Genomic DNA, 57,671 nt, shown 5'->3' on the forward strand with positions numbered 1-57,671 from the left:
CTACTTCTTTTAAAAGACAGGTGCTGATCGGAAATGTGGTTATTTCGTTACTAACTGCCCTGGCAGTAGTGGTGGTAGGATTTTATGAAAAACAGATCTATCATAGTTTTGAAGCTATCATGTCGCCCACCGGCAGAAAGCTGATCCAGATCATCGGGGTGTATGCGCTGTTTGCGTTCCTCATTTCTATGGTCAGGGAAATTGTGAAAGACCTGGAAGATATGATGGGCGACAGCAAAGACGGATGCCGCACCCTGCCCATTGCCTGGGGAGTGCTGGCCGCCAAACGTTTTTGTAATGCGCTGCTGCTGGCGCTGATCATTATTATTCTCCTGGTGGAGATCCGCGTATGGATCCTGGGCTGGTATGTTGCTATCGGCTATTTATTGCTGTTTGTACAGGTGCCCTGCGTATATATTTACCTGGTGCTAAAAAAAGCAAACCTCCCGGAACATTATCACAGGGTGAGTTCCCTGGTAAAGGTGATTATGCTCACCGGTATTTTATCCATGATATTTTTTAAACTTTATTTATAAAGATGTATAACCGCGCACCCGTTATCCTGGCCTCGCAGTCGCCGCGCAGAAAGCAGCTGCTGGAGCAGGCCGGCATCCCTTTCCAGGTGAAGGTGGTAGAAACCGCAGAAACTTTTCCTCCCGAACTGGCCATACCGGATATTCCTGTTCATATTGCGCGTCAGAAAGCGGCCGCTGTGCAGGAGCTGTGTGAAGCCGGCGATATTATCATTGCTGCCGATACGGTAGTGGTACTGGATAACAATATTATCGGCAAGCCCAAAGACCGTGAAGACGCCATTGACATTTTATCACGCCTCAGCGGACGTGAACATCGTGTAGTCACCGGCGTTATAATCCAGCAGGGGGAAAAGGAAGTTGCTTTTTCCAAAACAACGGCGGTACATTTCAAGCCGTTAACCACCGGTCAGATCACTTTTTACGTGGATAAGTACAAACCTTTTGATAAAGCCGGCGCTTATGCGATCCAGGAATGGATCGGCGCTGTGGGGATAGACAGTATTAACGGTTGCTTCTATAATGTAATGGGGCTGCCCGTAAGCAGGGTAGTGGAAGAACTGGAAAATTTTTAAGCAACAGGAACGGCGCAGGGAACTGCGCCGTTTTCATGATTGGTTTTTGCTTATTACATTTCTTTATTCCAATACGAGAATATTCACATCTTTATTTTTCAGCCAGCCGGCTTCTCTCAGTTTCTGTAAGTTGATAGTACCTACCACATAACGCCATTCAGTAGATTCATATTTTTCAGAGATATTAAAGAACTCTGCCAGATCTACCTGGTCGGGTGTTTTGTAGCGCAGGTATACTTTCAGTTTTACATCATTGGTAAAGCTGGGCTGATTGTTTTGTTTGATCTTTTTGTACTCGTAGCGGTAGTTGTATAACAGGGCAGAGATATCGGATAATACCGCGCTGCCTGTAGCAGTGCCGCCGGCGCCTTTACCTACAAAGAACTGTTTATCGGTGAATGCGCTTTCCAGCAGGATGCCATTGTATTCGTTATACACATCGTAGAGCAGGTTGTGTTCCTTAATGAGATGCGGCAATACGTATGCAAATACGTGACCGTTCTGACGGCGGCATTGCGCAATCAGTTTGATGGTACAGTTTCTTTGTTTGGCAAACTGTATATCAAAATCATTGAGGTGATGGATCCCGAAGTTGAATACTTCTTCCGGTTTCACAAAGGTGCCGAATGCGTGCAGCAGGAGGATCACTATTTTGAATTTCGGGTCATATCCTTCGATGTCGAGTGTAGGATCTGTTTCCGCGAAACCCAGGTCCTGTGCCTGTTGCAGGGCAGTGGCAAAGCTGAGGTTCTCTTCAAATATTTTAGTAAGAATATAATTCGTAGATCCGTTACAGATACCTTCTACGGCATTGAGCAGGTCGTTGTCATAATATTCTTCCAGGTTGCGGATAATGGGAATACTCGCACAGCTGGACGCTTCATACAGGAATGGCACTTTGTTTTCTGCCTGCAGCTGGTAAAGTGCGGGCAGGTTTTCAGCGATCATACGTTTGCTGGCGCTTACTACGGCTTTGCCGTTGCGGAGCGCTTTGCTCACTATTTCAAAAGCTGCTTCAGTGTCATTGATCAGTTCTACTACTACGTCAATGGTAGGATCTTCGAGGATTTCATTTTTATCTGTCGTAAAGTAACTGCTATCGATGGGTCTTGATTTATTAGGGTCTTTAATACAGATTTTTTTGATCCGTGCATTAATACCTTTTGTTCTGTTCAAAACTTCATAGAGTCCTTGTCCTACGACGCCGAATCCGAAAATGCCTAAATTGATGATCTTGTTTTCCATACTTTTTTTTGAGCTTTCAGCCGTAGTAGTCAGTCTTTCGCTGTGCAGAGATGATCAGGTTCTGAACATTGAAAGGGATGTGCTAACCGCCAGCGGCTTATTGTAAAACAGTAATTTGCTTGCCGGCCGGATGGTTTAATTTATCCAGCGCCTGTTTCAGGTCGTTGATCAGGTCATCGGCATCTTCGATGCCTACTGATAAACGGATGCAGGAGTCCTGCAGACCTGTTTTTCTCCGGAATTCTTCCGGAATGGTACGATGCGTCATGGTAGCCGGATGGGCCAGCATGCTTTTCACGCCGCCAAAGCTTTCTGCCAGCTTAAATAATTTGGTGGCGTTTACGATACGGATCGCATTTTTGATATTGTCGCTTTTCAGGGAAAAGCTCACCAGTGCGCCGTAATTTTTTTGTTGTTTACGGGCAATGTGATGGTTTTTATGTGTGGCCAGTCCGGGATAAAACACTTTATCCACCGCGGGATGTGCGGCCAGCCAGTTGGCGATGGCATTGGCGTTGCTGCATTGTTTTTCCAGGCGCAGGTATAATGTTTCAATACCGCGTATGGTGAGCCATGCTTCAAACGGGCTGAGGATACTACCGGAAATATTCTGGTTATACCGGATCTGGTCTGCCAGTGTTTTTGAGTTTACTACTACGAGGCCGGCAATCACATCACAGTGTCCTGCGAGGTATTTGGAAGCGCTGTGGATCACCAGGTCGGCGCCCAGCGTTAACGGCTGTTGCAGTAATGGTGTGCTGAAGGTATTGTCTACCGCCAGCAGGATATTATGTTGTTTAGCGATTTTGCTGATAGATTTAATATCAGAAACGCGCAAAGTAGGATTGGTAGGGGATTCCAGCCAGATGATTTTTGTATTGGGCGTAATGGCGGCCAGTACTTTATCGAGGTTGCTGGTATCTACAAAATTTACTTTGATACCAAAGCGTTCAAACATGTGGTTAAAGATCTGGAAGATGCCACCGTAGGTGTCTTCCACGGCCATGATTTCATCGCCGGTCTTTAACAGCTTCAGCACCGCATCTATGGCCGACATGCCGCTGGCAAACGCAAATCCGGCAAACCCTTCTTCCAGGTTGCAGATGAGGTCTTCCAGCACTTTTCTCGTGGGATTGTTTGCCCGCGAAAACTCAAAGCCTTTATTGATGCCGGGTGATTCCTGCACGAAAGTGGACGTTTGATAGATAGGCACAGAAATGGCGCCTGTCAGTTCGTCTACCGGTATGCTATGAATCAGTTGTGTAGCTGTTTTCATGTTATAAATTATTTTTAATGATGTTCAATGTGCACAATTGCCAACTGCAACGATATCATTAAAGATCAACTTAAACAACAACAAATCCATGAAAGGGGTGGGGAAGGGGCATAAAAAAAGCTCTCCCGATTGTTGGAAGAGCTCCTTTAGAAAGTTATATATATCTGTGAAGTATTATCTCTGCCAACTTATCTTTCCCCGATTTGCACCGGGGCAGGAATTAGCACCTTTTTCCTGATTGTAATAATCAGGAAAGGTTGCTAAGGCATCGCAGGGCCAAGTCCCTCCGCCTTTCTGGATAAGTGATGTGTAAGAACTGGCGCAAAGGTAATATCACTTTGAGCAGATTTCCAAATTGGAGTTGGAATTTATTTATTAATCGATGTTTTATTACCTTTGGATGATATTATTTTGTACCCAACCATATCTCTTATGTTTGTTAACCCGTTGCTCTCAGAAGAGCTGTTCCAGCACATCTGGGCATTCCGGCTATTTAAGCAGGATCATCTAACCACTACCGGCGGAGAATCAGTACAGGTACTGTTTCCCGGTATTCACAACCACAATGGCGGGCCGGATTTTTCGGCCGCAAAAATCAGGATCGGGGCTACCCTCTGGGTAGGCCAGGTGGAGCTGCACCTGCGTACATCCGACTGGTTCCGGCATGGACACCAGCACAATCCCCAATACGGGCGTATCATCCTGCACGTGGTGTTTGTTCACGACATGCCCGCCGTCGGGATCAGGGAGGCGCCCTGCCTGGAACTGCAGCAGCATATTCCCAAGTTGCTCCTGCAGCGGTATGAGGAGCTGCGGCAGTTGGCGCCCTTTGTACCGTGTGCGCCGCATGCTTCCCAGGTGCCGTCGCTTATCTGGCTCAGCTGGAAAGAGCGGTTGCTGGCGGAGCGCTGGGAACGTAAGATCGGCAGCCTCCGGGCCTGGCTGCAGCACAACCGTTACAACTGGGAAGAAGTGTGTTACTGGGCGGTGGCGCAAAGTTATGGCACGCCCGTAAACGCCCTGCCGTTTCTGCAGGTAGCACAGTCGCTGCCCTATAAAATGCTGATGCGGTACCGGCACCTGCTGCTCCAGCTGGAGGCCCTGCTGTTTGGTCAGGCCGGGATGCTGGAAGCGCCCCAAACAGACGGATATGCGTTACAGTTACAGGATGTTTACGGGCACCTGCAACATAAGTTCCGGCTAAGCCCTATGGCCGGTCATCAATGGAACTGGCTGCGGATGCGGCCTGCCGCCTTTCCTACCATGCGGCTGGCTACTTTCGCCGCGTTGTTGCAGCAATCCCCTCACCTGTTTTCCCGGATACTGGACGCCCCCGACGTAACGGCGCTGGAACAGCTGTTCTTCGTACAGCCATCGGCGTACTGGCATACACATTACCGCTTCGGGCATCCCGTAAACCGTACGCAGCGGCCCGGGAAACAGGCCATACAGGGTATCCTGATCAACACTGTGTTACCTTTGCTGTTCCTGTACGGACAGGATAAGAATGGGAAATATTACCAGGAAAAAGCGTTGCATTTCCTGCAACAGCTGCCGCCGGAAAAGAACCATATCACCAGCAGCTGGAGCCAATTGGGTATTACGCAGGAAAGCGCGATGGAATCACAGGCATTACTGCAGCTGAAGCAGCACTACTGTGATGAGAAAAAGTGCCTGCATTGCGCGATAGGAGTGAAGATTATCGCGGGGTTGTGAAGCATCGCCTTCGGCGATGGGGAAATTGTCTTGGAGCAGGATTAGGCTGATTATACTGATTTTTTTGATTTGATCATGTTTGATTTTAAAAGATCAGGGGGATAGAAGCGGATATATCCACTTCTATCCCCCTGATCTTTTTTAAATCTAAAAAATCCAGAAAATAAAAATCAGTATAATCAGCCTAATCCTGCTCCAAGACAATTTACAATCGCCGAAGGCGATTCTCCGGTCTACCAGTTAAAAGTTACATCCTGTACAATATCCGGATGCACGCTCTTTGCCACGGGGCAGGTGAGTGCCGCTCTTTCCAGGATGGTTCTTTCCTTTTCACCGAGGGTGTGGCCCGCAGGGAAATCGAATACAATGGTTACGCCGGTAATACGGCGGGGATCAGAACCCATTATTTTCTGAACGCTTACTTTGGTGCCTTCAATAGCCCAGTTATTGTCCAGCGCCTTGATGCCCATGATGCTGAGCATGCAGGAACCGAGGGCGGTGGCCACCAGATCAGTAGGGGAAAATCTTTCTCCCTTACCACGGTTATCAACAGGTGCATCGGTATCGATAACAGTGCCTGATTGCAGATGGGTGGCGGTTGTACGAAGTTCGCCGGTATAGATAATAGATGCTGTTTGCATGATATCTTTTTAAATGATCAATCCGTAAAATTAAATGTATTTTTATTATAAGTGTATCCCCTGGTAGTGAAGGCCCTGGTAAACTAAAAAAAAATTAGCTACGTTTGTAATATATACATAACAATACCTTTGTTCAAGCGTTTATTTATTATAACAATAGCCCACTGTGAAAAAAATATACTTAATCCTGTTTTTAGCAACAATATCCGGCGGCTTATTTGCGCAATCTACCTCACGGCAGCAGCAAAGCACGAAGAAAAGTGACAAGGAACAGCGTAAGCTGAAGAAGATCTCCATTTTCCGTGAACAGGAAGAGGGGGAGAATGTTTTCCAGCGCGACTTTTCTGCGGGCGCCCGGCTGAATACCGACGGATGGTCTGGTTTTGCGGAACTGGGATACCGGAAAACGAGGAAAAAGGTGAATTATTTCCAGTTTGAGTTTGGAGAGAAGAAAAGTAACAAGGAAGTAAAGATCAACAGCGGTTACGCATTTACCCAACGTCCTTTTATATACGGCAAACAGAATAATTTCTACCAGGCTAAGCTGGGTGTGGGCCAACGGTACCTGATCGGCGGCAAAGCCAATAAAAACGGGGTAGAAGTAGACGCCATCTATTACGGCGGCGTATCCCTGGGGCTGGTGAAACCTTACTACCTGAATGTGCAGGATGAAAACGGTGAGAATGTGGATATCAAATACACCCCGGAAACCGCGGACCTCTTTCTGCATAAGGAACAGATTAACGGCGCCGGCGGTTTTGGAAAGGGCTGGAGCAATCTCAGTGTGGTACCGGGTTTACATGCCAAATTGGGCATGCGGTTCGACTGGGCCCACTTTAACGAGGTGGTGAGCGCCCTGGAAATTGGAGTAAACGGTGAATATTACACCAAAAAGATCCCTATTATGGTGGCAGTAGATGGCGTTGACCCAAATAAACAGTTCTTTTTTAATGCATATGTCAGCATCCAATTCGGGAAGCGCTGGAATAAGAGATAAGTATTAACTTTGCTCTTCTAAAGAAAGGAATAAGCGATGCAAGAACTACCCGTAATAGCCGCCGAACCGGCTACAACAAGAGTAAAAAAGCCAGACTGGCTGCGCGTTAAATTACCCATAGGCGAGAACTATAAACAGGTTAGAAACCTGGTAGATACCCATAAATTACATACGATCTGCGAAAGTGGTAACTGTCCCAATATGGGCGAGTGCTGGGGAGCCGGTACCGCTACTTTCATGATCCTGGGAAATATCTGTACCCGTAGCTGCGGTTTTTGTGCCGTAGCCACCGGCCGTCCGGAAGCAGTGGACTTTGATGAACCACAGCGCGTGGCAGAAGCCATTTACCTGATGAAAGTAAAACATGCCGTTATCACCTCTGTAGACAGGGATGAACTGAAAGACGGCGGTTCCATCATCTGGGCCAATACCATCAATGCCGTAAGGGCATTGAACCCGGAAACAACAATGGAAACCCTGATCCCGGATTTCCGTGGTCAGTGGGAAAACCTTCAGCGTATCATTGATGTGGCGCCTGAAATTGTATCACATAACCTGGAAACGGTAGAACGTTTAACCAAACAGGTGAGGATACAGGCCAAATATCACCGCAGCCTGGAAGTGATCCGTCGCCTGAAAGAAGGTGGCATGCGCACCAAGAGCGGTATCATGCTCGGTTTGGGTGAAACAAAAGAAGAAGTGGTACAGGCCATGCAGGATTTGTACGACAACGGTTGTGATGTGGTAACGCTGGGTCAGTATCTCCAGCCAACACCCAAACATTTGCCTGTTGCCCGCTTCGTTCATCCTGATGAATTTGCAGAATTACGCGAGATAGGTTACAACATGGGACTCGACTACGTAGAGTCAGGACCGTTAGTAAGATCCTCCTATCATGCGGAGAAACATATTGTCAGCGGTCGTAATAAAGGATGACCGGAACTGATTTTCACTTATTTGTTAAAATCCACCCAAAGGGTGGATTTTTGTTTTCATAACGTTATCTTAGCGCCCGAATTCGTTTTACCTAAGCAACAGAATCATTTGTTGTTCACCTACTTCGCTGTTATACGTTGTATTCAGATACCTGGAACCATCCTTGAAACCGTGCAGATAAAGTTTCAGAAGATTTTTGAATTCGCAACTCTCTTATCAACCTACCTGTTTGCTGTAACTATTACAGCCTGACATGTTTTTGCGGCAATTAAAAATGTTGTAATGCGCACAGCGTTGCAACAAATACGGGATGATAATGCTATGCCATTAAAGAAGCGATGCATACATTATTTTCTTTCGATTGGTACAATGATGAACTGAATGTCAAAAGCCTTTTATGAAAAGAGCATTTTATTTGTTAGCTGTGGCGTGCGGATTATTTATATCCCCGCAGGTATTTGCACAGCAATCTACGGACTCTCTGTTAACCAGCGCTACCCTGCAGGAATGTGTACGGTATGCCCTTTCCCATCAGCCGGTCATCAGGCAATCGCGCATCGATGAAGCGATTACCGACAGAACAGTGAAAAGTAAGCTGGCCGACTGGTATCCACAGATCAACCTGGATTATAATATCCAGCATTACCTGGAGCTGCCTACCTCTGTTTTTGGTGGTAACCCTACTAAAGTAGGTGTGTCCAATACTTCTACCGCGCAATTCGGGCTGAATCAGAACCTCTTTACCCGCGACCTCTTACTGGCCACTAATACGGCAAGGGATGTACGAAAACAAAGCCGGCAAACCACTGCACGCAACCAGATAGACCTGGTGGCAGATGTGAGCAAGGCTTATTATGATGTACTCCTCACCACAGAACAGATCAAGGTACTGAACGAAGACATTACCCGCCTGGAACGCAGCCTGAAAGATGCAAACAACCAGTACGCCAGCGGCATCGTGGATAAAACCGACGCCAAGCGCGCTACCATTTCGCTGAACAATGCCCGCGCACAGCAGAAGGCAGCACGCGAACTGCTCACTTCCAAACAGGCATACCTGAAGGAACTGATGGGATATCCGCTGAACAGCGGTGATGTGCCGTTAACGCAGGACTCTTCTGCTGTAGCCGCAGAAGTAACCGGCGCGGATACACTGCTGACAGCCGACTACAAAAACCGCATCGAATACCAGTTACTCGAAACGCAACAAAGTTTGCTGCAGGCTAACCTGAAGTATAATAAATGGAGTTACCTGCCCACTGTATCTGCTTTTGTTAACTACTCTTTTGCTTACCAGAATGAGCAGTTTGGTAAACTATACAGCGAAAATTTTCCCAACTCTTTACTGGGATTAAAATTATCCTTACCCATTTTCCAGGGAGGAAAAAGAGTACATAACATCCGCATGGCCGAACTCCAGATCCAGCGCACACAGTGGGATTTCGCGGCTTTAAGAAGCCAGATCAATTCACAGTATGCGCAGGCGATGGCTACGTATAAAAGTAACTACAACGACTATCTCACATTGAAAGAGAATGTACAGATGGCACAGGATGTATACGATATGTTGCAATTGCAGTATAAGGAAGGAATCAAAACTTATCTCGATGTACTGGTGTCTGAAACAGAACTGCGCTCTGCGCAACTGAATTTTTATAATTCCATGTACCAGGTACTGTCCAGCCGGATAGACCTGCAAAAAGCATTAGGAACCTTAACAGCTAATTATTAAATGGTAACCGGAACGGATATGAAAAAAATGAACAACATTGTCTTAATCAGCGCTGCCAGTATCCTGGGCTTTACTGCCTGTAAAGGTCCTGCCCAGAAAGGAGTGCCTGCTATGCCCCCTACACCGGTAAATATTACGGAGGCATCCGTAGCACCGGCCGTTTATTATGATAAATATCCCGCCACGGTAGTAGCGTTGAACCAGGTGGAACTGCGTTCCCAGGTGTCAGGGTTTATTACCGGGATCTTTTTTAAGGAAGGCGAAGTAGTGCAGAAAGGAAAGACCCTGTATGAAATAGACCGCCGTAAATATGAAGCGGCTTATCTGCAGGCGCAGGCGAATGTGGCGAGTGCAAGAGCGAGTTTCGACAGGGCAAAAAAAGATGACGACCGTTACCAGCGGCTGGCCGACCAGGACGCGGTAGCCCGTCAGATCCTGGATAACGCGAAAGCAACCCTGGAAACTTCCCGCAGCCAGCTGGCCGCAGCAGAAGCCAATCTCGCAGCGGTTCGTACTGACCTGGATTATTCCCTGATCAAAGCGCCGTTTACCGGACGTATTGGTATTTCACAGGTAAAGCTGGGTGCACAGGTGAGCCCCGGCACCACGCTGCTGAATACCATCTCCAGCGAAAATCCCATAGGTGTTGATTTCGTGGTAACAGAAAATGATATCTCCCGTTTTGCTGCGATGCAGGGCGGCAAAGCCAGCGACTCTACTTTCCGTTTGCAGTTGTCTGACGGTACAGAATTCGTTCATGCCGGTAAGATCCTCGCGATCGACCGTGGTGTGGATAATCAGACCGGTACTATCCGCGTGCGTATCGAATTCAATAATCCTGACGACCGGCTGAAAGATGGTATGAGCTGCGTATTGCGCGTACTGAATGAACAATCCGGCGAAAGACTGATCATCCCTTATAAAGCGATCACAGAGCAGATGGGTGAATACTTTGTATTCATCGCAAAAGATTCTGTGGCAGCGCAGCAGAAAGTACATCTCGGTCCAAAAATCGGCGACAGGATCGTGATCATGGATGGTGTTCAGGCCGGCGACAAAGTGATTACAGAAGGCTTCCAGCGCTTGCGCGATGGCGGCAAAATACAGATAGGAATACCAGCCGCTCCAACAGGTGCGCCTGCGAAGAAATAGTTTATCAGTAGAATCAACAGCAGAAGATCATGATTGCAGATACTTTTATAAAACGACCCGTAACGGCTATAGTAATATCTATAGTGCTGGTACTGGTGGGGATATTGGCGATGATGAACCTGGCCATTGGCCAGTATCCGGAAATTTCGCCGCCCACTGTACAGGTAACAGGTACCTATACCGGTGCGGATGCACAAACGGTAGAACAAACCGTTGCCACACCCGTGGAAGTGCAGGTGAATGGTACGCCGGGCATGACCTATATCAACACCAACAACACCAGCAGTGGCCAGATGAGTATGACGGTAAACTTTGAAGTAGGTACCGACATCAACATTGCCGCACTGGATGTGCAGAACCGTGTGGGTATTGCGCAACCTACCCTGCCGCAGGAAGTACAGCGTTTGGGCTTAACCGTTAGAAAACGTAATCCCAGCATTCTCATGCTGGTAGCTTTGTACTCACCCAAAGGCACACACGATATTACCTTCCTGGATAACTACACCAACGTATACGTAAAGGATGCCTTGCTGCGTGCGAAAGGGGTGGGTGATATCTTTACCCGTGCAGATGATTTCAGTATGCGTATCTGGCTGAAGCCCGATAAACTCGCGGAAATGGGCGTAACTGCCGATGATGTCCGCGCAGCGCTGGCAGAACAGAATGCGCAGATCACCGCAGGTTCCGTAGGTGCGCCGCCGCAACAAACCGGGCAAACATTTGAATATAACATCTTCACCAAAGGACGTTTATCTTCTCCGGAAGAATTCGGACAGATAGTGGTGAAAACGCGTCCGTCCGATGGATCACTGGTGTACTTAAAAGATGTGGCCCGCGTACAGCTGGGTAAATTCAACTATGCAGGTAATAACTTTGTGGATGGCAAACGTGCCGCTTACCTGCTGGTATACCAGGCGCCAGGCAGCAATGCCCTTGAAACCGCCGCCAATGTAACCGCCGCGATGGAAGAGCTGAAGAAGCAATTCCCGCAGGATGTGGAGTATGTAGTGCCGTTTGAATCCGTATCTGTAGTAAAAGTATCCATTGAAGAGGTGGTACACACCCTCGTGGAAGCATTGATACTGGTAGTGATCGTGGTATTCCTGTTCCTGCAGAGCTGGCGCGCCACACTTATTCCGGTGCTGGCTATCCCGGTATCCATTATCGCTACATTTATTTTCTTTATCCCGCTTGGATTTACCATCAACACCCTCACCTTGTTCGGTTTCGTACTGGCCATTGGTATTGTGGTGGATGATGCCATTGTGGTGGTAGAGGCCGTGCAGCATAATATAGATCATGAGAAGATGTCGCCGAGAGATGCTACCGCATTGGCCATGAAGGAAATATCCGGGCCGGTAATTGCGATTGCGCTTATCCTCGCAGCGGTGTTTGTACCGGTAGGGTTTATACCAGGTATCGTAGGCCGCCTCTATCAGCAGTTTGCCATCACCATTGCTATCTCTGTAATGATCTCTGCTTTTGTGGCATTGTCATTAACACCGGCATTGTGTATCCTGTTGCTGAAACCGATGCACCTGGACAAAGATTCAAAAGGGCTCAACAAGTTCTTCTTTAAATTCAACCGCTGGTTTGGACATACTACTTCCCGTTATTCAATAGGAGTTAAAAAGAGTATCCGCCTGTTCCGTCTTGTGATGGTGATCCTGGTGTGTATTTTCGTTGGTACGATGATGTTATTCAAGGCAAAACCTACCGGGTTTATTCCTACGGAAGATGAAGGCCGTTTGATCATCACTTTCGATTTACCGGAATCATCTTCTACTGAACGTACCGTGGATGTAATGACGCATATGATGAAAGACCTGGAAAGTATACCGGGTATTGCCCACTATGCGGCGCTGGGAGGATTGAATGCGGTGAGCTTTGCCACTAAATCCAACAGTGGCACCATCTTCTGTTCACTGGAGCCATGGAAAAACCGTGAGGCCGATTCCCTGCAAATTACCAACATGGTAGCCAAAGTGAAGAAAACACTCAGTAAATATAAAGAAGCCAACACGGTGGTGATACAACCGCCGGCTATTCCGGGTCTTGGACAAACCGCCGGTTTCTCCTTTGTATTACAGCAAAAGGGTGCAGGTGAAATCAAGGCGTTTGAAGGCGTGTTACAGAACTTCCTGGCCGCCGCCAACAAGCGTCCTGAAATAGCGATGGCATTCTCCTTCTTTACGGCGCGCACCCCTGGTTACCAGCTGGATATAGACCGTGAAAAAGCGAAGAAAATGGGTATCAGGATTTCTGATATTGCTACGGCATTGCAAACCTATATGGGTAGTGCCTATATCAACGACTTCACCATTTACGGCCGTAACTTCCGCGTGGTAACGCAGGCAGATTCTACCTACCGGGGAGATATCAAAAACCTGAGCCAGTTATTTGTGCGTAATACAGCGGGTTCTATGGTACCATTGAGTGCGCTCACTTCCTATAAAGTGATAGAAACGGCGCCGGTAATTTCCCACTATAACCTGTTCCGTTCTGCGGAAGTAAATGGTAACCCTGCACCGGGTTATAGTAGTGGTGATGCTATCCAGGCATTAAAAGAAGTAGCAGCAGAAACATTACCGGATGGATATGGTTATGAGTTCTCCGGTTTGAGCCGCGAGGAAATCCTGTCCGGTTCCAAAACGGTATACATCTTTGCGCTGTCTATCATCTTTGTGTTCCTGTTCCTGGCAGCTTTGTACGAGAGCTGGTCCGTACCATTCTCCGTACTCCTGGCAGTGCCTATTGGCGCCTTTGGGGCCATTACGGTGCTTACCTTCCTGCCTAAACTTAGCAACAACGTTTATGCACAGATCGGTTTGATTACCCTGATCGGTTTGTCGGCCAAGAATGCGATCCTGATTGTGGAGTTTGCGAAAGAACGTGTGGATAAGGGAATGGACCTGGTAACGGCAGCCGTGGAAGCAGCCAAGCTGCGTTTACGCCCTATTATCATGACTTCCCTGGCATTCCTGCTGGGTATCCTGCCGCTGGTATTTTCGTCCGGCGCCGGTGCGGAAGCGCGTAAAACCATGGGCTGGACCGTATTGGGTGGTATGTTCACCGCCACGTTCCTGGCCATCTTTATAGTGCCGGTGCTGTACGTGGTGATTACCCGTTTGGCTTATGGTAAAGAGAAACTCCGTAAGATGAAAGAAAATTATCAGTCCGTACCAGAGCACGATGTGCAGGGCAGACTGTAATAAAAAGAGAAGGGTTTATAATTGTACATACACGAAGAGGCGTTGCGCAAGCAGCGCCTTCTTTGTTTTATTCCGGAAGGATCCGCTTACCGTCTTTATCGAAATGACGGGTTAATTCCCACTCCGTATCTCCCACCAGGTACATAGTACCAGCTACTACCGCGCCCACGGTGATATACCAGAACCAATCGGACTGGCTTTGAAAAAGAAGTGCGCATGCAACGCCGGTAACTACCAGTATCACGCCTACACGCCGCGAAATATAAGCGGCATATTCATTGGCGGAACGCCACATTTCAGGTGTTTTGGTAGACAATACGCTGCGGTAACCATACCAGGATTTGGTGCTTTTGGGCGGGAAACGGTGTATGAAATAACCCATGAGATAGAAGAGGATGCCCGCAAAAATAGCCGCATTACAATAAGTGGAATGTAGAAAGCGTAACCACATGGTCCGGGGGTTTGGTTACCATAAGTTACGAAAAAAAACGCGGATGTTGTCTTTCTCAGGATTAAACTGATTATACTGATTAACTTGATTTTTAATTTTTGGATTTTATAAATGATTTTAAAAGATTAGGGGAGATATAAGCATATACCCGCTTATATCTCCCCTAATCTTTTAAAATCAAAAGTGATCAAATCCCTAAATCAGTATAATCAGTTTAATCCTGAGAAAGACAACATCCGCGTTAATGCTTTGTAGTATCCGCTGCCGGTTTCTTCTTTCCAAACAATCCGTTCAGGGTATTCTTCACAGATTCGCCGGCTTGTTTACCCACATTGTCCAGTGGTTTGCCGGTGGCTGGTTTGGTAGAATCTTTCTTTCCGCTGAGCTGATCTTTCAGTTGATTTTTCAGGGAGTTGACAGCGGTATTTTTGATCTGGTTAAGACTGTCCTTTACCGTATTTTTTACGGTGTCAATTTTGTTCTTTACCAGTTCTGTTGCCTGTGATTTGAGGTTGTTGGCCGTTTCACGCAGGTCTGTTTTCACGCTGGGTTTGAGGATGTTTCCGGCCATCAGGACCTGCAGGTGAACGCTGTCGCCCAGGTTAATGGGGATACCTTTGCTTTGCGCCTGCGATGCCAGGTTGTTCACCAGCGTGTTGCCCGCGGCGCCCATCATGCTGCGTGGCAGGGCCAGTTGCAGCGTGTAATCGAGCGACTGGTCAAAGCCGTGGGAACCGGCAATATCCATTCGTATACCGGCCACCGTTACTTTGAACGGGTTTACTTTTACGCGGCCGTTTTCAAAAGAGAAATAGTTTTTGATGTCGCGCAGCGAGAGATCTTTCAGCTGTGTTACATTCAGGGAGTTGGCGAGCTGGTCAACCGGGGCAAACTGTTTCAGGAATCCTTGTACAAGCAGCAGGTTGCCATCTCCGGTAAGTGTACTCAGGTCGGGCGACATATCTTTTCCCAGTTTACCGTGCATGGTTAACTGCGAGGTAATTTTACCGGAAAGGAATTTACCGATCGGCATTAATTTCTGTACGGTGTTGAAGGTGTTGAATGTTTGTTGTACATCCAGGTTTTGCACATCGTAGGCCAGGTTGATATCCGGGTTTATTTTGCTGGCTTTGGTGCTGTAGCTGCCGTTGATTTCCATAGTACCCTGCAGGGCATTGGCTTTCAGCTGTTGCATGGTTACTGTTTCATCTTTCACCAGCAGCTTGCCGGATACATTGGTAAGATCGGCTTTATCATAGTGGATTTTATTCACATTGGCCTGAAGTCCCAGGTTCAGGTTGGCGGGTACTGCAAACGGTGTAGCAGCAGCGGAATCTTTTTTGGCAGTGGCCGGATCGGCAGAGGTGGTACTGGTGGTGCCCATCCATTTATCAAGATTTATTTCATCTGCTTTAAAATTCATTTGCCCGTCCAGCGGTTCGTTTTTAAACGTATAGGCGAGCAGGTTATTCACTTCCCCGTTGGCTTCAAAGTTAGTACCCAGGTATTGTCCGTTAAGGTCTTTTACCGTTACGTTTTTAGGGTTGAACTGTAAGAAGAGATTATTCACTTTTACACCATCGGGATAATCTTTGCTTTTATAGAGCATATTGCTCAGTTGCAGTGTGCCGGCGGCATAGAAGCGATCGTACTGTTGTTTTTCGATGGCGCTCATGTTGCCTTTGGCGCTGATATCGGCATCCAGCAACCCGGATAAATTGGTGCCTGCTTCGAGTTTTACAAACTGGGTGATTTTAGAAAGATCCAGTTTGCCCTTGGCGGCTGCATCTACATATAAATCAGATACCGGTGTTTTAACGAGCATACGCAGGTCCAGCGGTGTATTATCCATTTCCAGGTGACCGGTGGGCATGTCTATCACGGTATGATCCGGTACGCCATCTGGGTTGCTGATCTTCATCGCAATCTGGATATTTTTTACCGGTTTGGGAAGATCAGGATATTGGAAGAAACCATCTTTTACGGCGAGATCCAATCCAAACGCGGGCATTTGCACAGGAGAGTAATTGCCTTTTACGAACCCGCCAAAAGCAGCGGTACCACTGGTTTTTATCTTGTCAAAATCTGTTTTATATACCGCAGGTATTAAAGACAACAGGTCTTTAAAATTAGTGGAAGGAGCTTTGAAGCTCATATCCATACCATAGGTAGAATCATTTACCAGCTTGAAAAAGCCTTGCAGCGCCAGTTCCAGGTTGTTGAGTGATGCTTTACCATCTTTAAACGTATAGGTGTTGGTGTTATTATCTACCTGGATACCTGCATCCAGCGTGGTTTTTACCTGCGATAAGTAAGGAACGAGGCCATAGCGGAAGGTAATGCCGCCGGCGGTGGTGCTGGTTTGCAGGAGGAACTGATCCTGTGTAAAATCGCCTTTACCCTGGTGGTTCAGGCCAGTAACCAGTAATTCCATGTTGCCCTGGCGATCGTCGTAACTCACCCAGCCATCTTCAATTTTATATTGCTGTAAACTAAGCGCGAAGCTGCTTTTGCCGGTGTCGGCAGGATTTACGGCAGCGGTATCCGGTTTCATGATATCCCAGTTAACAGCGCCGTCTTTATTTACAATAGCGTGTATGCGTGGCTGTAAGAGTGCAATGTTGTAGATATCCATCTTATCTCCCTTTATCACACTCATGAGATTAAGGGCTACATCTATCTGTTTTACAGCGAGAAGGGTGTCGGCGGCAAATTCACCGGTGCCGGTCACCTGTAAGTCTTCCAGGCCAACAGCCAGCCGTGGGAAGTGGCGGAATAAGCTGATATCCACATCTTTAAAATCTACTTTGGCGTTGAGCTGTTTATTCAGCTCTGTTTTTACTTTCGCTATTATCTTGTCTTTAAAGAAATAGGGGATGGCAATAGCGGCCAGTATCAAGACCACCATTGTGATACCCACAATTTTCAGGATCTTTTTGAGCATAGGTTTTTTATATTTTGGGAGTGAAGATAAGCATAATGTGTAAACGAGGAAATGCGGGTGCAGGACCATCTCTGCACTATTTCGTATTTTTGCGTTAATATTCAGCGTATGACACCGGAAAGAAGAGAAAAATTATTAGCTGTACTGGGCAGGCGGCAGGCAAATTTAACCGTAGTGCTGGAGGATGTACAGGACCCCCATAATGTGTCGGCGGTGATGCGTACATGCGATGCCGTAGGGATACAGGATATTTATATCATCACATCAAAAGCGCCGCGGATAAAGAACTGGGGCCACAGAAGCAGCAGCAGTGCCAAACAATGGCTCACAATACATGATTTTGATAATGCAGCAGATTGCTTTGCCGCATTACGCAGTAAGTATGATAAGATATTAACCACGCATCTGGCCGCGGATGCGGTGAGTCTCTATGATATTGATTTCAGTGGCTCTGTGGCATTGGTGTTTGGTAATGAGCAGAACGGTGTGAGCGATGCCGCCAGGGCAATGGCAGATGGTAATTTTATTATTCCGCAGATGGGTATTATCCGTTCGTTAAATATTTCGGTAGCCTGCGCAGTGAGTATTTATGAGGCCATGCGCCAGAAAACCATTGCAGGGCATTACAACACACAGGGATTGCCGGAAGAACGGTATCAGACGCTATTGACTGAATGGGGATTCAAAGCTGAAGATCTGGAAGAAGAAAATTAACCGTTTCATATGGCATTTGCAGGTACACATTTCGAAGTTTCGCCGCCATTGTCGGACATTGTGAAGCACTTTTACGTGATGCAATCCGGCGGGGATTTCGTTACCACCACTGCACACCTGTCGCCCAATTATGAAATGATGCTGCTGTTCAATTTTGGCGCTTCTGTGCGGTTCTCTTTCGCCGCAGATCCGCTGGGCAGTATGCAGATAGATAAAGTAGCTGTTTTAGGACCGTTAAGGAAGATGTTGAACTACGAGTTGCTGCCGGAAACGGACCTGTTGGCCGTGGTGTTTAACCTGGATGGTTTTTACCGGCTGTTCCAGGTACCGGCAGATGCCCTTAATGCCGAACAGTTACATCAGTTGGATGATTTGTGGGAAGTATTAAAAAGAACACCTTCTTCAACAGAAAGGGTAGACCTGCTAAAGGATTATATCTCTACGGCTACGTATCCGGCAGAGGAAGGAGCATTGCCGCTGCTCAACGGGGCTGATTATTTTAATGATCCGTTTATCCAGCCGGCCAAAGCCATTGCGGCGGATGCAGACCTGTCTGAACGTACCGTGCAGCTGCGGTTTAAAAAATATGTAGGCTATTCTCCCAAAGAAATGCTGCGGTTTCTGCGCTTCAAGCAGGTGATTAACAATATAGAGCATAATGCTGCGGATACGATCGACTGGTTTGATCTGATCCATGATTTCGGGTATCACGACCAGAGCCATTTAATAAAAGATTTTCAGCATTACCTGGGAACTTCACCGGAGACGTTTATTAAGCAGATTGCCCGGAAAGAGTTTTGTACAACGAAGCCGGGAAGACGTTATTAATGTCTGGTTTTATACCAGGGTGGTTGCATTCTCTGTTTTATTATTATAATATTGGGATGAAATTATGCCTATAACCTACTATGAAACGATTTGCTTCGCTGATTATCATCGCATTGATCTATTTTTCAGGATTAACTGTTTACTATTTTAGATTTATCTACAAGACTAACCTCTGGAAAAATATATATACCCGTACACCTGAAGAATTTGTTAGTCAGGTAACCGTGGAAAAGGAACGTTATACTATTGATAGTACAAGATTATTACGGGAGTTGTATGATGACATCTCCTCAGATAAGCTTTCCTTCTACGGAAATTTTAATAGTGAAACCAAACTACTCATTGATTCTATTCTGTACAGTCCTGATCAGCATAAACTAGTGGTGCTTCTACTAGCTAAAAACCCAACTTATCAGCTGGAGAAATATCCGAAGAAATATAAATGGTATTATATCGCCAATTGTTATATTGGTAAAAGGGAAGGGGACTCCTTTATTTTAAAACATTCAGGCCCTTTTGTGGGAAGTAATTTTGATGAATGGGAGATCTCAGATGATTTGAAGGCGGCCTGTTTTTGGAAGAATGAAAACAAATCGACAGGCAGTCATAATATGAATGATAGTCGTTTTTGGAGCGATCATGTCTGGAATTATTAAGAAGAGGAATATCTGGATCGGGGAAAATATACCACACAAAAAAATCCCTGGCCATTTGGCCAGGGATTCGCATTTATACTTACATAAACCCTTATGCACTGCAGGTAACGCAACCTTCTTCCATTGTGCAAACTGCACCCACTACTATTTCTTCTTCTGCATTGCCACTGGTAGCAACCATTGGCTGGATTTGCTGACCGCCTTGTTTTTCCACGGTAAACTGAACGGCCTGAGTGGCTGCCTGAGTACGCAGGTAGTACATACCGGTTTTCAGACCTTTCTTCCAGGCGTAGAAGTGCATGGAGGTAAGTTTGCCGGTAGTAGGAGTATCAACGAACAGGTTCAGTGATTGTGACTGGCAGATGAAAGCTCCGCGGTCAGCCGCCATATCAATGAGGTTACGTTGTTTGATTTCCCAAACTGTTTTGTACAGTTCTTTAATATTTGCAGGTATTTCAGCAATGTTCTGGATAGAGCCATTGTGTGAAATAATCTTTGTTTTCATGTCATTATCCCACAGTCCCAGTTCTACCAGGTCTTTCAGCAGGTGTTTGTTTACCACTACAAACTCGCCACTCAGTACACGACGGGTGTAGATGTTGGAAGTGTATGGTTCAAAGCACTCGTTGTTGCCGAGGATCTGCGAAGTGGAAGCGGTAGGCATTGGCGCCAGCAGCAGTGAGTTGCGGATACCGTCTTTCACGATCGATTTTTTCAGGGTTTCCCAATCCCAGCGTGCGGAAGGTTTCACATCCCACATATCAAACTGGAGGATACCTTTGGAAGCAGGGGAGCCTTTGAAGGTTTCGTAGGCGCCGTCTACTTTTGCGAGATCGTTGGAAGCGCTTAAACCTGCGAAGTAGATGGTTTCAAATATTTCGCTGTTCAGTTTTTTCGCTTCATCGCTTTCAAACGGATAGCGCATCAGGATGAACGCATCAGCAAGACCTTGTACACCCAGTCCTACAGGGCGGTGGCGCATGTTACTGCGTCTGGCCTCTTCGATAGGGTAGTAGTTGTTATCGATGATTTTGTTGAGGTTCAGGGTAGCCTGGTAGGTTACTTCGTATAATTTCTGGTGATCAAATTTACCATCAATTACGAAGCGTGGCAGTGCCAGGGACGCCAGGTTACAAACGGCCACTTCATCTGAATCGGTATACTCGATGATTTCAGTGCACAGGTTGGAACTCTTGATGGTACCCAGGTTCTGCTGGTTGGATTTGCGGTTGGCTGCATCTTTATACAGCAGGTAAGGGTTACCGGTTTCGATTTGCGCATCGAGGATGGCAAACCAGAGATCCTGAGCCTTTACTGTTTTACGGGCGCGTCCTTCCTGTTCGTATTGTGCGTACAGGGCTTCAAATTCATCGCCCCAGCATTCATGCAGTCCTGGCGCTTCGTGCGGGCAGAACAATGACCAGTCGCCATTGGATTCCACGCGTTTCATGAACAGGTCTGGCATCCAGAGGGCGTAGAAGAGGTCGCGGGCGCGCATTTCTTCTTTACCGTGGTTCTTGCGCAGATCCAGGAATTCGTATATGTCGGCATGCCACGGTTCCAGGTAGATAGCGAAAGCGCCTTTGCGTTTACCACCACCCTGATCCACGTAACGTGCAGTATCATTGAACACGCGCAGCATAGGGATGATACCATTAGAAGTACCGTTGGTACCGCTGATGTAAGATCCTGTAGCGCGGATATTATGAATGCTTAAACCGATACCGCCGGCGCTTTGTGAAATTTTAGCCGTTTGTTTCAGGGTATCGTAAATACCTTCGATGCTGTCGTCCTGCATGGTAAGCAGGAAGCAGGAAGACATCTGCGGTTTTGGAGTGCCTGCGTTGAACAGGGTAGGCGTGGCATGTGTAAACCAGCGCTCACTCATCAGGTTGTATGTTTTGATGGCAGACTCAATATCTTCTTTGTGAATGCCGACAGATACGCGCATCAGCATATGCTGCGGGCGTTCCTGCACTTTACCGTCTGTTTTCAGCAGGTAAGAACGTTCCAGTGTTTTGAAACCGAAGTAGTCAAAAGCAAAGTCGCGGTCGTAGATGATGCTGGAATCCAGGATCTCTGCATTCTTCCTGATGATTTCCCAAACGTCGTCAGACAGCAGCGCTGCATTTTTGCCGGTTTTGGGATCAATATAATCATACAGCTTCTTCATCGTTTTGGAAAACGACTTGATGGTATTCTTATGCAGGTTACTTACTGCTATGCGGGAAGCCAGCAGGGCGTAATCCGGGTGTTTCGTAGTAAGGGAGGCGGCCGTTTCGGCAGCCAGGTTGTCGAGTTCGCTGGTGGTTACACCATCGTACAAACCTTGTATCACTTTTTTCGCTACGTCTATGGCATCTACATATTCTGTATTGAAACCATAGCATAGTTTTTCAATACGCGCAGTGATTTTATCGAACTTCACTGCTTCTTTCCTTCCATCTCTTTTGATTACGAACATGGGTTTGCGAATTTAAGAGGTTAGTAATTCAAAATGTTTTAAAAATCTTCTTCCAGGCTGAATGTCTGTGATTCTTTTGTACCACCCATTACGCCGGATTTCTGGTAATCTCCCACACGTTTTTCAAAGAAGTTGGTCTTACCCTGCAAGGAAATCATTTCCATGAAGTCAAACGGATTAGACGCATTAAATATCTTGGTGTAGCCCAGTTCACCGATCCATCTGTCTGCCACAAATTCAATGTATTGCGACATCAGTTCGGCGTTCATGCCAATCAGTCCAACCGGCAGGGCTTCTGTGATAAATTCTTTTTCATAGCTCACGGCATCACGGATGATGTTGTGTACCTGTTCTTCACTCAGTTTGTTTTCCAGCATGCTGTAAAGCAGGCACGCGAATTCGCAGTGCAGTCCTTCATCCCGGCTGATCAGCTCATTGGAGAAGGTTAATCCCGGCATCAGTCCTCTTTTCTTTAACCAGAAGATAGAGCAGAAGCTACCGCTGAAGAAAATACCTTCCACGGCGGCAAATGCCACCAGGCGTTCTGCGAAGTTGCCGTTCTCAATCCAGCGTAATGCCCATTCTGCTTTTTTCTTTACCGCAGGTACGGTGTCGATAGCGTGGAACAAACGATCTTTTTCTGCTGCATCTTTTACATAAGTATCAATCAGCAATGCATATGTTTCAGAGTGGATGTTTTCCATCATGATCTGGAAGCCGTAAAAACACCGGGCTTCCGGGATCTGTACTTCACTCATAAAGTTTACTGCCAGGTTCTCATTAACGATCCCGTCGCTGGCGGCGAAGAATGCCAGTACGTGAGAAATAAAATGACGTTCTCCATCATTCAGTCCTGCCCAATCCTTAAGATCACTGCTTAAATCTATTTCTTCTGCTGTCCAGAAACTTGCTTCATGCTTTTTGTATTGCTCCCAGATTTTCGGGTATTTGATCGGCAATAGCACAAAACGGTCCTTGTTCTCTTTTAAAAGAATTTCATTCTCGTTACTCATCTTTAATTATTTTATGGGTACTGTCGAAGGTTTTTGGTTTTTCTTTTGGGGTCAGCATACCGAAATCTCACTTCTCTTGCCCACAAATCCCATTTCCATGTTTCTGTTTCCTAAAAATCCATACGCTCAGGATTACAAATGTAAGCATCCGGGTAAGGCATGCCCGATATAGTTTTCAACAGGTGTGGAAAAGATATACAACTTTAATGGGAGTATAGTGGCAATGCGTGTTTCACGGGTTTTGCACCTTGTGCATATGTAATATGATTAGCATGTGAAAAGGAGAACGCGAAAATCTGGCTTATATGATAATTTTTTAACTGCTACGGCTAAATGTATGATGGTCAGTATAAAAATGTACCCGGAAAATTTTTGTTAAAAAGATAACCTTCTTTAGATATATATGCGAGAATTTTTCATATTTACAGTTTTAAGCTTTTTCATATGCCCGATCCGGTTATTGCCCTTCATGCTGTCAAGAAGAACTACCAGGATGTACCCATCCTGGATATTGCCCGACTGGAGCTGCCCGCCGGCATTTACTGGCTGCAGGGGGAGAACGGCGCCGGCAAAACCACCTGCATGAAGGTAATGGCGGGCTTAATCCCCTTCAAAGGGGAAATATTGCTGCAGGGAAAGGTGAGCAGCCGGGAACACCCGGTACAGTTCCGCCGCCTGATCAACTATGCAGAGGCAGAACCACTTTACCCCTCTTTCCTCACCGGCCGCGATTTACTGGAGCTTTACCTCAACACAAAAGGAGGGAACCCGGAAGAGATCCGGGCCATCAGCGAAAAGCTGGGGGTACATATCTTTGTGAATAACCCGGTAAGCAGCTATTCGAGCGGCATGCTGAAGAAGTTATCCCTGCTGCTGGCCTTCACCGGCACTCCGGCCCTCATCCTGCTGGACGAACCCCTGATTACCATAGACACCCGCGCACTGGCCGTTTTGTACGACCTGATCCGTGAATACAGCGCCAAAGGCGTTTCTTTTTGTATTACTTCCCACCAGCCACTGGATGAGGAAGAATTAACGGTAACGGGCACACTGAAAGTAGCTCATAAAAACATTACGCTCAGCTAACATGCGTACCACCTCAGCGATACTCAGTAAGATATTCACACAACGGTTCTATATTCAGAATACGGGCTTTTTCCTGGTACTGTTTTACCTGCTGTTCGGCGTGGTAAATGGCGCCAACCTGCTCGCCTATCATAAGGGATTGATGCTCGGGTTCCTGGGCAATTACACCTTCCTGGTCCTGGTGCTCCTGCTGTGGACTTCCTACGCACTCAAATGCGTGGGCTTTATGCTGAAAACCTTTCAGCTGCAGGGATATGATTTCCTGTATCCTACCATGGGCAGCATCGCCAAACCGGCCCGCCGCATCATCTGGCTGCAGCTCCATACCGCCATTTATATGCCGGTACTGGTGTATGTGGCTATTGCACTGGTGATTGCTGTTCAACAGGGATATTATCCACAGGCAGTGATCATCGCCGTTGTTAATATCGCCAATTGTATATGGCCGTTGGCGTTATATGAAAGAAAGCTGGAGCAACCCGATGTGATCTTTTTTACCGGCCACCTGCAACGCTGGATTAACCGCCACTTTACGAAGCCGCCGGTACTGTTTTTCCTGTATGAACTGTTTACCAATTTTCCCCGTCGTATTGTGAGCACGAAACTGTTTTCCGCAGGGGTGTTGTGGCTTACATTCCTTATTATGGCAAGAGGGGATTATTTTGATCTACGCGGATTGCAGCTGGGCGTTATGATCAGCGTGCTGTCGCATATGCAGCTGATGGTGCATCATCGCGCCTTTGATGATACGTACCTCAATTTCATGGAAAATCTTCCTGTTAGTTTATTCACCCATTATATGCGGCTGGTGGGAGTGTATGTGATTACTTTTTTACCGGAGATGATCATCATTACCGCTAATGCATATACGAAAACAACACCGTGGGGACTGATAACGGTTTTCTGCACAGCATTGTCATTGATGATCCTGTTCCGTACCCTATTGTTTTTCCCGAAAATGAATCCGGAGGTGCATGTACGTTATACCATGCTTACTTCTTTCATTGTGCTGTTCATGATACTCGGACATTATGAATGGCCGGCTGTACTGTTGTTACAGACAGCATCGGCCATTATCTTCTTTACAAAATATCGTACCTACGAGCCTTATATAGAAACAGGTTCATGACCCATTTTGTCGCTCAGCCGCGCCAGTGAAAGCAACAGCTGTGGTATCTGTTTAATGGCCAGTTCATCTGTCAGGTTGCCATCAGTGTCAAATTTATGCTGGGCATTGCCGATCATGATCTCTGGTTTATTGATCACAAACGCATTCAGGAACACCATTACCTGCCGTAAATGATATTGCATCCTGGCGGTGCCGATCTGCCCCTGCGATGCGCCCATAATAGCTACGGCTTTTTCGCTGAATGGTTTGTCGGGGTGCCTGGAAACCACGTCTATCGCGTTTTTCAGGGCGCCGGGTATAGAATAGTTGTATTCCGGTGAAACAATGATCACTCCATCCGATTCCTTAATCTTATGTACCAGCGGCACTACTTCTTCCGGCAACTGCTCGGTATGCAGGTCCGCATTGTACATCGGGATTGTATCAAAAAATACCTGTTCTACCGTGATGTTTGAAGGACATAGTTTTTGCAGTGCTTTCAGCGCCATTGTGTTGTAGGAGCCTTTCCGTAAACTGCCGGAAATGGCAACGAAATGATAGTGTTTTTCAGCAGACATATGCTCGTATATTTATTAAATGCGTTTTTCTTTGTTCACAAATTTCCGGTGAATAACTTCCTGCACCGGTATGCTCTCGATTTTACTTTCCAGCCAGGAAATAATATCCAGGTAAAGAAAGGAACGGCGTTCATACGGATCTTCCGAAATCTGCTCCAGCCGGTCTTTCAGGTCCACGAAAGCATTGCGTAATGCTTTTGGATTGGCGTAAATATAACGGCGGAGGAACTTCATAATTTCTTCCATCACCAAACCAAGATCCTTGTGTTTTGAGATGAAATGGTAAACAGATTTGATCAGGTATTCCACCAGGCTGTAATTCTCCAGTTCGTAATGTGCAATGAGGTGCAGGATTCGTGCAAAACACTGGATATCTGCCCGGAGGTTACCAATTTTTAAATTGATAATTTTATTAAGATAAACAATGGCTTTGCTGTTATCACCGCTACCAAAGTATAAGCAGGCAATCTTATAGTAAAATACCAGCACCCGGTGCTGGTCTATTTTCAGGGTATGCCTGCTGATCTCTGTTTCGAGTTCCGGCACCATCGCCAAACCCTGGCTGAACGTGCCTTCCAGGAAGTAGCGGTTTATTTTGGCAGTATACAGGTATACAAAAGCAGAGGTGCGGGTGTTTTCGTGAAAATTATCCTGGTTGTCCCGGATAAATTCTTCCAGGTCCTGCAGGGCGGTCTTGAACTTTTCAAAGTTGGAGGTATAAAAATGCGCGGTCAGTAAATTATGCTGCGCCTTAATATACAGGTCCATATCCGTTTGCTGCAGGGAGGGGTATTTGCGGAACAGGTCCACCCACTTCTGGGTATAGCGGTAATACATGACAAAGTCCTGCAAAATATAATAGTACCAGCTCGACGCCTGGTACATGTACACCTTTTCATAAAAGCTCATGTGCGCATGTTGTAAAGACGGCAGCTGGCTTTCAAAAAAGGACTTTACCATTTCGGCGTCCCGCTCGTTGCGGGCGTGGCCCAGCTTCAGATACAGGCCATACATCCGCAGGGAAAGGGTAGACAGGCGGCTGATATTGGTGAGCTGCTGCTCTATCTGCCTGGATTCGGCGCTCAGCACTTCTGCCCGGTTCTCCAGGCTTCGCGTGATATGCCGTGATTCAATCAGCTTTTCAAACTCCACAATTTCGTAGGTAAGCATCACCTCTTCCTGCTCCAGCGCCATCGTTTTGGCTTTGGCCAGGATCTTCAGGCTCTGGTTGTACAACCCTTTATTATACAGTACCCGCGCATGATCCAGCTGCTCGCGCAGATCGATCAGGGGGTCCTTTTGTTTATATAACTGCCGCAAACTGGATAACAGGTGTTTGTAAAGATGTGCTTTTACATTCGACAGCTGCTGCTTTTTGATATCCGTTATTTTCTTCAGTATCTGCTCTTCATCGTACTCTTTCATTTTGTCCAGCGTGGTGAATAATTGGATAAAGAGTACGTCTTCCTTGGTGTTGTTTTTGTTGAACGCCAGCTGAAAATTGCGTTTTTCTGCTTTTGTTAAGGTTTTTATTAATATGAATAAAGCATCAGTTTGACTGTTGGGCATCGTTATTAAAATCTTGTAAATTATTGATAAACAGTATGTTAATGTATATCAGAGGTGTTTAAAGGTTGTAATTAAAGCAAATTTAGCGATATGGCAATTAATTAAGGACCATTAGATTTGAAGGTATAAACAATTATAAAAGGAAGCAAAAGGATGGGAAAAACGTTATTTGATAAGATCTGGGATGGCCATATAGTGGTGAGCAAGCCGGGGCATCCCGATGCAGTGTACATCAACACGCACTTTATTCATGAGGTGACGAGTCCCCAGGCATTTGACGGACTCCGTAAGCGTGGCATCCCCGTATTCCGTCCGGCTAAAACCAGGGCTACCGCCGATCACAACGTACCTACCTTACACCAGGATCAGCCTATCAAGGAAGCGTTGAGCCGCCGCCAGGTGGAGATGCTGACGAAGAATACTTCTGAATTCGGCGTAGAGCTTTATGGACTGGGCCACCGGTTCCAGGGCATTGTGCATGTGATAGGGCCGGAGCTGGGCATTACCCTGCCGGGTATGACCATCGTGTGCGGCGACAGCCATACCAGCACCCACGGGGCTTTTGGCGCCGTTGCCTTTGGTATCGGTACCTCCGAAGTGGAACAGGTACTGGCTACCCAGTGCATTCTGCAATACAAGCCCAAGCGGATGAAGATTGAAGTAAACGGACAACTGGGCAAGGGCGTACTTTCTAAAGACATCATTCTTTATATCATCTCTAAAATATCCGCTTCCGGTGCTACCGGTTACTTTGTGGAATATGCAGGAGAAGCCATCCGGAGCCTCAGTATGGAGGCCCGCATGACCATCTGTAACATGAGCATCGAAATGGGCGCCCGCGGAGGATTGATCGCCCCCGACGAGATCACGTTCGATTATATCAAAGGCCGCGAGTTCGCTCCTAAAGGAGCTGACTGGGATAAATCCCTGGAATACTGGAAAACCCTGTACTCCGACAGCGACGCCGAATTTGACCAGGTGCTCACCTTTGACGCCGCCGATATAGAACCACAAATCACTTATGGCACCAACCCCGGTATGGGCATGGGCGTTACCCGCCACATCCCTTCACTGGAGCAGCTCGACGAGAAAGAAAGACCTTCTTTCAAAAAATCGCTTGAGTATATGGACCTGCAACCCGGCGCTGAACTGCTGGGCAAAAAAGTGGATTATGTATTCATTGGCAGCTGCACCAACTCCCGTATTGAAGATTTACGCCTTGTAGCAGATTTTGTGAAAGGCAAACATAAAGCAGATGACGTAGTGGTATGGATCGTTCCGGGCTCCAAACAGGTAGAAGCCCAGGCAATGGAAGAAGGCATCGACAAAATATTTGCCGAAGCCGGTTTCCAGCTGCGAGAACCAGGTTGCTCCGCCTGCCTGGCCATGAACGAAGACAAAGTGCCTGCCGGTATGTACTGCATTTCTACCTCCAACCGTAACTTCGAAGGCCGTCAGGGGCCCAACGCCCGCACCTTCCTGGCCAGCCCGCTCACTGCGGCGGCAGCAGCCATTACGGGCAAGGTTACAGATGTAAGGGAATTGTTAGGACAATAGTTAACAAGAAGAACCAGTTAAAGCCGAAAGCAATGGATCAATGGAACGCTGACTTATACAAAGAAAAACACGCCTTCGTGTTTGAATATGGCAACAGCCTGATCGACTGGCTGCAGCCACAATCAGGGGAAAGTATCCTGGACCTGGGTTGCGGCACCGGTGAACTCACCGCGCAGCTGGCGCAAAAAGGCGCCACCGTAACCGGGATAGATGCTTCCGCCGCCATGATAAGCAGCGCCCGCGAACATTTCCCTGGCATCTCTTTTGAAGTAGGCGACGCAACTACCTTTTCCCTGCCACAGCAGTTCGATGGTATCTTTTCCAATGCTACCCTCCACTGGGTACGGGAAAAGGAAAAGGCCATCAGCCGGATGTATGCACAGCTGAAGAAAGGCGGCAGACTGGTGATAGAAATGGGTGGCAAAGGCAACGTGCAGCAAATCCTTACTTACCTGGAAAAAGCCATGCAGCAGCGGGGTTATACCTACGAACCATTCTGGTATTTCCCTTCTCCCGCAGAATATACTACCCTGCTGGAAAAGGAAGGCTTTAAAATAGACAGGGTGCATTTTTTTGACCGCCCTTCCAGACTGGTGGACCCGGAAACGGGTATCAGCGACTGGCTGGAGATGTTTGGCGCTCATTTTTTTGCCGGTGTACCGGAACAGGACAAAGGCGCTATCCTGCAGCAGGTGCAACATGAACTGGCGCCACACCTGATGAAGAACGGCGAATTGTATGCAGATTATGTGCGCCTGAGAGTGGCCGCCACAAAAATTTAAACTGTAAAATCACTATGAGTAAAATATTTCAACACCTCGTTTCATCTGCGGTACCTGTACCCATCGAAAATATAGATACAGACCAGATCATCCCGGCACGCTTTCTGAAAGCTACCACCCGGGAAGGTTTTGGCGAAAACCTGTTCCGCGACTGGCGCTATGAGGCCGACAATACACCAAAGGCGGATTTTGTGATGAACAACCCCATCTACAGTGGCCAGATCCTGGTAGGCGGCAAAAACTTTGGTTGCGGCTCCTCCCGTGAACATGCTGCCTGGGCTATTGCAGACGCCGGGTTTAAAGTAGTAGTGAGCAGCTTCTTCGCGGACATCTTTAAGAATAACGCCCTCAACACCTTCATTTTACCCATCCAGGTATCGGAAGATTTTCTGGACCGGATCTTTAAAGCCATAGAAGCCGATCCTAAAGCCCAACTGGAAGTAGACCTGGAAAACCAGTTCATAAAAATTGTGAGCACCGGCGAAAAAGAAAACTTCGATATTAACCAGTACAAAAAAACATGCCTGCTCAACGGCTATGATGATATCGATTACCTGCTGAGCCTCCGTAAAGAAATTGAACAATACGAAACCACAAGAACATATAATTTCTAATCATCAAAAAAGCTAAATACTAAAAGCTACACACATATATGGGCGTTGAGAAGAAAATACTAGTTATACCCGGAGATGGGATCGGACAGGAAGTGACCGCATGGGGACAAAAAGTGCTGACAACAATAGCCAAAAATTATCATCACACTTTTACCTTCGAAGAAGGAATCATGGGCCACGTAGCCATTGAAGCTACCGGTGATCCGCTGCCTGAAGAAACACTACAGAAAGCAAGGAACTCCGATGCTATCCTGTTCGGCGCTATCGGTCATGCTAAATACGATAACGATCCTACCCTGAAAGTAAGACCAGAACAAGGTTTGCTGAAAATCAGGAAAGAACTGGGATTGTATGCCAACCTCCGCCCGATAAAGTTATTTGATGAACTGCTGGAAGCATCCAGCATCAAACCGGAAATTTTACGTGGTTCAGATATTCTCTTTTTCCGTGAGCTGACCGGCGATGTGTATTTCGGTGAAAAGATCAGGACTGCCGACCGTAATACGGCGTCTGACCTGATGATCTACCACCGTTATGAAGTAGAGCGCATTGCCCGTAAAGCCTATGAAGCAGCACGCACCCGCCGCAAAAAGCTATGCTCTGTGGATAAAGCAAACGTACTGGAAGCAAGCCGTCTGTGGAGAGAAGTAGTACAGGAAGTAGCCAAAGAATATCCTGATGTGGAAACAGAACATATGTTTATCGACAACGCGGCCATGCAGCTGATCAAAGATCCTAAACGCTTTGATGTAGTGGTTACCGGTAACCTGTTTGGCGATATCCTTACGGATGAAGCTTCACAGATCGCCGGTTCTATGGGGATGCTGGCATCTGCCTCTATCGGCGACAGCACCGGTTTCTTTGAGCCTATCCACGGATCTGCACATGATATTGCCGGTAAAGGTATTGCCAACCCGCTGGCTTCTATCTTATCTGCTGCCCTCATGCTGGATATTTCCTTTGGTCTGAAAACAGAATCACAGCGCGTGATCAAAGCGGTGGAAGCTACCCTCAGACAAGGTTACAGAACAATGGACATCGCCAACAAACACACCGTGAACGATTTCATTATGGGCACCGACGCTATGGGCGCCAAAGTATTAGAGAATCTGAATTAATCATTCAATAAAATTATTACACTATCATGGATAAAAATCGTGTATACGTCTTTGATACCACCTTGCGTGATGGAGAACAGGTTCCCGGCTGTCAGCTGACAACCGTTGAAAAAATTGAAGTAGCTAAAAAACTCGAAGCATTAGGCGTAGATATCATCGAAGCAGGTTTCCCGATTTCAAGTCCGGGCGACTTCCAGAGCGTGGTGGAAATTTCCAAAGCGGTTACAGAGCCCGTGATCTGCGCACTTACCCGTGCCAATAATAAAGATATCGACGCTGCCGCGGATGCCCTGCGCTTCGCAAAACGTAAGCGTATCCATACCGGTATCGGTTCTTCCGATATGCACATCAAATATAAATTCAACAGCACTCGCGACGAAATTTTACAACGTGCAGTAGCCGCTGTATCCTACGCCCGCAAGTTCACCGATGATGTGGAATTTTATGCAGAAGATGCCGGCCGCGCAGACAATGAATACCTGGCCCGCATGATCGAAGCCGTGATTGCAGCCGGTGCTACCACCGTGAACATCCCCGATACCAACGGTTACTGCCTGCCCGACCAGTATGGCGCAAAAATCAAGTACCTCGTAGACCACGTTTCCAATATCGATAAAGCGATCATCTCCGTTCACTGTCATAACGACCTCGGTTTAGCTACTGCCAATACCATTGCAGGTATTATCAACGGCGCCCGCCAGGTGGAATGTACCATCAATGGTATTGGTGAACGCGCCGGTAACACCTCGCTGGAAGAAGTGGCCATGATCCTGAAAACGCATCATGCGCTGGGTTATCACACCCAGATCAACTCAAAAGGAATCTACGAAATCAGTAATCTCGTGGAAACCATGATGCACATGCCGGTACAGCCCAACAAAGCCATTGTAGGCCGCAACGCATTTGCACACAGCTCCGGCATCCACCAGGATGGCGTACTGAAACACCGCGAAAACTACGAAATCCTGAACCCGGAAGATGTAGGGATCAACTCCAACTCCATTATCCTCACTGCCCGCAGCGGCCGTCATGCTCTGAAGCATCACCTGTCGCGCCTGGGATACAACCTGGAAAGAGTAAACATCGACGAAGTGTACCAACGCTTCCTGTTGATGGCGGATACCAAAAAAGAAATCAACGATGCCGATTTGCTGGAACTGATGGGCGACGGCGATGCCAAAACCTACGGCGACAATGCCATCAAGGTAACCTTACTGCAGGTGGTTTGCGGCGATCCGCTCCGCCCGATGGCTACCGTTAAACTGCGTATCAATGGCGAAGAAAAAGAAGCCAGTGCTGCCGGTAATGGCCCCGTTAATGCCACCATCAACGCTATCCACGATATTATTAAAGATGATATTGAGCTGGATGAATTTAATATTCAATCCATGCGCGGCGGCAGCGACGACGTGAGTAAAGTAAATATGCGCGTAAAACATAACGGCCAGTCGTACTACGGTTTCGGTATTTCCACCGATATCGTGAATGCCTCTGTGCATGCTTATGTAGATGCGTTGAACAAGATATATTAAATATAACAGCGAAGGGGAGCCCTTCCCCTTCGCTTTGTAACTTTTCCTCCGCCCCTTCGTTCTACAGGTGAAACATTTTCCCTGATGAGAACAATTACCCTACTCCTGACCATTTTATTTTTTGCCGGCTGCACCAAAGACGGGGACAATTGCTCCCAGTATGGATGGGCTGATATTGGCGGCGCGAAATACATGGGTAAATCCACTAACGATGCAAGGGGGCAGAATGGTGTTTTTTATGATGTAAGCTGCACTTTCCCTAATTCCTGTTACACTATTAACAAGATTGTGGAGGTAAGAGACAAAGACACCGTACTGCTAAAAGCGGAATACCTGTACAACACCTGCACTGTTTGCACCCAGGCATTCACTACACAAACCAAAACTTATTCTTTTGTACCTGCTGATAACGGCACCTACTATTTAAAGTGGCAGGGGATTCCCAACCGGGTGGATACCGTAACAATTCCATAATCTTAAAAGAAGATATCCATCAGCGGGTATTTTTTATAATCCGGCAGATAGAAGTGCCACCATTCTGTAGAACTTCCTTTAAAGCCATGTTGCTTCATGGTATCTCTTAACAACTTGCGGTTGGCCGCCATTGCCGGGTCCGGCGGGGTGTAGTTTTCATGCGCTTTTGTGGTAAAATCATCAAAGTCCGTAGGCATTGCCACGGGCTTATTTGTTTTCAGGTTTACCATACTGAGGTCTATTGCCACGCCGCGGTTGTGCCCCGATCCTTTGCGGGGATCTGCCGCATAGAGGTCGTTGGGTACTATTTTAAACATCGTTTCCGTTACATGATAAGGACGGTAGGCATCGTAAATGAGCAGGCCGTATCCTTTTTTGCGCAGGGCTTCCTGCACGGCTTTGAGGGCTTTCGCTGCCGGCAGCCGGAGATAAATATCGGTGCGGGTATAGAGTTGTTGTTTGGTGAAGTTATTGGTAGTGGCGTAACGCACATCTTTTTTAATACCCGGTATATACTTTTCCAGGTCAACGAGCAGCTGGTTGCTGTCCGCCTTTACCAGCTGATCATATTGCTGCCGGGTACTCAATACTGCGAGGCCGTATTTGTTAACTGGTATTTTCTGGGCGGATAGCTGACCGGAAATGGTCCACAGGAGCGCTGATAACAGTATTATTTTCATGTGCTTAAAATTGCGGAAAAAGCCCCGTATTTGGACCTGATTATTGAATTTTGCGAAAATTAGGCAAGAAAGTATGAAATACAGTGAAAATACAATTGCAATCACCTTATATTAATAGGTATTTTAGAACCCTTAAATTTTTAAACGATGGAACTGTTCAGATTAGATAATAAAGTGGCAGTTATCACAGGTGGTGGTAGCGGTATAGGACAGGCAATAGCGCAAACATTCGGGGCACAGGGCGCACAGGTGCATATCCTGGAGCTGAATGAGGAAGGCGGTAAAACCACGGCAGAGGAAATCAGGGCAGCAGATGGCCAGGCAACTGTGCATGCGTGCAACGTAGCCGACCAGGCAGCGGTGATCGCTGTAATGGATGGTATTGTGCAAGCGGCCGGTAAGCTGGATATCCTGGTGAACTGCGCGGGCATTGCTCATGTGGGTAACCTCGAAAATACGGCTGAACAGGACTTCGACAAGGTGTACCAGGTAAATGTAAAGGGCACCTACAACTGCATGTATGCAGTGATCAAACAAATGAAAGCACAGGGCGGCGGTGTGATCCTGAATGTGGCATCCATCGCTTCCAGTGTAGGTATACCGGACAGGCTGGCCTACTCGATGAGTAAAGGCGCGGTACTGACCATGACATTATCCGTGGCGAAAGATTACCTCGGCGCTAATATCCGTTGTAACTGTGTGTCGCCCGCAAGAGTACACACACCGTTTGTAGATGGATTTATTGCCAAGAACTACCCGGGCAGGGAAGCGGAAATGTTTGAGAAACTGAGTAAAACCCAACCGATCGGCCGCATGGCCAAGCCGGTGGAAGTAGGCAACCTGGCGTTATTCCTGTGTTCCGACGAAGCAGGCTTTATTACCGGAACCGACTACCCGATTGATGGCGGTTTTATCAGACTTAATAATTAATAATTAATGTGATGCGTGTTTTAAAGTGCGGACGATTACCCGTATCTTTCAAGTTATTCATTCATTAATTTTTAGTTATATCATGCAACATTTTCGAATAGGGCTGGCAATAGCAATAGCCGTATTATCTGCCTGTAATTCCGGTAATAACAAAGGCGCCGCCACCGGGGATTCCGCATCGGTGGTAAAGCCGGCCACACCGGATGGCACTGTGTCTGTTACTTTTTCTGATAAGGAAAAAGATACTTCGCTGATCACGATTAAAGTTCAGCTGAAAGAAGGCACAAAGGAAAAAACTTTTGAACAGGCGATCCTGAAAGGCGTGCCGGAATCAGACCTTTATAAAGTGTTGTGGAATGAACCCAACAGCTGTTATATCGGCGTTATGAAAGCGAATCATCAGCCACGTTATTACCATGCTTTTGTAGACAGTAAAAAAGACGTTAAAATATTATGGGCTGCCACGCCGCCTGAGCCTATCTGGGCGTATATGGAAGGTACGATGGGTCTTGGTAAGGTAACCGCCGGAGGCGAATTGTTGCAGCAATATAAAAAGAGCATCCAGTCGGGTAATATCCTGGCAGATTTTATCGCAGAGATCAAGCCGGATGCTTCGCCCGACAGCCTGGAGCTGTATGTGGAATTTGGCGGTCTTCGTAAAAGCATGTACATGCCTGTGCCCAGTGGCAGTAAAGGCGTGATCCAGCCAACAGGACAGGATGATCATGTGTATTTCTCTTTTGTAAAAGATGGTAAAGCAGAACCGGTGATTGACCTGCATGTGGAAAACGGAAGGTTACAGATTAAAACACTGAAAGAAATTAAGTAAGACTAATAAATAAATAATATCGATATGAAACTGATCAGGTTTGGTTTACCGGGAGAAGAAAAACCGGGTGTTGCAACCGCAGCGGGAATGTTTGACGTGAGTGCATTTGGTGAAGATTTTGGAGAGAAATTCTTTGAAACCAACGGGCTGGCGCGCTTATCCGAATGGTATGGAGCGCATGCAGCGGAGTGTCCACAGGTACCTGCCGGCACACGTTTGGGCTCGCCTATCCTTCGTCCTTCCAAAATTATCTGCATCGGTCTTAACTACGCAGATCACGCGCGGGAAACCAATGCAGCCATTCCTGCAGAACCTATCGTGTTCTTTAAAAGTACCAGTGCACTGGTAGGTCCAAACGACGACCTGGTGATTCCGCGCAACAGTCAGAAAACCGACTGGGAAGTGGAACTGGCAGTGGTGATTGGCAAAAAAGCCAGTTATGTGGAAGAAAAAGACGCTTTGGACTATGTAGCCGGTTACTGCCTGCATAACGACTACAGCGAAAGAGCTTTCCAGATTGAAAGAGGCGGACAGTGGGTAAAAGGAAAGAGCTGTGATACGTTTGCCCCATTAGGTCCGTGGCTGGCCACCAAAGATGAAATTGCCGATGTGAATAATCTTCGTTTATGGCTCACCGTTAACGGTCAGAAAATGCAGGATGGCAACACCTCCAATTTCATATTCAATGTAGCCTATGTAGTGGCTTACCTGAGCCAGTTTATGACCCTGCTTCCGGGAGATGTGATTTCTACCGGTACACCGGCTGGTGTGGGCCTGGGCATGAACCCGCAGGTATACCTCAAAGCAGGCGATGTGATTGAACTGGGCATTGATGGTTTGGGTACTTCCAAACAAACTGCTGTAGCGTATAAATAGTAATTATGAAAAGATATTGTCTGGCGCTGGATCTGGTAGATGATCCGCAGTTGATCAGCGAATATGAGGGGTATCACCGCAACGTATCCGCTGAAATAAAGAAGAGTATCACAGACGCAGGCATTACCGTAATGGATATTTACCGTGCCGGTAACCGCCTGTTTATGATCATGGAAGTGGATGATACTTTTTCCTTTGAACGTAAAGATGCGATGGACGCTGCCAACCCCGCCGTAAAGGTATGGGAACAGCTTATGTGGAAATACCAGCAGGCATTGCCGGTAGCAAAGGAAGGAGAGAAGTGGATTATTATGGACCAGATTTTTGCATTGTAAAGTATACCGGGCAACGGAAGTTCCGGCGCCCGGTATGCAAAAAATATTTACATGGTTATTGACGCACATCAGCATTTCTGGCAATACGATCCTGTCCGCGACGCATGGATCGATGAATCGATGGAAGCAATCCGTCGTGATTTTTACCCGGAAGACCTGGCCCCGGTGCTGGCCGAAAACGGTGTTCATGGCTGTGTAGCGGTACAGGCAGATCAGTCGGCAGATGAAACCGCCTTTTTACTGGCGCTGGCAGATAAGCATGATTTTATTAAAGGTGTGGTGGGCTGGACAGACCTCCGCGCTGAAAATATCGATGAACAACTGGCGCAATATGCCACGCATCCGAAGCTGAAAGGCTTCCGGCATATTGTACAGGGGGAACCGGATAACCGGTTTATTCTCGGTGAACATTTCTGCCGCGGTATCAAAGCGCTGGCGAAACATCAATTCACCTATGATATTCTCGTATATCCGAAACAGTTACCTGCGGTAGAAGAATTTGTACGGCAGTTCCCGGAGCAGCCGCTGATCATTGATCACCTGGCCAAGCCCGATATCAAAGCCGGTGAACTGGACGCATGGGCAGCACATATGCGCCGCATTGCACAGTCGCCGAATGTATATTGTAAACTGAGCGGCATGGTTACGGAAGCCGACTGGCAGCAGTGGGAACCGGCGCACTTCCGGCCTTTCCTGGAAGTAACGCTGGATGCCTTTGGCGCCAACAGGCTGGTGTATGGTTCCGACTGGCCCGTATGCCTCGTAGCCGCCAGGTACCATGAAGTGAAGGGAATCGTTACCGATTTCATCAGCACCTTATCAACAAGTGAACAAGAACAGATAATGGGAGGGAATGCCCGCTCATTTTATCATCTATAAAAAATAATATCATACATACTATGGATTTAGGATTACAGGAGAAAGTGATTATCGTTACCGGTGGTGCAAAAGGAATCGGGGAAGCTATTGCAAAGCTGATAACAGCTGAAGGCGGCATCGCTGTGATTGCCGGCCGGAGTACTGCTGATAATGAAAAAACAGTGAACGAAATTGTCGCAGTGGGCGGTAAAGCGATGGCCGTTACTGCAGAACTGGGTAAAGTGGAAGATTGTAAAAAAGTGATCTCTGAAACAATAGCAAAGTATGGTAAAATAGATGGCCTGGTAAACAATGCCGGCGCCAATGATGGCGTAGGACTGGAAAATGGCAGCCCGGAGCGGTTTATGCAGTCGTTGCAGAATAACTTATCGCACTACTACAACCTGGCGCATTTTGCATTGCCGTACCTGAAGGCCACCAAAGGGAATATTGTGAACATCGGATCTAAAGTAGCCGATACCGGCCAGGGCAACACCAGTGGTTATGCGGCCTCCAAAGGCGCTATCAATGCGCTTACCCGCGAATGGGCGGTGGAATTGCTGCCTTATTCCATCCGTGTAAATACGGTTATTCCTGCTGAAGTATGGACGCCGCTGTATGAAACCTGGATTAATTCGTTACCCAATCCAAAAGAAAAACTGGCGGCTATCACCGCTAACATTCCATTCGAAAAAAGAATGACCACGTCAACAGAAATTGCCAACAGCACCGTATTCCTGCTGTCACCACGTTCTTCTCATACAACCGGACAAATCGTATACGTAGATGGTGGTTACACTCATCTCGACAGATCCATCAGCTAAGGATAAAGAGCCAATACCGTTACCAATATTCAATCACCTGAAACATTAAATTCTTCGTTATGGCCGGAGGCGCAGTAAGTAATTCCACCTATACCACCAGTAAAGATACAGGCGCAAAGCCTGGCAACTACCTGTTCCCGCTGATCCTGGTTACCAGCCTGTTCTTCTTATGGGGACTGGCATACGGACTGCTGGACGTGTTGAACAAACATTTCCAGGAAGTATTGAGCATCACTACCAAACGTTCTACTTTATTACAGGGCGCTTATTTCGGCGCTTATTTCCTCATGGCATTACCGGCAGGTATGTTCATGAATAAATTCGGTTACAAGAAAGGAATTATCCTGGGCCTGCTGCTGTATGCTACGGGTGCTTTCCTGTTTTTCCCGGCAGCCGGTGCGCTGAGTTTTGATTTCTTCCTGCTGGCATTATTTATCCTCGCCTGCGGACTGGCCTGCCTGGAAACGGCTGCCAATCCATATGTAACGGTGTTGGGAGATCCGGCTACTTCTGAGCAACGATTAAATTTATCACAGTGCTTTAACGGACTGGGATCTTTCCTCGGGCCTATTATTGGCGGTAAACTGTTCTTTGGCAGCGGCACCGGAGATCTTACTACTGTAAAGCTCACTTACATTGTAATAGGCATAGTAGTGTTGCTGATAGCAGGGTTCTTCTACAGAACACCATTACCTGAAATTAAAGAGGACGAACAGGAAGGAGAACAGGTGATGGCAGATACCCGCCCGCTTTCTGCTCACCGTCATTTTGTGCTGGGAGTAATAGCGCAGTTCTTTTATGTGGCTGCGCAGGTTGGTGTGGGCGCGTTGTTTATCAATTATGTAACAGCCTACTGGCATGGTATTACTACTGAAAATGCTTCTTACCTGTTGTCTGTAGGGCTGGGATTGTTCATGGGCGGCCGATTTGTGGGTACTGCGCTAATGCGTAAAATAGCTCCCAATAAATTACTGGCGATTTATGCGCTTATCAATGTGGCGTTAAGCGCTTTTGTAATGACTGGTGACGGGGCTCCTGCTGTGTATGCGCTTATTGCTATTTTCTTCTTCATGTCTATCATGTTCCCAACCATTTTTGCATTGGGCGTAAAAGACCTGGGTGTACATACCAAACGCGGCGCTTCTTTCCAGGTAATGTCTATCGTAGGTGGAGCTTCTGTTCCTTACCTGATGGGTATTGTAACGGAATGGCAGTCGCTGGCCATTTCTTACGGCATTCCTACTTTCTGCTTTGTAGTGGTGTTTTTGTACGGCTGGAAAGGATATAAAAGAGTTTAGTCAGCTGATTTCTTTTTAATATTTAATCCGCAAAATCATTGTAACTTTCTTTAACAAAAGAGGATACCATGATTTTGCGGATTTTTGTTTCCTATGCTTGCTGGTTCCTGGTTGTAACCACGTTGTTTGCCGGGATGCCTGCTGATCCCGGGCCTGTACCTTCCCTGCAATTGTCGTTCACCCACGTTATGGGGCAGCAGCCGCTGGTAAGGAAACAGGTTACCTACACCAATGCTTCCGGAGAAGCTTTTACGGTCAGCCGTTTCCGTTATTTCCTCAGCAACTTTTCACTGGAGGCTGCCAATGGCAGCGTTGTTACTTTGCCGCCTGCTTATTTCCTGGTAGATGATGCGATAGACAGTTCAAAAAATATCCGGCTGGATAGTATTCCTGCCGGCGAATATAAAAGTATCCGTTTCCTGATCGGGGTAGATAGTATCCGTAATGTGAGTGGGGTGCAAACCGGCGCGCTGGCGGTGGAATCCGGTATGTTCTGGACCTGGAACAGCGGGTATATTATGGCGCAGATAGAAGGCCACTCCACAGCGGTGAACACGCCTATGCAGGAGTTCCTGTTTCATTGCGGTGGCTATAAATCGAAAGACGGTGTGCTGAAATATGTGACCCTGCCGCTTCCGCAGCCGCTGACAGTTTCGGCAGATAAGCAACCCCGTATTAATGTTACTGCCGATGTGGAAAAGTGGTTTTTACCCGATACCGTTAGTTTTAAAAAGATAACCGTGATTATGGCGCCGGGTGTAAAAGCAAGACAGGTAGCCGGTAACTATCAGCATATGTTTAACATAACAGGCATCTCTAATTAATCGCTGCGTGAATCATAGAGTGATATATATCGTTGGGGCGTTTTCCCTGTTGCTGGTGTTGGTACAGGCAGGTACAAAGAAGCGCGCGGTAAAAGGGCCGGAGCCCTTTTTATTGCAGCTGCCTGCGCATTTCCCGCGGCCGGTATATGACTTTACCCGTAACCCGCTCACCAAGCCGGGCGTGGCATTGGGCCGGTTTATGTTTTATGATTACCGCCTGTCGCAGGACAGCACGGTGTCCTGTGGGTTTTGTCACCAGCAGTTTGCGGCTTTCGGCCATTTTGATCACGCATTGGCGCATGGTGTGGCTGGTCAGCAGGGCATCCGCTCGGTACCGGTGTTGTTCAATATGATCTGGCAAAAGGCGTTTATGTGGGATGGTGGCGTGAATCATCTTGAAATACAGGCATTCACCCCGTTAACAGACCACAACGAAATGGCGGTAGACCTGAAAGAGCTGATGCAGAAAATGCAGACAGATCCCAAATACAGGGCGATGTTCAAAGCGGCTTTTGGTACGGAGGAAATCACCAGTGAGCGCATGTTCAAAGCATTCACGCAGTTTGTTGCCACGATGGTATCTGCCGGTTCCAAATACGACAGCGTAATGCTTAAATTACCCGGTGTTGCTTTCACTGCTGAAGAGAACGCAGGGTACACCGTTTTCCAGGAGAAGTGTGCGGCCTGTCATAAGGAGCCGTTGTTCACGGATCTTACCTACCGCAGTAATGGCTTGCCATATTTAGCGGCATTGAATGATGTGGGCAGAATGAAGATCACCGGGAGCACAGATGATAATCTTCGTTTTAAGGTGCCTTCCCTGCGTAATATTCTCAAAAGCGCCCCTTATATGCACGATGGGCGTTTCTTCGATATTTTCCAGGTTTTTGACTTCTACGACCACGGTGTGAAGGTAACTCCCACCACCGACCCATTGGTGAAACAGGGCATCCGGTTATCGGACCAGGAAAAGCGGCAGCTGTATTTCTTTCTGAATACGCTTACGGATTACTCCTTCCTCGGTAATGCTTCGCTTAGCGAGGTACGGATCGAGTAGGATCGCCTTCGGCGATGGTAAATTGTCTTGGAGCAGGATTACGCAGATTATACTGATTTTTTTGATTTAATTTTTGGGATTTTTATAAATGATTAAGGGAGATATAGGCGAATATTCGCTTTTATCTCCCTTAATCATTTAAAATCAAATATGATCAAATCCAATAAATCAGTATAATCTGCGTAATCCTGCTCCAAGACAATTTACCATCGCCGAAGGCGATCACTTTTTCCAGCAATCTTCCATATGATCATCCACCATACCGGTAGCCTGCATATAGGCGTAGCAGATAGTGGAACCTACAAATTTAAATCCCCGCTTCAGCAGATCCTTGCTCATGGCATCCGAGATGGCTGTTTTGGCAGGAACGCCCGCCATACCGCTGCGGTAATGGTTAACGATCGGTTTGTGGTTCACAAATGACCAGATGTATTTGTCAAAACTGCCAAATTCTTTTTGAACCGCGAGGTATGCCTTTGCATTCCCGATTACGGATTTTATTTTAAGACGGTTACGGATGATGCCTTCATTCTGCATCAGTTCCTCCACCTTTTCTTCATCGTATTTCGCTATTTTTTTAGCGTCCCAGTTATCAAAGGCTTTGCGGTAGTTCTCTCTTTTGGTAAGTACGGTATACCAGCTAAGACCAGCCTGCGCGCCTTCCAGGCATAACATTTCAAAGAGATGTTTATCCTCATGAGAGGGCGTACCCCATTCTTTGTCGTGATAGTCCTGGTAAAGCTTGTCTTTGTTAGACCAGTGGCATCTTACTTTTTCTATAGCTCCCATTCGCTGATGGTTTTATTTACCTGCAATTTATACTTTTCCAGGTCTTCAGCAGTTTGTTTAATGAAACTATTATCTTCCAGGCTACCTATTACTGCGTTCATTTCTTTTTCGCTTTCATAGGCCAGCTGGCGGAATGGATTTTTGTAATCTTTTTCCCTGGAGCGTTTAATTTGTGCGGTGATCCACTCCATCGTTACAACAGAATCATTCATCCATTGTGCGAGATCGGCGGTGGTCATGTTTTTCAGGGAGCTGTCTTTTATTTCCAGCAAGCAGGCTACGGCATGTTGTAATTTGTCGGCTGCATATTCGTTGCCTATTTCTTCATAGGCAGTATGCAGTTGCGGCCAGCTGCTGATTTTGTTTTTCCGGATTTTTGTTTTGAGCGTAGCTACTGTTTCTGCTTTCATCAGTTGTCCGCCGATGTTCTGCCAGTCGCCACGTTTGGCGGTTTTTACCGCCGCCTGTAAAGCAAGGAAAGACGGTTTGTCTGCTGCCAGGATATTTTTCACAGCGTATAATACCACCATTTCAATGAACAGGGGATAGGCCCGGTGTACTTTCAGGAGTTCTACTTCACGGGAGCTGTTTTCAAATCCTTTGGAGAGAATGGTGAGCTTTGCTACTTCTTCCGGGTTATTATTTAACAGGTCCTTTCCCTTTTTACGTATGTCCTTTTCCGTTAGTTCTTTCTTCGGTGCATTTTCCGGGAGGGCGTACCATGCTTTCCCGGTAGCAGTTTCCATGATGGCGAGTGCCTGGAATATTTCTTCTACTGAATCGGGCGCCAGGTAGTCGTATTCAATGAGTTGTTGTTTGTCGGTGCGTTTATCGCGGTCAACGTATTTCCAGGAGTTCCTGGCGATGGCGTACATATTGTACAGGAACCAGTAGCCGGGCATTATCTTCAGGCGGTTTTCGTGTTCATCATTTACCACCAGGCTGAATGGGATGGAGATATTCAGCTCCGACATATAATTGCCTTTGGAGATAAGTGTGAAGCTGGCGAAGCGGGAGTTATGTTTCAGGCTTACGCACAGGCCCGGCCAGAATCCTCTGCCGGCAATGATTTCACCATCGGCGCCGCGTGAGTTGTGATTGGAGCCGATAGTGGCGCCTGCCGCCATATTGCTCTGACCCATGATCAGCGCCGCACACAGGAACGAGTTGTTGTGGTGTTGTTCATGTGCCGGGAAGATGAGGGAGTTCAGTACTTCGCAGCAGGAGATGGTGGCGTTGTTACCGAGATAGGAGTTGATGAGCCGGGCGCCATATTTCAGCTGGGAGTGGGAGGCCATTACAAAACGAACCGCCTTCACGCCGTAGAATACGCGGCAGCCGTAGCCGATCACGCCATTTACCATTTCACAGCCTTCTCCTATTTGTGAAGAAGCTTCGCTGTTGCTGTTGATGGTAAGGTTTTTCAGTTTGTTGGCGCCTTTCAGGTATGCGTCGGTACCAATGGTCACATCTTTGATCATCTTACAGTTTTTAATTACTGTACGATCACCTACCATACCGTAGTAGCCGCGCCTTTTATCAAACTGTTTTTCTGTGAAGGACTTGAATTGCTGTTGCAGTTGTTCATCATCGCGGTAGCGTGTCCACAGGTAAGCATCTCCGGGGAGCATGCCATCAAAGGGCATCACACTTCTGCCACCGTTTTCGTTGCACAGTTCCATCCAGATGCGGCCACTTTCGCTTTCTCCTTCTTTCAGGATACCATTTCCAAATTTAGCATAGTCGGTAGTAGCCATTTCGTTTACGTTGGCTACAATCACTTCGTTGCCGAGGATATAATGCGATAAATAATTTACGTTGTGTACCACTACATTGTCGCCGAAATCGCAGGCGCAGATGGTACTGTTGTACAATCCTACCGGCATCCGCAGGTTATGGAACTCCAGGTAATAGGGTTCCAGTTTACCGATACGTACCATCCCGAAAAAGTGACAGTGTTGTACCAGTTGCGGATCAAATTCGTTGGAAACAAAAATAATATTCCAGTCGTCGGAGGTGTTATCATTGCGTACCAGCGATTCTATTTCGTGTGCGGTTAATTTCCTGTATTGGTCCTGCCTGCTCCATTGCTCATTGCGGAGGTAATATTCGTCTTTGCCTTTCGGTAACGTGGTTTCAATGAAATTGTACCCCAGATCGGAGAGGGGTCTTTTTTGGATCTTATTCATGAGGATACATCATTTGAGGAGAAATGACTATCTGGTTATTTTATTATGCGTGCAGCTAATAAAATAACCAGATGAGTATCTCCATTGTCTTTATTCTACTGTAACTGATTTCGCCAGGTTCCGGGGTTTGTCAACGTCCAGACCTTTGAGCACGCCTATATGATAAGCGAGCAGTTGTAACGGTACTACAGAGATGATGGGTGCAACCATTTCATCTGCCGCAGGCACAAAAATCACATCATCCGCCATTGGGGGAATGGTGTTGTCGCCTTCTGTTACTACTGCGATCACTTTACCTTTACGGGCTTTAATTTCCTGAATGTTAGACACTACTTTTTCGTAGTAGCTGTCTTTGGTGGCTACAATTACTACCGGCAGGTTTTCGTCTACCAGTGCAATGGGGCCATGTTTCATTTCCGCAGCAGGATAACCTTCCGCGTGGATGTAGGAAATTTCTTTCAGTTTGAGCGCTCCTTCCAGGGCAACGGGGAAGTTGTATCCGCGGCCCAGGTAGAGGAAATCACGTGCATCTTTATATTTGGCGGCAACCCGTTTGATCTGGTCATCCAGTTTCAGGGCCGTTGCTACTTTTTCAGGAACCTGTTCCAGTTCATCGAGCAGGTGCTGGAACCTTTGCGGAGTGATGGTGCCTTTATCGGCAGCCAGTTTTAAGCCTACCAGGCAAAGCACTGCCAGCTGGGCAGTAAACGCTTTGGTGCTGGCTACGCCAATTTCCGGACCTGCGTGCGTATAGGCGCCGGCGTGAGACAAGCGTGCAATAGAAGAACCTACCACGTTACAAACGCCGAGGATGATGGCGCCTTTTTCTTTGGCGCTTTCAATGGCTACCAGGGTATCAGCCGTTTCACCGGATTGTGATACGGCAATGATTACATCGCCGGGGCCCACTACCGGGTTGCGGTAACGGAACTCGGAAGCGTATTCCACTTCCACCGGGATGCGGCATAACTCTTCAATCATGTATTCGGCTACCAGGCCGGCGTGCCAGGAGGTTCCGCAGGCTACGATGATGATGCGTTTGGCATTGCTGAGTACATCGGCATATTCGCGCATACCGCCCATGGTGAGCGTACCTTTTTTCGCATCTAAACGGCCACGTAAGCTATCAAAGATAGTTTGCGGCTGTTCAAAGATTTCCTTCAGCATGAAGTGATCATAGCCTCCTTTTTCGATGGCGGCCAGTTCAATATCCAGCTTCTGAATGTAAGGCGTTTGCCTTTCGTTGGAAATGTTTTTCAGGATCAGTTCATCTGCTTTGATGATGGCAATTTCATAATCATTTACATACACTACTTCTTTTGTGTATTCAATGATCGGAGAGGCATCAGAAGCCAGGAAGTGTTCGCCCTTGCCAACGCCTATTACCAGCGGGCTTCCCTTACGGGCGGCAATGAGGGTATCCGGATTTTCTTCATCAATGAGTACAATCACATAAGCGCCTACTACTCTTTTTAAAGCAATGCGCAGGGCTTCTTCCAGTGAACACTGGTTTTGTTTTTTGATTTCCTCAATGAAGTGAAGGAGTACTTCTGTATCGGTATCACTATGAAAAACATGGCCCTGGTTGACGAGCTCCTGTTTCAGCTGTACATAGTTTTCAATGATGCCATTGTGGATCATGGCCAGTTTACCATCGCCGGATAAATGCGGGTGCGCATTGCGGTCGCAGGGTTCACCGTGGGTAGCCCAACGGGTATGCCCGATGGCAATATGACTCCGCAGGTCTTTTCCCTCTACGAATGCTTCGAGGGCGGCTACTTTGTCTTTTTTCTTGTATACCTGTAACCCGTTATTGATCAGGGCTACACCCGCGCTGTCGTATCCGCGGTATTCCAGTCTTTTGAGGCCTTTTAATACTACCGGGTAGGCTTCTCTCTGCCCGATATAAGCTACGATTCCACACATAAGGTTTTTGGATTTGTGCTAGGTTTTATCATTGCAATATCGCATTAAATGTTAAAATCACATCAGAAAATGTGAATATTGTTTAAGTAAAGATATGGTCAGCATGCATTCTACAATGGTCCTAATGTAAAATGAAAAAGGGAATACGGGAACGATCCTGGCGAATATTAAGATTCCTTAACATTAGCCTGCATCATTCACTGTATCCCCTTTTTATAATTTTTTTATTATGACGGAACTAAATAAAAAAATTTAAAATGCAATCATCTCTTCAAGAGCGTACTCTCGAAGAGCAAAAGTATTCTTTTATATTCATCTGTCCAGCTGCTGGGCGTAGTAAATCCATGATCTTCCACGGGATACACAGCCAGCTCCCAGTTATTCTTCCCTAATTCAATCAGTCGCTGCGACAGCCGCACAATATCCTGGAAATGCACATTGGTATCAACCATGCCATGACACATCAGCAGTTTGCCTTTCAGTCCATCTGCAAAATAGATAGGGGAAGACCTGCGGTAAGCAATACTGTCAGTGAATGGTTCATTCAATATATTGCTGGTGTAGCCATGATTGTAATGCGCCCAGTCCGTTACAGACCTCAGCGCAGCGCCGGATGCAAACACATCTGGCTGGGTGAACAAGGCCATCAGCGTCATAAAGCCGCCATAGCTGCCTCCGTATATACCAATACGACGGGCGTCCACCTGCAATTTTTCTGCCAGATATTTTGCGCCGTCTACTTCATCATCCAGATCCTTGCCGCCCATGTAACGGTAAATGCCTGTACGCCAGTTGCGGCCATAGCCGGCGCTGCCACGGTAATCCATGTCCAGTACAGTATATCCTTTATCGGTGAGCAGGTTGTGGAACATGTATTCCCTGAAATAGGAACTCCACCACTTATGTGCATTTTGCAGGTAGCCGGCGCCATGCACAAAGATCACCGCTGCGCCGTTGTTTTTTGCAGGATCGGGTGTGTATAAGCGGGCATATACCGGCTGATTGTCACGCGCGGTAAAAGTAATCACTTGCGGATCGCGCCAGTTGTACGATTTAAATTCATCAGACTGCGCCAGGTTCGTTACCTGTACTGCTTTTGCGCCCGGTGTGTTGGGCTGCACATACAATTCCCACGGCTTGTTGGAATAGGAATAACGGAACGCAATCCATTTGCCATCGGGAGAAACGGTTACTTCATTGGCACCGGGGAGAGTCGTGATCCGCTCGGCCTTACCACCGGAAACGGCTATACGATAAAATTGCTTTTCACCGGGGTGTACTTCATTGGTGGTGATGTAAAAATATTTTTTATCGGGAGATAGTTGTGCTTCCTGTACTTCATAGTTGCCACTGGTGAGTGGTTTGATGCTGCCATCGTTTACATTGGCGGTATACAGATGTGAATAACCGGTGGCTTCCGACTGGAACCAGCACGTGTTTTCATCTATCCAGCCGATGTTGCTGCCACCCATGCTCCAGCCGATGCCGGGGCCGCCTATCCAGGCTTCGTCGCGCTGGCGGTTCAGTGTTTTCACGGTACCGTTTTCGGTGTTGAGCAGTACAATCCAGCGGTCTTTGTTATCCTGTGAACGGATGTCGGCAATGGCGTGTGTGCCTTGCTCCGACCAGTACGGACCGTTCACGATTACTTCCCTTACTTTGGGCGTGTCTTTTTTCGTGTAGTCTTTTACGTAATCGGGTTGGTCTTTGATGCCGGTGAGATCAGTAGTTTTAATAGGTAACACCGTATCACGTTCCCGGTCGTAGATAAAGCTTTCGAAGCTGCCTTGCGGGGCGCCTACTTTGTCGCGGGCGGCAATATCAGTAGTGAAACCGGTGGCGGTTACAAATTCAGGAACGATGGTGTTGCGGGCATCGGTAGGCGCTGTGAAGAGGCTATAGGTAACGAAACGCCCGTTGGGACTGATTTGCAGCTCCCTTAATCTTTTGTTTTGCAGGTACAGGGATCGTAATGGTTTGGGCTCGTAAGCTTTATCGAATGCCTCGGCGGCGTCTTTCTTTGTTTTTTTATCACGGATTACCTGTAACAGTTCCAGTTGCTGTGCTTTGAGGAACTTTTCTTCTGCGTTACCGGTTTTACTTTCGTCTTTTTCGGCGGGCTTGCTGCCTGCTTCAAAGCTGGTAAGCTGACTGATTAAACCGGAGGCTTTGTCCCATCCGTACAGGTCGCGGTTTTGCTGAAACACCACCTGTTTACCACCGAAACTGAAAACCGGGTTAAACTCAACGGCTTTGGTATTGGTGATGCGGGTGGTTTTCCCGTTTTTTATCTCCAGTAAATAAATATCACCTTCATAGGAATAAGCAAGTAACGATTTATCCGTATTCCAGGTACCGCCGGCTTTGGCGTTGATAAGCGAACGTTCTCCGGCAGCAGTAATACGGGGCGTATTGTTTTTAACGCCGGCATAGTAAAGGGAGTCGCTTAGTTGTTTGTCGGGGTTCCAGCTGAAATAAACGGTCTGGTTGTCGGTGCCCCAGAAAACGTTATCAGGAGAAGTTCCTATCCATTTGGGATCGCGCATGATCTTTTCTACCGTGAGCGGCACTGCCTGTTGGGCACTGATGCGATTGGCTGATAAAAAAATAATGGCGGGTATAACCCATTTTCTCATAGCGGTTCATTATTTTGTTGGGGAATAAATGTAATGGTTTAATCATAAATTGCCGTAAGTTTTGGATGGACGTAACGCGGTCATCTGCCTTAAATCCGCACTATGCGCATATTACCAATACTTCTTTCCCTCCTGTTCTTTATGGCTTGTAAGCCTAAACATCCCGTCCGGCAACCGGTACCGGTATCTGAAGACACTACTTTTTTAACAGGCACCTTTTACGTGATCAGGCATGCAGAAAGAAACCCGGGGCCGGATTCTACTTTGACCGTTGCCGGCCAGGAAAGGGCAGGGGCTTTATACCGGCTGCTAAAGGATTCCGGCCTGAATAAAATTTACTTTACACCTTATAAAAGAACGGTGGCCACCGCCGATAGTTTGCGTATGCACCTGCGCATAGATACCTGTTTTTATGCGGCAGATACCAGCGGGGAATCCTTTATTTACCAGGTTACCCGGCATGGCGACTGGGGAAAGCGTTTGCTTGTGATCGGGCATTCCAATACCGTAATCCCTATTTTGCATAGCCTGAAAGCTAAGGCACATACAGATTCTATCGGGGAGAACGAATACGACCGGTTGTTTATAGTGCGGAAAACAAGGGAAGGAACGGAGCTTAAAGAGATTTGTTATTAGCGGAGGAAAAGGCTTTCCCCCGCTATCGTTGTGTATTAGAGCAGGATGCCTTTCATGAGTGTATACGCTACGGTGAAGTAGATCAGCAATCCGGTTACATCCACGAGGGTAGCCACAAAAGGCGCGGAAGACGTGGCCGGATCGGCGCCGCACTTCTTCAGTACCAGTGGCAGCATAGAACCGGAGAGGGTGCCCCACAATACCACGCCTACGAGGGAAATGCCTACAGTAGCGCCTATCAGCACGGTGTGTGCGCCATAAGTATTAAACAACGTGTTCCAGAGTAAAATACGCAGGAAGCCGATGGCGCCCAGCGCGCCACCCAGCAGCAGGCCGGAAAGGATTTCGCGGCGCATTACACGCCACCAGTCGCCCACACTGATTTCACCCAGGGCCATTGCCTGTATGATAAGCGTAGATGCCTGTGAGCCGCTGTTACCACCACTGGAAATGATGAGTGGTACAAACAGCGCCAGTACTACGGCCTTTGCAATCTCATCTTCAAAAAATCCCATTGCGGTAGCGGTGAGCATTTCACCGATAAACAATACTACCAGCCAGCCTACCCGTTTTTTTACCAGTTTGAGCAGGGGCATATCGAGATAGGGCTCGTCCAGGGCTTCGGTACCACCAATCTTCTGGATATCCTCTGTATGTTCTTCATTGGCGATCCATAACATATCATCGATGGTCACAATGCCCAGCAGAACACCCTGGTCGTCTACCACGGGTAAGGCTACCCTGTTTTCCATCCGGAAAACCTGGATGGCCTCTTCCTGGTTATCGTTGGCGTGGAGCGATACAAAGCGGTCGTCCATGAGGGTATGCACTACCGTTTCGGGCGATACGAGCAGGAACTCGCGGATCCGGAAGTCATCCAGCAGCTGGCCTTTTTCATCGATTACATAAATAACGTCGATGGTTTCACTGTCTTTGCCATGTTCCCGGATATAGTCCAGTACTTCCTTCACGGTCCATTCTTCCCTGACGGCAATGTAGTCGGGCGTCATGATACGGCCCACACTGTTCTCCTTGTAGCCGAGGAGGGAGAGGGTAATGCGCCGTTCTTCGGGGTCGAGCAGTTTGATCAGTTCTTTTACCGCTTCGCTGGGAAGCTCTTCCAGGAAGGCGGTACGGTCATCCGCCGGCAGCTCATTCATGAGCTCTGCTATTTTCGCGGGCGATAAAGTGCGTATTACATCTTCCTGTAAAGGAAAGTCCAGGATACGGAAAGCCGCTGCCGCTCTGCCGATCGACAGGTGATTGATGATTATTCCGGCATCTTCGGGGTCCTCGTGAATCAGTTCGGCTATATCCGTTATCAGCTGGTCGTCCAGGTATACTGACAGTTCGCGGTAGTTTCTTTCTTTTGTCAGTGTCTGGAATTTTTCCAGTAAAGCTTCATTTTCCATACAATTGCCTCTATCTGCGAAATTAAGTTAAAATAGCACGCTGCCGGGGCAGTCGTTATAATAATTCTGATACGTGCAGGCGGATGTTGCTGCAAATGCTATCCAGCGGCAAATCGTTGGCGTCTTTGCCAAACGGATCTTCAATTTCTTCTGCAATAAGCTCAAGGCTTGCCAGCACAAAGAATACGAATACGATCATGGGGATAATGAGGTAACCCAAACTGAACACGTATCCAAAGGGCATGGACATGACGTAGAAGAATATGAACTTCTTGATAAATACGCTGTAGGAAAAAGGGATCGGGGTGTTTTTGATCCGTTCGCAGGCGCCGCATACATCTGCAAACGACTGCAGTTCGTTGTTCAGCACAATGAGCTGATCCCCGGTGAGCTGCCCGTTGCGGTACAGGTCCATCGTTTTAGTCGTGATGAGTTGCGACAGCTGGTTAGGTACATGTTTACTGATATCAGTATGAAGTGGCTCCTGTCCTGGTATGGCTTCCATCTCGTCATGCACATAAGTTTTACGCAGGTGGTTTTTCAGGCCGTAAGCGAAGTTCGGGATCATTACTTTGAAGAACTCCCTGTCGGCCTTGTTCTCCAGCGGCAGCATGGCCTGGATCTTTATGGCCAGGTTGCGGCTGCTGTTCACGAGGGCGCCCCATTGCCGGCGGCCTTCCCACCAGCGGTCGTACGCCGTGTTGGTGCGGAACACCAGCAACAGGGAAATCACAAAGCCCAGCAGGCCATACATCAGCGTTATATTCTTTAACTCACTCTTGTCAGACATCTTCCATACCTCCAGTTCCAGCCAGGCTATAATGGCGGAATAGATGGAGAGGCCAATAAACATGGGGAACAGCTTCCTTACCGTATCCGCTTTATGAATACGGAAAATGAACGTAAACCACTCCTTTGGATTATAATTGATCATATATACTGGTTAATGAAAGGCAAAAAAAATATTTTCCGGGCGGCAAACCTAAATTTTTTAAACATGATTTTGATAACTTCCTGCTTTAACTTTACTTTACGTCTTCTTTTATTTGAAATTGCGCTATGATAAAGCCGTATTTGTACATTGATAAGTCGAAAGGAAAAGGCCGGGGAGTTTATACCAAAGAAAAAATCCCTGCCGGAACAAGAATCGAGACTTCACCGGTGCTCGTTCTCACTTACGACGATACCGAGATTGTGGATCAGACAAGACTCCATAATTATATTTTTCTCTGGGGCGCAAAAGAAACCCGTTCCTGCGTGGCACTGGGCTTTTGCTCTATCTACAACCATGATTACAATCCCAACTGTGAGTATGAAATGGACTTCAAGGAAGAAACCATGAGTATCATCACCCGTCGTGATATCAAGAAAGGAGAAGAGCTTTTTATCAACTACAACGGTGATGTAACGGATAGCTCCCCCCTTTGGTTTGATACCAAAAAGAAACAAACCGTAAAGAAGTAACAAACAGTACGAATAGTACCGTTGCAGGCGGATGACAGTGAATAATAATTCCTGCCCGGCAACTATATTATTCGTATTTCTTTCGTAATATTGTATAAGCGCTTATATAATATTAACGTCAACCTTTTCATATGTCATTCTATCCATCACTCGGTTACCTCGTTTTTGGCAGCCGCCTGCGCAGGCTGAGCGAATACTTCCTCATGGAAGTAAATAAAGTATACGAACAGGCAGGCATACCCTTTGACGCCAGCTGGTTCCCGGTGTTTTACCTCTTGTCAAAACAACAGCCGGTACCCATGATAGATATTGCCGAACAGCTGGAAATATCCCACTCCGCCGTAAGCCAGATGGTGACCAACCTGAAAAAGAAAGGACTCCTGAAAACAACGCCGTGTAAGGAAGATGGCCGCCGGCAACTGGTTGCCTTCTCCAAAAAAGGCGAAGAGCTGCTGCAACAGATCCAACCCGTATGGGAAGCCATTACCACCGCCATGGAAACACTGGTAACGGAAAACAAACAAAGCCAGCAGATACTGGCAGCCATCGCCCAGATTGAACAATCGGTACAGCAAAAACCTTTGTCAGAAAGAATCAGACAACAGTTATAACTACTTCATACACCAGAAAAATCTATTGACATGAGTGATATTTTTAAGTACGGTATTGACCAGCTCACCGTTGCCCGCGCTATTGATATTGCCGCCGGCAAGGTGAAAGGCATACTGGTACCGGAAGTCATTACGCGTGTACAAACCAGCTTCGGCTATGTACAAACCATTGTGGCGCAACATACCACAGTATATGGGATCAACACCGGCTTCGGCCCCCTGTGCGACACCAAGATTTCGGAAGCAGATACCCGCGCCCTGCAATACAATATCCTGCAAAGCCATAGCGTAGGCGTAGGAGAAAATATCCCGGAAGAAATTGCCCGCATCATGCTTATCACCAAAGTGCAGGCGCTGGCACAGGGTTACTCAGGCGTGGCATTGTCCACCCTCGAAAGGATCATCTGGCATATTGAGCATAAGGTAACGCCATTGGTGCCTGAAAAAGGCTCTGTGGGCGCTTCCGGCGACCTCGCGCCTTTATCGCACCTGTTCCTGCCACTGATCGGGCTGGGGCATGTGATGTACCGTGGCGTGAAAACAGATACGGCTTCCATGATGCAGCAGGAAGGGATACAGCCGGTAGTGCTGGGCCCTAAGGAAGGACTGGCGCTCATCAACGGCACACAGTTCATCCTGTCGTTTGCGGTTAAAGCCGTGCAACGCCTGCACAACGCACTCGAAGCGGCAGATATCATCGGCGCATTATCACTCGAAGGACTGATGGGCACCGCCAAACCTTTTGATCCCCGCTTACACGCCATCCGCCCGTATCCCGGCAACCAGCTGGTAGCGCACCGTTTGAAGGCGTTGCTGGATAACTCGGAGATCATGTCGTCGCATGTGGACTGCGGTCGTGTACAGGACCCTTATTCCCTGCGTTGTATGCCACAGGTACATGGCGCCTCCCGCACCGCCTGGCAGCACCTGCAGGAACTTACTACTATAGAGCTGAACGCTGTTACCGATAACCCCATCATCTTCAGCGCAGAAGATACCATCAGTGGCGGCAACTTCCACGGACAGCCACTGGCATTGCCCCTGGATTACGCCACTGTAGCCGCTGCGGAACTGGGTAACATCTCCGACAGGCGTTGTTATATGATGATTGAGGGAAGATATGGGCTACCAAAATTACTGATCCAGGATGCCGGGCTTAACTCCGGTTTCATGATACCACAATACACCACCGCCGCCCTGGTAACAGAAAACAAAACACTGTGTTTCCCCGCCAGCGCCGACAGCGTGCCTACTTCACTGGGTCAGGAAGACCATGTATCCATGGGTTCTATCAGTGGCCGCAAATTAAACCAGGTGATCGGCAACCTCGAATACATCCTCGCTATTGAGCTGCTGTATGCCGCGCAGGCAGTGGATTTCCGCCGGCCGCTGAAATCAGGTCCGGTATTGGAAGCCGTGCATCAGTATACCCGTAAGCATGTAACCTTTGCAGATAAAGACCGCATCTTCGCCAACGATATTGCCGCTTTGCATTGCATCGTTACCGATCAGTCGCTTGTACGTGTAGCCAATGAGGCTGCCGCTAATCATCAACTTAACTTAAACGGACTTTATAATGACCAGTTTGGACTTTATTAAAACATATGCAGCTCACCCGCATTATAAAGCGCCGCGTGGTGCACAGCTGCACGCCAGATCCTGGCAAACCGAAGCGCCCCTGCGTATGCTGCTCAACAACCTCGATGCAGAAGTAGCCGAAAACCCCGATGAGCTGGTGGTGTACGGCGGCATCGGCCAGGCAGCGCGTAACCGTGAATCTCTTCAGAAAATTATCGAAATATTATTAACGCTGGACGACGAGCATTCCCTGCTGGTACAATCCGGTAAACCTGTTGGTATTGTACGCACGCATCCGCAGGCGCCAAGAGTAATGCTGGCCAACAGCAACCTGGTGCCGAAATGGGCCACCTGGGAGCATTTCAACGAACTGCGTTCAAAGGGCCTGATGATGTACGGACAAATGACCGCGGGCAGCTGGATCTATATCGGTACACAGGGTATCCTGCAAGGGACCTATGAAACCTTTATGGAATGCGGCCGGCAACATTTCAATGGTAGCCTGGCCGGCAAACTGCTGGTAACAGCGGGTATTGGCGGTATGGGCGGCGCACAGCCACTGGCGGCCACTATGGCCGGTGCCGTGTTTATTGGCGCCGACATTGATCCTACACGCATTCAGAAAAGACTGGATACCCGCTACATCGACCGTATGACTTATTCCTACGAAGAGGCCATCCAATGGGCGAAGGAAGCACAGGCCAAAGGCGAGGCACTGTCTATCGGGTTGGTAAGCGATGCCGGTGATATGCTGGAAAGGATGTTGAAAGACAATATCATACCGGACATTCTCACTGATCAAACTTCTGCGCATGACCCGCTGAACGGGTATGTGCCCAACGGCATCACGCTGCAGGCCGCACTGGAACTGCGTAAGAGCGATGCTACAAAGTACCGGGAGCTGTCGCTGAAAAGCATGGCGCGTCATGTAGGCTTTATGTTGCAGTTGCAGCAGAAGGGCGCCGTTACTTTTGATTATGGTAATAACATCCGCGAATTTGCGCGGGAAGGCGGAGAGCCCAATGCCTTCAACTTCCCCGGATTTACGCCGGCATATATCCGTCCGCTTTTCTGTGAAGGGAAAGGCCCCTTCCGCTGGGTAGCCCTTTCCGGCGATCCGGAAGATATCTATACCACCGATCGCGCGCTGATGGAAGCATTCCCGGAAAACACGCATCTGATCAACTGGCTGAAACAGGCGCAGGAAAAAGTGGCGTTCCAGGGATTGCCTGCCCGCATCTGCTGGCTGGGCCTGGGCGAACGCGAGAAGGCAGGTCTTATTTTTAATGAGCTGGTGAGAACAGGAAAAGTGAAAGCGCCGATTGTAATTGGCCGTGATCACCTCGACTGTGGCTCTGTGGCTTCCCCCAACCGGGAAACAGAATCCATGAAAGATGGCTCCGATGCCGTGAGCGACTGGACCCTGCTCAACCTCATGGCCAACACCGGCGGCGGCGCTACCTGGGTTTCTTTCCATCATGGCGGCGGCGTAGGTATGGGGTATTCACAACACGCCGGTATGGTAGTACTGGCGGATGGTACTGACCGTGCAGCCGATTGCCTCCGTCGTGTGCTCTTCAATGATCCGGCGCTGGGTATTTTCCGTCATGCGGATGCCGGTTATGAAAAGGCACAGGAGTGGGGACAGAAATTTAATATCAGCATTTAATAACAGCGGCCAACCGCTCAATCATTGCCCATGAAAACATTAATCGGTCCTTTTGCCCAGATCCTGCCAATGACGGGCCTGTCGCTGAAAGGCGCCCTGCACGATGAACAGTTAACCGTGATAGAGAAAGGCGGGGTAGTAGTGGAAAACGGGGAGATCATTGCCATAGCAGGGTATAAATCGTTGTTGCAGAAATACCCGGATTGTGAAATTGCTTTCCAGGATACGCCGCTGGTTTTATTGCCGGGATTTATTGATTGTCATACACACATTTGTTACGATGGTACCCGTAACCGCGATTATGCCATGCGCATTGCCGGTAAAAGCTACCTGGAAATAGCCCGTGCCGGCGGCGGTATATGGGACTCTGTTACCAAAACACGTATAGCCGACCTCGTTACCCTCACGGAAAATACGGTGGCCCGCGCCAACAGGCATCTGAAGGAAGGTGTTACCACTATTGAAGTAAAAAGTGGTTACGGTTTGAACCTGGAAAGTGAATTAAAGATGCTGCGCGCCATACAACAGGCGGGCATGCACACGCCTGCCACGCTCATCTCCACCTGTTTGGCCGCGCATATGAAACCGCGTGATTATACCGGCAGTGAAGAAGCTTACCTGCAATGGATTTTAACGGAACTGTTGCCGGTAATACAGCAGGAGCAATTGAGTAACCGGGTAGATATTTTTATAGAAGAAACTGCTTTTTCTGCAAAGGCTGCTGCCGGTTTCCTGCAACAGGCCATG

General features: G+C 47.6%; 50 protein-coding genes and 1 riboswitch (2 of these 51 cut by a window edge). Of the genes, 34 read left to right on the forward strand and 16 right to left on the reverse strand.

The genetic code is table 11. The features are described 5' to 3' along the window. Together PV783_RS09540 and PV783_RS09545 are read left to right on the forward strand one after the other, a co-directional pair. Positions 1-536, forward strand: partial view of a geranylgeranylglycerol-phosphate geranylgeranyltransferase gene (locus PV783_RS09540; RefSeq protein ID WP_111579459.1) — the 3' portion only. The gene continues 406 nt to the left of window position 1, outside the view; only the last 536 of its 942 coding nucleotides appear in the window; its start codon lies off the left edge, out of view; it ends in the stop codon at positions 534-536. A 2-nt stretch (positions 537-538) separates the two neighbouring features. Then, positions 539-1,108, forward strand: a complete 570-nt coding sequence (locus PV783_RS09545) for a Maf family protein (RefSeq protein ID WP_420987836.1) — start codon at positions 539-541, stop codon at positions 1,106-1,108. Positions 1,109-1,171: 63 nt separating this feature from the next. On the opposite strand, the gene PV783_RS09550 is transcribed toward PV783_RS09545, so the two are convergent. Continuing rightward, positions 1,172-2,353 carry a homoserine dehydrogenase gene (locus PV783_RS09550; protein WP_111579460.1) on the reverse strand — a complete coding sequence of 394 codons (1,182 nt, stop codon included), beginning with the start codon at positions 2,351-2,353 and terminating at the stop codon, positions 1,172-1,174. 97 nt (positions 2,354-2,450) lie between these two features. Continuing rightward, positions 2,451-3,629, reverse strand: coding sequence for a trans-sulfuration enzyme family protein (locus PV783_RS09555; protein WP_079468975.1), 1,179 nt, complete (start codon positions 3,627-3,629; stop codon positions 2,451-2,453). Between the two features lie 185 nt (positions 3,630-3,814). After that, a riboswitch (SAM riboswitch) is annotated at positions 3,815-3,934 on the reverse strand. 127 nt (positions 3,935-4,061) lie between these two features. Here PV783_RS09555 and PV783_RS09560 point away from each other — a divergent pair. Further along, positions 4,062-5,345, forward strand: a complete 1,284-nt coding sequence (locus PV783_RS09560; protein ID WP_420987837.1) for a DUF2851 family protein — start codon at positions 4,062-4,064, stop codon at positions 5,343-5,345. Between the two features lie 233 nt (positions 5,346-5,578). Here the strand turns inward: PV783_RS09560 and PV783_RS09565 are convergent, their stop codons facing one another. After that, positions 5,579-5,986, reverse strand: a complete 408-nt coding sequence (locus PV783_RS09565) for an OsmC family protein (protein WP_079468973.1) — start codon at positions 5,984-5,986, stop codon at positions 5,579-5,581. 166 nt (positions 5,987-6,152) lie between these two features. Here PV783_RS09565 and PV783_RS09570 point away from each other — a divergent pair, with 166 nt between their 5' ends. The 5 genes from PV783_RS09570 to PV783_RS09590 all read left to right on the forward strand — a co-directional run bounded on the left by PV783_RS09570 (position 6,153) and on the right by PV783_RS09590 (position 14,015). Further along, positions 6,153-6,983: a hypothetical protein gene (locus tag PV783_RS09570; RefSeq protein ID WP_420987838.1), complete on the forward strand. Its 831-nt coding sequence runs from the start codon at positions 6,153-6,155 to the stop codon at positions 6,981-6,983. A gap of 36 nt (positions 6,984-7,019) precedes the next feature. Beyond that, positions 7,020-7,919: a lipoyl synthase gene (gene lipA / locus PV783_RS09575; protein ID WP_079468971.1), complete on the forward strand. Its 900-nt coding sequence runs from the start codon at positions 7,020-7,022 to the stop codon at positions 7,917-7,919. A gap of 397 nt (positions 7,920-8,316) precedes the next feature. Further along, positions 8,317-9,651, forward strand: a complete 1,335-nt coding sequence (locus PV783_RS09580) for a TolC family protein (RefSeq protein ID WP_336387198.1) — start codon at positions 8,317-8,319, stop codon at positions 9,649-9,651. 18 nt (positions 9,652-9,669) lie between these two features. After that, positions 9,670-10,803, forward strand: coding sequence for an efflux RND transporter periplasmic adaptor subunit (locus tag PV783_RS09585; protein ID WP_079470013.1), 1,134 nt, complete (start codon positions 9,670-9,672; stop codon positions 10,801-10,803). A 29-nt stretch (positions 10,804-10,832) separates the two neighbouring features. Continuing rightward, on the forward strand, positions 10,833-14,015 hold the full coding sequence (locus PV783_RS09590; RefSeq protein ID WP_420987839.1) for an efflux RND transporter permease subunit: 3,183 nt from the start codon (positions 10,833-10,835) through the stop codon (positions 14,013-14,015). A gap of 67 nt (positions 14,016-14,082) precedes the next feature. Here the strand turns inward: PV783_RS09590 and PV783_RS09595 are convergent, their stop codons facing one another. Both PV783_RS09595 and PV783_RS09600 read right to left on the reverse strand, forming a co-directional pair. Next, entirely contained in the window at positions 14,083-14,466 is a 384-nt protein-coding gene (locus PV783_RS09595; RefSeq protein WP_420987840.1) for an SdpI family protein, read from the reverse strand. A 241-nt stretch (positions 14,467-14,707) separates the two neighbouring features. Then, positions 14,708-17,410 carry an AsmA family protein gene (locus PV783_RS09600; RefSeq protein WP_420987841.1) on the reverse strand — a complete coding sequence of 901 codons (2,703 nt, stop codon included), beginning with the start codon at positions 17,408-17,410 and terminating at the stop codon, positions 14,708-14,710. Between the two features lie 108 nt (positions 17,411-17,518). Here PV783_RS09600 and PV783_RS09605 point away from each other — a divergent pair, with 108 nt between their 5' ends. The 3 genes from PV783_RS09605 to PV783_RS09615 all read left to right on the forward strand — a co-directional run bounded on the left by PV783_RS09605 (position 17,519) and on the right by PV783_RS09615 (position 19,608). Beyond that, the gene (locus PV783_RS09605) at positions 17,519-18,124 is read left to right on the forward strand and encodes a TrmH family RNA methyltransferase (protein WP_363433390.1); all 606 of its coding nucleotides are present in this window, start codon (positions 17,519-17,521) and stop codon (positions 18,122-18,124) included. Between the two features lie 9 nt (positions 18,125-18,133). Then, a complete protein-coding gene (locus tag PV783_RS09610; protein ID WP_420987842.1) occupies positions 18,134-18,952 on the forward strand; it encodes a helix-turn-helix domain-containing protein in 819 nt (272 codons plus the stop codon). 80 nt (positions 18,953-19,032) lie between these two features. Next, complete coding sequence (locus tag PV783_RS09615) at positions 19,033-19,608, forward strand: hypothetical protein (protein ID WP_420987843.1); 576 nt, start codon at positions 19,033-19,035, stop codon at positions 19,606-19,608. A gap of 91 nt (positions 19,609-19,699) precedes the next feature. Here the strand turns inward: PV783_RS09615 and PV783_RS09620 are convergent, their stop codons facing one another. Then, positions 19,700-22,072 carry a ribonucleoside-diphosphate reductase subunit alpha gene (locus PV783_RS09620; RefSeq protein ID WP_079468963.1) on the reverse strand — a complete coding sequence of 791 codons (2,373 nt, stop codon included), beginning with the start codon at positions 22,070-22,072 and terminating at the stop codon, positions 19,700-19,702. A gap of 38 nt (positions 22,073-22,110) precedes the next feature. After that, positions 22,111-23,085: a ribonucleoside-diphosphate reductase small subunit gene (locus tag PV783_RS09625; RefSeq protein WP_079468962.1), complete on the reverse strand. Its 975-nt coding sequence runs from the start codon at positions 23,083-23,085 to the stop codon at positions 22,111-22,113. A 444-nt stretch (positions 23,086-23,529) separates the two neighbouring features. On the opposite strand from PV783_RS09625, the gene PV783_RS09630 reads away from it, so the two are divergent. Next, positions 23,530-24,171: an ABC transporter ATP-binding protein gene (locus PV783_RS09630; RefSeq protein ID WP_079468961.1), complete on the forward strand. Its 642-nt coding sequence runs from the start codon at positions 23,530-23,532 to the stop codon at positions 24,169-24,171. A 1-nt stretch (position 24,172) separates the two neighbouring features. Next, on the forward strand, positions 24,173-25,300 hold the full coding sequence (locus tag PV783_RS09635) for a hypothetical protein (protein ID WP_420987844.1): 1,128 nt from the start codon (positions 24,173-24,175) through the stop codon (positions 25,298-25,300). Here the strand turns inward: PV783_RS09635 and PV783_RS09640 are convergent. Further along, positions 25,279-25,857 (reverse strand): NADPH-dependent FMN reductase, encoded by a 579-nt coding sequence (locus PV783_RS09640; protein ID WP_079468959.1) that lies wholly within the window; start codon positions 25,855-25,857, stop codon positions 25,279-25,281. The two genes, PV783_RS09635 and PV783_RS09640, sit on opposite strands and share 22 nt — an antisense overlap. Positions 25,858-25,872: 15 nt before the next feature. Beyond that, positions 25,873-27,426, reverse strand: coding sequence for a hypothetical protein (locus tag PV783_RS09645; protein ID WP_079468958.1), 1,554 nt, complete (start codon positions 27,424-27,426; stop codon positions 25,873-25,875). A gap of 153 nt (positions 27,427-27,579) precedes the next feature. Here PV783_RS09645 and leuC point away from each other — a divergent pair, with 153 nt between their 5' ends. The 6 genes from leuC (at position 27,580) to PV783_RS09675 (ending at position 33,503) form a co-directional block, all read left to right on the forward strand. Further along, complete coding sequence (gene leuC / locus PV783_RS09650) at positions 27,580-28,983, forward strand: 3-isopropylmalate dehydratase large subunit (RefSeq protein WP_420987845.1); 1,404 nt, start codon at positions 27,580-27,582, stop codon at positions 28,981-28,983. Positions 28,984-29,015: 32 nt separating this feature from the next. Beyond that, positions 29,016-29,765 carry a class I SAM-dependent methyltransferase gene (locus PV783_RS09655; protein WP_420987846.1) on the forward strand — a complete coding sequence of 250 codons (750 nt, stop codon included), beginning with the start codon at positions 29,016-29,018 and terminating at the stop codon, positions 29,763-29,765. Positions 29,766-29,779: 14 nt separating this feature from the next. Beyond that, the gene (leuD, locus tag PV783_RS09660; protein ID WP_079468955.1) at positions 29,780-30,379 is read left to right on the forward strand and encodes a 3-isopropylmalate dehydratase small subunit; all 600 of its coding nucleotides are present in this window, start codon (positions 29,780-29,782) and stop codon (positions 30,377-30,379) included. 38 nt (positions 30,380-30,417) lie between these two features. Continuing rightward, positions 30,418-31,497, forward strand: coding sequence for a 3-isopropylmalate dehydrogenase (gene leuB, locus PV783_RS09665; RefSeq protein WP_079468954.1), 1,080 nt, complete (start codon positions 30,418-30,420; stop codon positions 31,495-31,497). Positions 31,498-31,523: 26 nt separating this feature from the next. After that, on the forward strand, positions 31,524-33,029 hold the full coding sequence (locus PV783_RS09670) for a 2-isopropylmalate synthase (protein WP_079468953.1): 1,506 nt from the start codon (positions 31,524-31,526) through the stop codon (positions 33,027-33,029). 84 nt (positions 33,030-33,113) lie between these two features. After that, a complete protein-coding gene (locus tag PV783_RS09675; RefSeq protein WP_336387189.1) occupies positions 33,114-33,503 on the forward strand; it encodes a hypothetical protein in 390 nt (129 codons plus the stop codon). Positions 33,504-33,505: 2 nt separating this feature from the next. On the opposite strand, the gene PV783_RS09680 is transcribed toward PV783_RS09675, so the two are convergent. Continuing rightward, positions 33,506-34,183, reverse strand: coding sequence for a M15 family metallopeptidase (locus tag PV783_RS09680; RefSeq protein ID WP_111579475.1), 678 nt, complete (start codon positions 34,181-34,183; stop codon positions 33,506-33,508). Positions 34,184-34,330: 147 nt separating this feature from the next. Between PV783_RS09680 and PV783_RS09685 the strand changes: the two genes are divergently transcribed. From PV783_RS09685 to PV783_RS09725, 9 genes are all read left to right on the forward strand, one after another. Beyond that, entirely contained in the window at positions 34,331-35,113 is a 783-nt protein-coding gene (locus PV783_RS09685; protein WP_420987847.1) for an SDR family NAD(P)-dependent oxidoreductase, read from the forward strand. 82 nt (positions 35,114-35,195) lie between these two features. Continuing rightward, positions 35,196-35,942 carry a hypothetical protein gene (locus tag PV783_RS09690; protein WP_420987848.1) on the forward strand — a complete coding sequence of 249 codons (747 nt, stop codon included), beginning with the start codon at positions 35,196-35,198 and terminating at the stop codon, positions 35,940-35,942. A gap of 24 nt (positions 35,943-35,966) precedes the next feature. Further along, positions 35,967-36,818, forward strand: coding sequence for a fumarylacetoacetate hydrolase family protein (locus PV783_RS09695; protein ID WP_420987849.1), 852 nt, complete (start codon positions 35,967-35,969; stop codon positions 36,816-36,818). A gap of 5 nt (positions 36,819-36,823) precedes the next feature. Continuing rightward, positions 36,824-37,153 carry an L-rhamnose mutarotase gene (locus PV783_RS09700; RefSeq protein WP_079468948.1) on the forward strand — a complete coding sequence of 110 codons (330 nt, stop codon included), beginning with the start codon at positions 36,824-36,826 and terminating at the stop codon, positions 37,151-37,153. Positions 37,154-37,204: 51 nt separating this feature from the next. After that, on the forward strand, positions 37,205-38,032 hold the full coding sequence (locus tag PV783_RS09705; RefSeq protein WP_079468947.1) for an amidohydrolase family protein: 828 nt from the start codon (positions 37,205-37,207) through the stop codon (positions 38,030-38,032). A gap of 20 nt (positions 38,033-38,052) precedes the next feature. Beyond that, a complete protein-coding gene (locus PV783_RS09710; protein ID WP_420987850.1) occupies positions 38,053-38,835 on the forward strand; it encodes an SDR family oxidoreductase in 783 nt (260 codons plus the stop codon). A gap of 59 nt (positions 38,836-38,894) precedes the next feature. Continuing rightward, the gene (locus tag PV783_RS09715) at positions 38,895-40,133 is read left to right on the forward strand and encodes a sugar MFS transporter (RefSeq protein ID WP_111579477.1); all 1,239 of its coding nucleotides are present in this window, start codon (positions 38,895-38,897) and stop codon (positions 40,131-40,133) included. Positions 40,134-40,201: 68 nt separating this feature from the next. After that, a complete protein-coding gene (locus PV783_RS09720; RefSeq protein WP_420987851.1) occupies positions 40,202-40,957 on the forward strand; it encodes an MbnP family protein in 756 nt (251 codons plus the stop codon). A gap of 7 nt (positions 40,958-40,964) precedes the next feature. Continuing rightward, complete coding sequence (locus tag PV783_RS09725; protein WP_420987852.1) at positions 40,965-42,014, forward strand: cytochrome-c peroxidase; 1,050 nt, start codon at positions 40,965-40,967, stop codon at positions 42,012-42,014. Between the two features lie 222 nt (positions 42,015-42,236). Here PV783_RS09725 and PV783_RS09730 read toward each other — a convergent pair whose 3' ends face one another. The 4 genes from PV783_RS09730 to PV783_RS09745 form a co-directional block, all read right to left on the reverse strand. Continuing rightward, complete coding sequence (locus PV783_RS09730; RefSeq protein WP_420987853.1) at positions 42,237-42,803, reverse strand: DNA-3-methyladenine glycosylase I; 567 nt, start codon at positions 42,801-42,803, stop codon at positions 42,237-42,239. Next, positions 42,791-44,992, reverse strand: a complete 2,202-nt coding sequence (locus tag PV783_RS09735; RefSeq protein WP_079468941.1) for a DUF4954 family protein — start codon at positions 44,990-44,992, stop codon at positions 42,791-42,793. The genes PV783_RS09730 and PV783_RS09735 overlap by 13 nt, the downstream gene beginning before the upstream one ends. Positions 44,993-45,082: 90 nt before the next feature. Further along, a complete protein-coding gene (gene glmS, locus PV783_RS09740) occupies positions 45,083-46,918 on the reverse strand; it encodes a glutamine--fructose-6-phosphate transaminase (isomerizing) (protein ID WP_079468940.1) in 1,836 nt (611 codons plus the stop codon). A 263-nt stretch (positions 46,919-47,181) separates the two neighbouring features. Further along, positions 47,182-49,554, reverse strand: a complete 2,373-nt coding sequence (locus PV783_RS09745) for a prolyl oligopeptidase family serine peptidase (protein WP_420987854.1) — start codon at positions 49,552-49,554, stop codon at positions 47,182-47,184. A 102-nt stretch (positions 49,555-49,656) separates the two neighbouring features. Here PV783_RS09745 and PV783_RS09750 point away from each other — a divergent pair, with 102 nt between their 5' ends. Beyond that, a complete protein-coding gene (locus tag PV783_RS09750) occupies positions 49,657-50,190 on the forward strand; it encodes a histidine phosphatase family protein (RefSeq protein ID WP_420987855.1) in 534 nt (177 codons plus the stop codon). Positions 50,191-50,225: 35 nt separating this feature from the next. Here the strand turns inward: PV783_RS09750 and mgtE are convergent, their stop codons facing one another. Together mgtE and PV783_RS09760 are read right to left on the reverse strand one after the other, a co-directional pair. After that, the gene (gene mgtE / locus PV783_RS09755) at positions 50,226-51,602 is read right to left on the reverse strand and encodes a magnesium transporter (RefSeq protein ID WP_079468937.1); all 1,377 of its coding nucleotides are present in this window, start codon (positions 51,600-51,602) and stop codon (positions 50,226-50,228) included. 55 nt (positions 51,603-51,657) lie between these two features. Then, entirely contained in the window at positions 51,658-52,536 is an 879-nt protein-coding gene (locus PV783_RS09760) for a bestrophin family protein (protein ID WP_079468936.1), read from the reverse strand. 125 nt (positions 52,537-52,661) lie between these two features. Here PV783_RS09760 and PV783_RS09765 point away from each other — a divergent pair, with 125 nt between their 5' ends. From PV783_RS09765 to hutI, 5 genes are all read left to right on the forward strand, one after another. Beyond that, positions 52,662-53,066, forward strand: coding sequence for an SET domain-containing protein (locus PV783_RS09765; RefSeq protein ID WP_079468935.1), 405 nt, complete (start codon positions 52,662-52,664; stop codon positions 53,064-53,066). A gap of 131 nt (positions 53,067-53,197) precedes the next feature. Continuing rightward, positions 53,198-53,677 carry a MarR family winged helix-turn-helix transcriptional regulator gene (locus tag PV783_RS09770; RefSeq protein WP_079468934.1) on the forward strand — a complete coding sequence of 160 codons (480 nt, stop codon included), beginning with the start codon at positions 53,198-53,200 and terminating at the stop codon, positions 53,675-53,677. Positions 53,678-53,707: 30 nt separating this feature from the next. Then, positions 53,708-55,276, forward strand: coding sequence for a histidine ammonia-lyase (hutH, locus tag PV783_RS09775; protein WP_079468933.1), 1,569 nt, complete (start codon positions 53,708-53,710; stop codon positions 55,274-55,276). Next, the gene (gene hutU / locus PV783_RS09780; RefSeq protein ID WP_420987856.1) at positions 55,254-56,924 is read left to right on the forward strand and encodes a urocanate hydratase; all 1,671 of its coding nucleotides are present in this window, start codon (positions 55,254-55,256) and stop codon (positions 56,922-56,924) included. The genes hutH and hutU overlap by 23 nt, the downstream gene beginning before the upstream one ends. Before the next feature lie 30 nt (positions 56,925-56,954). Then, positions 56,955-57,671, forward strand: partial view of an imidazolonepropionase gene (gene hutI, locus PV783_RS09785; RefSeq protein WP_420987857.1) — the 5' portion only. It continues 510 nt past the right edge of the window; the window shows 717 of its 1,227 coding nt (coding positions 1-717); its start codon is at positions 56,955-56,957; its stop codon lies beyond the right edge, outside the window.

The sequence above is a fragment of the Chitinophaga sp. CC14 genome, assembly GCF_048957795.1.
GTDB lineage: Bacteria > Bacteroidota > Bacteroidia > Chitinophagales > Chitinophagaceae > Chitinophaga > Chitinophaga ginsengisegetis.

Bases quoted from the DNA above. Each gene is read 5' to 3' on its own strand.
- PV783_RS09545 (WP_420987836.1), top strand. From the start codon at position 539: ATGTATAACCGCGCACCCGTTATCCTGGCCTCGCAGTCGCCGCGCAGA.
- PV783_RS09550 (WP_111579460.1), bottom strand. From the start codon at position 2,353: ATGGAAAACAAGATCATCAATTTAGGCATTTTCGGATTCGGCGTCGTA.
- PV783_RS09555 (WP_079468975.1), bottom strand. From the start codon at position 3,629: ATGAAAACAGCTACACAACTGATTCATAGCATACCGGTAGACGAACTG.
- PV783_RS09560 (WP_420987837.1), top strand. From the start codon at position 4,062: ATGTTTGTTAACCCGTTGCTCTCAGAAGAGCTGTTCCAGCACATCTGG.
- PV783_RS09565 (WP_079468973.1), bottom strand. From the start codon at position 5,986: ATGCAAACAGCATCTATTATCTATACCGGCGAACTTCGTACAACCGCC.
- lipA (WP_079468971.1), top strand. From the start codon at position 7,020: ATGCAAGAACTACCCGTAATAGCCGCCGAACCGGCTACAACAAGAGTA.
- PV783_RS09580 (WP_336387198.1), top strand. From the start codon at position 8,317: ATGAAAAGAGCATTTTATTTGTTAGCTGTGGCGTGCGGATTATTTATA.
- PV783_RS09585 (WP_079470013.1), top strand. From the start codon at position 9,670: ATGAAAAAAATGAACAACATTGTCTTAATCAGCGCTGCCAGTATCCTG.
- PV783_RS09590 (WP_420987839.1), top strand. From the start codon at position 10,833: ATGATTGCAGATACTTTTATAAAACGACCCGTAACGGCTATAGTAATA.
- PV783_RS09595 (WP_420987840.1), bottom strand. From the start codon at position 14,466: ATGTGGTTACGCTTTCTACATTCCACTTATTGTAATGCGGCTATTTTT.
- PV783_RS09600 (WP_420987841.1), bottom strand. From the start codon at position 17,410: ATGCTCAAAAAGATCCTGAAAATTGTGGGTATCACAATGGTGGTCTTG.
- PV783_RS09605 (WP_363433390.1), top strand. From the start codon at position 17,519: ATGACACCGGAAAGAAGAGAAAAATTATTAGCTGTACTGGGCAGGCGG.
- PV783_RS09610 (WP_420987842.1), top strand. From the start codon at position 18,134: ATGGCATTTGCAGGTACACATTTCGAAGTTTCGCCGCCATTGTCGGAC.
- PV783_RS09615 (WP_420987843.1), top strand. From the start codon at position 19,033: ATGAAACGATTTGCTTCGCTGATTATCATCGCATTGATCTATTTTTCA.
- PV783_RS09620 (WP_079468963.1), bottom strand. From the start codon at position 22,072: ATGTTCGTAATCAAAAGAGATGGAAGGAAAGAAGCAGTGAAGTTCGAT.
- PV783_RS09625 (WP_079468962.1), bottom strand. From the start codon at position 23,085: ATGAGTAACGAGAATGAAATTCTTTTAAAAGAGAACAAGGACCGTTTT.
- PV783_RS09630 (WP_079468961.1), top strand. From the start codon at position 23,530: ATGCCCGATCCGGTTATTGCCCTTCATGCTGTCAAGAAGAACTACCAG.
- PV783_RS09635 (WP_420987844.1), top strand. From the start codon at position 24,173: ATGCGTACCACCTCAGCGATACTCAGTAAGATATTCACACAACGGTTC.
- PV783_RS09640 (WP_079468959.1), bottom strand. From the start codon at position 25,857: ATGTCTGCTGAAAAACACTATCATTTCGTTGCCATTTCCGGCAGTTTA.
- PV783_RS09645 (WP_079468958.1), bottom strand. From the start codon at position 27,426: ATGCCCAACAGTCAAACTGATGCTTTATTCATATTAATAAAAACCTTA.
- leuC (WP_420987845.1), top strand. From the start codon at position 27,580: ATGGGAAAAACGTTATTTGATAAGATCTGGGATGGCCATATAGTGGTG.
- PV783_RS09655 (WP_420987846.1), top strand. From the start codon at position 29,016: ATGGATCAATGGAACGCTGACTTATACAAAGAAAAACACGCCTTCGTG.
- leuD (WP_079468955.1), top strand. From the start codon at position 29,780: ATGAGTAAAATATTTCAACACCTCGTTTCATCTGCGGTACCTGTACCC.
- leuB (WP_079468954.1), top strand. From the start codon at position 30,418: ATGGGCGTTGAGAAGAAAATACTAGTTATACCCGGAGATGGGATCGGA.
- PV783_RS09670 (WP_079468953.1), top strand. From the start codon at position 31,524: ATGGATAAAAATCGTGTATACGTCTTTGATACCACCTTGCGTGATGGA.
- PV783_RS09675 (WP_336387189.1), top strand. From the start codon at position 33,114: ATGAGAACAATTACCCTACTCCTGACCATTTTATTTTTTGCCGGCTGC.
- PV783_RS09680 (WP_111579475.1), bottom strand. From the start codon at position 34,183: ATGAAAATAATACTGTTATCAGCGCTCCTGTGGACCATTTCCGGTCAG.
- PV783_RS09685 (WP_420987847.1), top strand. From the start codon at position 34,331: ATGGAACTGTTCAGATTAGATAATAAAGTGGCAGTTATCACAGGTGGT.
- PV783_RS09690 (WP_420987848.1), top strand. From the start codon at position 35,196: ATGCAACATTTTCGAATAGGGCTGGCAATAGCAATAGCCGTATTATCT.
- PV783_RS09695 (WP_420987849.1), top strand. From the start codon at position 35,967: ATGAAACTGATCAGGTTTGGTTTACCGGGAGAAGAAAAACCGGGTGTT.
- PV783_RS09700 (WP_079468948.1), top strand. From the start codon at position 36,824: ATGAAAAGATATTGTCTGGCGCTGGATCTGGTAGATGATCCGCAGTTG.
- PV783_RS09705 (WP_079468947.1), top strand. From the start codon at position 37,205: ATGGTTATTGACGCACATCAGCATTTCTGGCAATACGATCCTGTCCGC.
- PV783_RS09710 (WP_420987850.1), top strand. From the start codon at position 38,053: ATGGATTTAGGATTACAGGAGAAAGTGATTATCGTTACCGGTGGTGCA.
- PV783_RS09715 (WP_111579477.1), top strand. From the start codon at position 38,895: ATGGCCGGAGGCGCAGTAAGTAATTCCACCTATACCACCAGTAAAGAT.
- PV783_RS09720 (WP_420987851.1), top strand. From the start codon at position 40,202: ATGATTTTGCGGATTTTTGTTTCCTATGCTTGCTGGTTCCTGGTTGTA.
- PV783_RS09730 (WP_420987853.1), bottom strand. From the start codon at position 42,803: ATGGGAGCTATAGAAAAAGTAAGATGCCACTGGTCTAACAAAGACAAG.
- PV783_RS09735 (WP_079468941.1), bottom strand. From the start codon at position 44,992: ATGAATAAGATCCAAAAAAGACCCCTCTCCGATCTGGGGTACAATTTC.
- glmS (WP_079468940.1), bottom strand. From the start codon at position 46,918: ATGTGTGGAATCGTAGCTTATATCGGGCAGAGAGAAGCCTACCCGGTA.
- PV783_RS09745 (WP_420987854.1), bottom strand. From the start codon at position 49,554: ATGAGAAAATGGGTTATACCCGCCATTATTTTTTTATCAGCCAATCGC.
- PV783_RS09750 (WP_420987855.1), top strand. From the start codon at position 49,657: ATGCGCATATTACCAATACTTCTTTCCCTCCTGTTCTTTATGGCTTGT.
- mgtE (WP_079468937.1), bottom strand. From the start codon at position 51,602: ATGGAAAATGAAGCTTTACTGGAAAAATTCCAGACACTGACAAAAGAA.
- PV783_RS09760 (WP_079468936.1), bottom strand. From the start codon at position 52,536: ATGATCAATTATAATCCAAAGGAGTGGTTTACGTTCATTTTCCGTATT.
- PV783_RS09765 (WP_079468935.1), top strand. From the start codon at position 52,662: ATGATAAAGCCGTATTTGTACATTGATAAGTCGAAAGGAAAAGGCCGG.
- PV783_RS09770 (WP_079468934.1), top strand. From the start codon at position 53,198: ATGTCATTCTATCCATCACTCGGTTACCTCGTTTTTGGCAGCCGCCTG.
- hutH (WP_079468933.1), top strand. From the start codon at position 53,708: ATGAGTGATATTTTTAAGTACGGTATTGACCAGCTCACCGTTGCCCGC.
- hutU (WP_420987856.1), top strand. From the start codon at position 55,254: ATGACCAGTTTGGACTTTATTAAAACATATGCAGCTCACCCGCATTAT.